Origin of the sequence: Bradyrhizobium sp. (assembly GCF_035484855.1) — a bacterium.
GTDB lineage: Bacteria > Pseudomonadota > Alphaproteobacteria > Rhizobiales > Xanthobacteraceae > Bradyrhizobium.
Map to the genome: position 1 here is coordinate 1 of NZ_DATHOP010000224.1, position 48,819 is coordinate 48,819.

General features: G+C 63.8%; 45 protein-coding genes and 1 tRNA gene. 19 read left to right on the top strand and 27 right to left on the bottom strand.

The window, feature by feature from the left end; genetic code table 11:
* On the bottom strand, nucleotides 1-951 hold a 951-nt coding region (locus VK804_RS25810), incomplete at its 3' end, for an ABC transporter substrate-binding protein (RefSeq protein WP_325375493.1).
* A 175-nt stretch (nucleotides 952-1,126) separates the two neighbouring features.
* On the bottom strand, nucleotides 1,127-1,891 hold the full coding sequence (locus VK804_RS25815; protein WP_325375495.1) for a spermidine synthase: 765 nt from the start codon (nucleotides 1,889-1,891) through the stop codon (nucleotides 1,127-1,129).
* 199 nt (nucleotides 1,892-2,090) lie between these two features.
* On the opposite strand from VK804_RS25815, the gene VK804_RS25820 reads away from it, so the two are divergent.
* The 3 genes from VK804_RS25820 to VK804_RS25830 all read left to right on the top strand — a co-directional run bounded on the left by VK804_RS25820 (nucleotide 2,091) and on the right by VK804_RS25830 (nucleotide 4,860).
* Nucleotides 2,091-2,164, top strand: a tRNA-Gln gene (locus VK804_RS25820).
* A 376-nt stretch (nucleotides 2,165-2,540) separates the two neighbouring features.
* Entirely contained in the window at nucleotides 2,541-3,440 is a 900-nt protein-coding gene (locus VK804_RS25825) for a polysaccharide deacetylase family protein (protein ID WP_325375497.1), read from the top strand.
* Between the two features lie 4 nt (nucleotides 3,441-3,444).
* A complete protein-coding gene (locus VK804_RS25830) occupies nucleotides 3,445-4,860 on the top strand; it encodes an MmgE/PrpD family protein (RefSeq protein WP_325375499.1) in 1,416 nt (471 codons plus the stop codon).
* A 41-nt stretch (nucleotides 4,861-4,901) separates the two neighbouring features.
* On the opposite strand, the gene VK804_RS25835 is transcribed toward VK804_RS25830, so the two are convergent.
* Nucleotides 4,902-6,605: a hypothetical protein gene (locus VK804_RS25835; RefSeq protein WP_325375501.1), complete on the bottom strand. Its 1,704-nt coding sequence runs from the start codon at nucleotides 6,603-6,605 to the stop codon at nucleotides 4,902-4,904.
* 59 nt (nucleotides 6,606-6,664) lie between these two features.
* Nucleotides 6,665-7,276 carry a UbiX family flavin prenyltransferase gene (locus VK804_RS25840; protein ID WP_325375503.1) on the bottom strand — a complete coding sequence of 204 codons (612 nt, stop codon included), beginning with the start codon at nucleotides 7,274-7,276 and terminating at the stop codon, nucleotides 6,665-6,667.
* 213 nt (nucleotides 7,277-7,489) lie between these two features.
* Here VK804_RS25840 and VK804_RS25845 point away from each other — a divergent pair, with 213 nt between their 5' ends.
* From VK804_RS25845 to VK804_RS25855, 3 genes are read left to right on the top strand one after another with little or no spacing between them, the layout of a single operon-like run.
* Nucleotides 7,490-8,284 (top strand): ABC transporter ATP-binding protein, encoded by a 795-nt coding sequence (locus tag VK804_RS25845; protein ID WP_325375505.1) that lies wholly within the window; start codon nucleotides 7,490-7,492, stop codon nucleotides 8,282-8,284.
* 16 nt (nucleotides 8,285-8,300) lie between these two features.
* Nucleotides 8,301-9,149, top strand: a complete 849-nt coding sequence (locus tag VK804_RS25850) for an ABC transporter permease (protein WP_325375507.1) — start codon at nucleotides 8,301-8,303, stop codon at nucleotides 9,147-9,149.
* A gap of 29 nt (nucleotides 9,150-9,178) precedes the next feature.
* Nucleotides 9,179-10,219 (top strand): ABC transporter substrate-binding protein, encoded by a 1,041-nt coding sequence (locus tag VK804_RS25855; protein WP_325375509.1) that lies wholly within the window; start codon nucleotides 9,179-9,181, stop codon nucleotides 10,217-10,219.
* Between the two features lie 33 nt (nucleotides 10,220-10,252).
* Here the strand turns inward: VK804_RS25855 and hutC are convergent, their stop codons facing one another.
* Nucleotides 10,253-10,993 (bottom strand): histidine utilization repressor, encoded by a 741-nt coding sequence (hutC, locus tag VK804_RS25860; protein WP_325375511.1) that lies wholly within the window; start codon nucleotides 10,991-10,993, stop codon nucleotides 10,253-10,255.
* On the bottom strand, nucleotides 10,990-12,351 hold the full coding sequence (locus VK804_RS25865) for a formimidoylglutamate deiminase (protein ID WP_325375513.1): 1,362 nt from the start codon (nucleotides 12,349-12,351) through the stop codon (nucleotides 10,990-10,992). Before VK804_RS25865 ends, hutC begins: the two co-directional genes overlap by 4 nt.
* A 118-nt stretch (nucleotides 12,352-12,469) precedes the next feature.
* On the opposite strand from VK804_RS25865, the gene hutI reads away from it, so the two are divergent.
* Genes hutI through VK804_RS25880 form a run of 3 tightly spaced genes read left to right on the top strand, consistent with a single transcriptional unit; the run spans nucleotide 12,470 to nucleotide 15,989 of the window.
* Nucleotides 12,470-13,708 (top strand): imidazolonepropionase, encoded by a 1,239-nt coding sequence (gene hutI / locus VK804_RS25870; RefSeq protein ID WP_325375515.1) that lies wholly within the window; start codon nucleotides 12,470-12,472, stop codon nucleotides 13,706-13,708.
* Nucleotides 13,709-13,732: 24 nt separating this feature from the next.
* Nucleotides 13,733-15,400, top strand: a complete 1,668-nt coding sequence (gene hutU, locus VK804_RS25875; protein WP_325375572.1) for a urocanate hydratase — start codon at nucleotides 13,733-13,735, stop codon at nucleotides 15,398-15,400.
* A 13-nt stretch (nucleotides 15,401-15,413) separates the two neighbouring features.
* A complete protein-coding gene (locus VK804_RS25880) occupies nucleotides 15,414-15,989 on the top strand; it encodes a HutD family protein (protein WP_325375517.1) in 576 nt (191 codons plus the stop codon).
* A 17-nt stretch (nucleotides 15,990-16,006) separates the two neighbouring features.
* Here the strand turns inward: VK804_RS25880 and VK804_RS25885 are convergent, their stop codons facing one another.
* The 11 genes from VK804_RS25885 to VK804_RS25935 all read right to left on the bottom strand — a co-directional run bounded on the left by VK804_RS25885 (nucleotide 16,007) and on the right by VK804_RS25935 (nucleotide 27,130).
* Nucleotides 16,007-16,819: a phosphate/phosphite/phosphonate ABC transporter substrate-binding protein gene (locus VK804_RS25885; RefSeq protein ID WP_325375519.1), complete on the bottom strand. Its 813-nt coding sequence runs from the start codon at nucleotides 16,817-16,819 to the stop codon at nucleotides 16,007-16,009.
* A 30-nt stretch (nucleotides 16,820-16,849) separates the two neighbouring features.
* Nucleotides 16,850-17,851 carry an ornithine cyclodeaminase family protein gene (locus VK804_RS25890; RefSeq protein WP_325375520.1) on the bottom strand — a complete coding sequence of 334 codons (1,002 nt, stop codon included), beginning with the start codon at nucleotides 17,849-17,851 and terminating at the stop codon, nucleotides 16,850-16,852.
* A gap of 79 nt (nucleotides 17,852-17,930) precedes the next feature.
* Nucleotides 17,931-19,589 (bottom strand): urocanate hydratase, encoded by a 1,659-nt coding sequence (locus tag VK804_RS25895; protein WP_325375522.1) that lies wholly within the window; start codon nucleotides 19,587-19,589, stop codon nucleotides 17,931-17,933.
* A gap of 3 nt (nucleotides 19,590-19,592) precedes the next feature.
* Nucleotides 19,593-20,198: a glutathione S-transferase family protein gene (locus tag VK804_RS25900; RefSeq protein WP_325375523.1), complete on the bottom strand. Its 606-nt coding sequence runs from the start codon at nucleotides 20,196-20,198 to the stop codon at nucleotides 19,593-19,595.
* Between the two features lie 17 nt (nucleotides 20,199-20,215).
* Nucleotides 20,216-21,283, bottom strand: a complete 1,068-nt coding sequence (locus tag VK804_RS25905; protein ID WP_325375525.1) for a DUF917 family protein — start codon at nucleotides 21,281-21,283, stop codon at nucleotides 20,216-20,218.
* Nucleotides 21,284-21,328: 45 nt separating this feature from the next.
* A complete protein-coding gene (locus VK804_RS25910; protein WP_325375526.1) occupies nucleotides 21,329-22,042 on the bottom strand; it encodes an ABC transporter ATP-binding protein in 714 nt (237 codons plus the stop codon).
* Nucleotides 22,029-22,796: an ABC transporter ATP-binding protein gene (locus tag VK804_RS25915; RefSeq protein WP_325375528.1), complete on the bottom strand. Its 768-nt coding sequence runs from the start codon at nucleotides 22,794-22,796 to the stop codon at nucleotides 22,029-22,031. The genes VK804_RS25910 and VK804_RS25915 overlap by 14 nt, the downstream gene beginning before the upstream one ends.
* Nucleotides 22,793-23,641 (bottom strand): branched-chain amino acid ABC transporter permease, encoded by an 849-nt coding sequence (locus VK804_RS25920; RefSeq protein ID WP_325375529.1) that lies wholly within the window; start codon nucleotides 23,639-23,641, stop codon nucleotides 22,793-22,795. Before VK804_RS25920 ends, VK804_RS25915 begins: the two co-directional genes overlap by 4 nt.
* Nucleotides 23,638-24,507, bottom strand: a complete 870-nt coding sequence (locus VK804_RS25925) for a branched-chain amino acid ABC transporter permease (RefSeq protein ID WP_325375530.1) — start codon at nucleotides 24,505-24,507, stop codon at nucleotides 23,638-23,640. Before VK804_RS25925 ends, VK804_RS25920 begins: the two co-directional genes overlap by 4 nt.
* A 60-nt stretch (nucleotides 24,508-24,567) precedes the next feature.
* Nucleotides 24,568-25,752 (bottom strand): ABC transporter substrate-binding protein, encoded by a 1,185-nt coding sequence (locus tag VK804_RS25930; protein WP_325375532.1) that lies wholly within the window; start codon nucleotides 25,750-25,752, stop codon nucleotides 24,568-24,570.
* A gap of 37 nt (nucleotides 25,753-25,789) precedes the next feature.
* Nucleotides 25,790-27,130 (bottom strand): UbiD family decarboxylase, encoded by a 1,341-nt coding sequence (locus tag VK804_RS25935; protein WP_325375533.1) that lies wholly within the window; start codon nucleotides 27,128-27,130, stop codon nucleotides 25,790-25,792.
* Nucleotides 27,131-27,385: 255 nt separating this feature from the next.
* Between VK804_RS25935 and VK804_RS25940 the strand changes: the two genes are divergently transcribed.
* Entirely contained in the window at nucleotides 27,386-29,236 is a 1,851-nt protein-coding gene (locus VK804_RS25940) for a LysR family transcriptional regulator (RefSeq protein ID WP_325375535.1), read from the top strand.
* A gap of 21 nt (nucleotides 29,237-29,257) precedes the next feature.
* Here VK804_RS25940 and VK804_RS25945 read toward each other — a convergent pair whose 3' ends face one another.
* The 7 genes from VK804_RS25945 to VK804_RS25975 all read right to left on the bottom strand — a co-directional run bounded on the left by VK804_RS25945 (nucleotide 29,258) and on the right by VK804_RS25975 (nucleotide 36,872).
* On the bottom strand, nucleotides 29,258-30,538 hold the full coding sequence (locus VK804_RS25945; RefSeq protein WP_325375537.1) for a Zn-dependent hydrolase: 1,281 nt from the start codon (nucleotides 30,536-30,538) through the stop codon (nucleotides 29,258-29,260).
* A 24-nt stretch (nucleotides 30,539-30,562) separates the two neighbouring features.
* On the bottom strand, nucleotides 30,563-31,915 hold the full coding sequence (locus tag VK804_RS25950) for a dihydroorotase family protein (RefSeq protein WP_325375539.1): 1,353 nt from the start codon (nucleotides 31,913-31,915) through the stop codon (nucleotides 30,563-30,565).
* A 190-nt stretch (nucleotides 31,916-32,105) separates the two neighbouring features.
* A complete protein-coding gene (locus VK804_RS25955; RefSeq protein WP_325375541.1) occupies nucleotides 32,106-32,915 on the bottom strand; it encodes a GntR family transcriptional regulator in 810 nt (269 codons plus the stop codon).
* On the bottom strand, nucleotides 32,899-33,402 hold the full coding sequence (locus VK804_RS25960; RefSeq protein ID WP_325375542.1) for a MaoC family dehydratase: 504 nt from the start codon (nucleotides 33,400-33,402) through the stop codon (nucleotides 32,899-32,901). Before VK804_RS25960 ends, VK804_RS25955 begins: the two co-directional genes overlap by 17 nt.
* A 4-nt stretch (nucleotides 33,403-33,406) precedes the next feature.
* The gene (locus VK804_RS25965; protein WP_325375543.1) at nucleotides 33,407-34,534 is read right to left on the bottom strand and encodes a CoA transferase; all 1,128 of its coding nucleotides are present in this window, start codon (nucleotides 34,532-34,534) and stop codon (nucleotides 33,407-33,409) included.
* Complete coding sequence (locus tag VK804_RS25970; protein ID WP_325375545.1) at nucleotides 34,531-35,700, bottom strand: CoA transferase; 1,170 nt, start codon at nucleotides 35,698-35,700, stop codon at nucleotides 34,531-34,533. The genes VK804_RS25965 and VK804_RS25970 overlap by 4 nt, the downstream gene beginning before the upstream one ends.
* Nucleotides 35,697-36,872 (bottom strand): acyl-CoA dehydrogenase family protein, encoded by a 1,176-nt coding sequence (locus VK804_RS25975; protein WP_325375547.1) that lies wholly within the window; start codon nucleotides 36,870-36,872, stop codon nucleotides 35,697-35,699. The genes VK804_RS25970 and VK804_RS25975 overlap by 4 nt, the downstream gene beginning before the upstream one ends.
* A gap of 211 nt (nucleotides 36,873-37,083) precedes the next feature.
* Here VK804_RS25975 and VK804_RS25980 point away from each other — a divergent pair, with 211 nt between their 5' ends.
* Genes VK804_RS25980 through VK804_RS26020 form a run of 9 tightly spaced genes read left to right on the top strand, consistent with a single transcriptional unit; the run spans nucleotide 37,084 to nucleotide 45,401 of the window.
* The gene (locus VK804_RS25980; RefSeq protein ID WP_325375549.1) at nucleotides 37,084-37,947 is read left to right on the top strand and encodes a branched-chain amino acid ABC transporter permease; all 864 of its coding nucleotides are present in this window, start codon (nucleotides 37,084-37,086) and stop codon (nucleotides 37,945-37,947) included.
* A complete protein-coding gene (locus VK804_RS25985; RefSeq protein WP_325375550.1) occupies nucleotides 37,944-38,909 on the top strand; it encodes a branched-chain amino acid ABC transporter permease in 966 nt (321 codons plus the stop codon). The genes VK804_RS25980 and VK804_RS25985 overlap by 4 nt, the downstream gene beginning before the upstream one ends.
* A complete protein-coding gene (locus VK804_RS25990) occupies nucleotides 38,906-39,610 on the top strand; it encodes an ABC transporter ATP-binding protein (protein ID WP_325375552.1) in 705 nt (234 codons plus the stop codon). Before VK804_RS25985 ends, VK804_RS25990 begins: the two co-directional genes overlap by 4 nt.
* Before the next feature lie 34 nt (nucleotides 39,611-39,644).
* Nucleotides 39,645-40,820 carry an amino acid ABC transporter substrate-binding protein gene (locus tag VK804_RS25995; RefSeq protein WP_325375554.1) on the top strand — a complete coding sequence of 392 codons (1,176 nt, stop codon included), beginning with the start codon at nucleotides 39,645-39,647 and terminating at the stop codon, nucleotides 40,818-40,820.
* 7 nt (nucleotides 40,821-40,827) lie between these two features.
* Nucleotides 40,828-41,592: an ABC transporter ATP-binding protein gene (locus VK804_RS26000; protein ID WP_325375556.1), complete on the top strand. Its 765-nt coding sequence runs from the start codon at nucleotides 40,828-40,830 to the stop codon at nucleotides 41,590-41,592.
* Entirely contained in the window at nucleotides 41,585-42,286 is a 702-nt protein-coding gene (locus VK804_RS26005) for a nitroreductase (protein WP_325375558.1), read from the top strand. Before VK804_RS26000 ends, VK804_RS26005 begins: the two co-directional genes overlap by 8 nt.
* Nucleotides 42,287-42,295: 9 nt before the next feature.
* Nucleotides 42,296-43,255: a hydroxymethylglutaryl-CoA lyase gene (locus tag VK804_RS26010; RefSeq protein ID WP_325375560.1), complete on the top strand. Its 960-nt coding sequence runs from the start codon at nucleotides 42,296-42,298 to the stop codon at nucleotides 43,253-43,255.
* Nucleotides 43,252-44,214 (top strand): CoA ester lyase, encoded by a 963-nt coding sequence (locus VK804_RS26015; protein ID WP_325375562.1) that lies wholly within the window; start codon nucleotides 43,252-43,254, stop codon nucleotides 44,212-44,214. The genes VK804_RS26010 and VK804_RS26015 overlap by 4 nt, the downstream gene beginning before the upstream one ends.
* Complete coding sequence (locus tag VK804_RS26020) at nucleotides 44,211-45,401, top strand: CoA transferase (RefSeq protein WP_325375564.1); 1,191 nt, start codon at nucleotides 44,211-44,213, stop codon at nucleotides 45,399-45,401. The genes VK804_RS26015 and VK804_RS26020 overlap by 4 nt, the downstream gene beginning before the upstream one ends.
* 702 nt (nucleotides 45,402-46,103) lie before the next feature.
* On the opposite strand, the gene VK804_RS26025 is transcribed toward VK804_RS26020, so the two are convergent.
* The 3 genes from VK804_RS26025 to VK804_RS26035 form a co-directional block, all read right to left on the bottom strand.
* Nucleotides 46,104-46,733: a DUF1080 domain-containing protein gene (locus VK804_RS26025; protein WP_325375566.1), complete on the bottom strand. Its 630-nt coding sequence runs from the start codon at nucleotides 46,731-46,733 to the stop codon at nucleotides 46,104-46,106.
* A 102-nt stretch (nucleotides 46,734-46,835) separates the two neighbouring features.
* On the bottom strand, nucleotides 46,836-48,311 hold the full coding sequence (locus tag VK804_RS26030; RefSeq protein WP_325375568.1) for a glycerol-3-phosphate dehydrogenase: 1,476 nt from the start codon (nucleotides 48,309-48,311) through the stop codon (nucleotides 46,836-46,838).
* A gap of 66 nt (nucleotides 48,312-48,377) precedes the next feature.
* A partial coding sequence (locus VK804_RS26035; protein WP_325375570.1) for an EAL domain-containing protein occupies nucleotides 48,378-48,819 on the bottom strand: 442 nt, incomplete at its 5' end.

The following is a 48,819-nucleotide window of genomic DNA, read 5'->3' on the forward strand; positions in this document are numbered from 1 at the left end:
CTTCTTCTTGTACATCTCGGCGATGATGGCGGTCGGCGATCCCTTGGGTCCCACGCTCCACGATGAACGGTTGAAGACGCCTTGCGAGATCTTGCCGACCGCCTTGATGAAGGACGGGTCGGAATAGCCGGCGTCGTCGGCCAGCAGCATCGGCGGTTTGTAGTCGAGCGCCTGCATGGTCTTGGCGAACAGGATCGCATCCGAGGTGTAGCTGACCATGATCACGACGTCGGGCTTCTTGTCCTTGAGCTGCAGCACCTGGGCCTGCACGTCGGTCGCGTTGGGGGCATAGGGGATATCGAGCGGCGCGCTCGCGCCCCTCTCCTTGAACACGCTGGCGATCACGCTGGAGACGGAGGTGCCGTATTCGGTGTTGTCGTGGACCACCGCGACCACGTCGGTCTTGACGCCGGCGGCCTTCATGTCCTTCAGGAAGTCGTAATAGTCCTTGGAGAAATCGGAGGCGATCGGCGTGGTCCGGAAGAAGAATTTGAAGCCGCGCTCGGTGAGGCTCGCCGCGACCGACTCGCCCGAGAGGAACGGAATTCCGTATTTTTCGGCGATCGCGCTGGCCGTCAGCGTGATGCCCGATTGATAGGCCCCGGTCAGCGCCACCACCTTCTCCTCGGTGATCAGCCGCAGCGCCTGGTTCTGTCCGGTGGCCGGGCTGCCCTGGTTGTCGGCGTACACCACCTCGACCTTGGCGCCGCCGAGGCCGGCAAGGCCGGCGTTCTTCGCCAGCGGCAGATTGCCGAGTTCGGGATGGGCGTTGTTGATGATATCGACGGCGGTCTCCAGCGCGGCCTTGGCATGGATGCCGGCGCTGGCGGCGTTGCCGCTGAGCGGGAAGATCGCCCCGATCTTGACGGTTTGTTGCGCGGAGGCATGGCCTGCCAGCGCGAGCGAAATCGCGGCGGCGCACGTTAGCCCGAGGATAGACTTCAATCTCATGTCGGTGGTCTCCGAAAAATTGCCACGCAATGCCAGGCGCCAAGTCTTGGGGATGAGTCCTGGGAATGAATGGGGCATAAGCCCGCAACTTCCGCCACTTATTGGCCGGTCAGCATTGCATGCCCGGTGGGTGCGGGCAAGTTGCCGCCCGCCGCAGGCGAGGCATCAAAAAGAATCAGACCGGCGGTCGATGGGCCCCGGCTATTGCCTCCGGGATAGGCAAATCGGCCGTGACGGCGACATAGACGGTATTGCTGGCGTCGTGTTCGCCGAACGAATTGTCGAAGGTCAGGACGTGTGCCGCCGAGGTTGCGAAGGCGCCGGCCAGCAGCTGTTCGAAGGCGGCATCCGGCGGATCGTTCGACCATAACGCGAACACGCCACCGGGACGAAGATGCGCCGCGAGGCTTGCGAGCCCGGCCGTCGTGTAGAGCGCGGCGTGGCGCGGATGCAAGAGCTTGCGCGGCGAGTGGTCGATATCGACCAGCACCGCATCGAAGCGCCGGCCCGGCGCTTGCGGATCGAACCCGTCCGTGGAATCCGACATGCCGAAGAAATCGCCATGGACGAGACGGCAGCGCCGATCGGCGCAAAGCTGCTTGCCGAGCGGCAGCAGCCCCTCTTCGTGCCATTCGATCACCTCGGCCAGCGCGTCGACCACGACGAGCGATTTGACATCAGGATTTTCCAGCACGGCCTGCGCGGTGTAGCCGAGCCCGAGGCCGCCGACGACGACATCGAGACCGGGTCGCGCCAGCGTCGCTAGCCCGAGCCGCGCCAGCGCGGTCTCGGCCACCGTGAAGGCGCTCGACATCAGGAATTCGTCGCCGAGTTTGATTTCGTAGACGTCGAGGCCGGAGGTGAGCGACCTGCGCCGCCGCAGGCTCAGCGCACCCATCGGCGTCGGGCGGAAATCCAACTCTTCGAAATACGCGCTCATGCACCGACCGCCTTGGACTGCCACGCCAACCGCTGGCGCCGAAGGCGGCAGCTTTCGCTGCAGCCGCCTTCGCAACAAGCCCATTCCCGCGTGCTTGCCAAGGCCGGGAGCAAGCGGGTAGAAGGGCGCAAGCTTGCGACGGGTGTCGCCCGATCCATCGCAAGAGCTGCAAGAATATCGATTAAGTACCTGATATTATTGGGGAATGGTGTAACGGTAGCACAACAGACTCTGACTCTGTTTGTCTAGGTTCGAATCCTAGTTCCCCAGCCATCGTCGCGAACTGAAATCATTCGATTTTCGCCCCTAGAGAATCCCTGGCCCGAAAGCCCGCGGGCGCGCCGAGGCGCTTGCCGAATTCTACAAGGCCGGGACCGCCGCTTTCGCCGCTCATAAGCACCGACGGAGCCCTCAGATGGGCGGCTCTCAGAGCCCAAGTGTGATCGCGCCAGCTACAGGCAGTGTTGAGTTCTTCAATTTCTTACCCAAGAGATGGCACGCGACACCGTCGCGACGATCGAAGGACGCCGGCGGCTGCGGTGGAGATATCAGTTTCATGATTGCCGGCATTTCGGCAGAATTGACCGGCTTTGTCGCGCGCAAGGACGACGCAGGGTCACACCAAATCGCGTTTCAGAGGAACACCCAAATGCAGCTTCCCTATCACGATCGTTATGCTTACTCGCCGATCGTCGACCGCCCGGACTACTCCTGGCCGGACGGCAAGCGGCTGGCGGTCTATCTCGGCCTCAACATCGAACACTTCGCCTTCGGCGCGGGCGAAGGTCATCTCCTGACCGTAGCCGGAGCGGCTCCAGATCCCCGCACCTTCGCCTGGCGCGATTACGGCAACCGGGTCGGCGTCTGGCGCTGCCTCGAACTGTTCGATGAATTGAACCTCCCGGCGGCGCACCTGATCAACACGGCGGTTTTCGACTATGCGCCTCGCATCGTCGATGCACTGAAAGCGCGCGGCGATGAATTCATCGGGCATGGCCGCACCAACGCGGAGCGCCATAGCCACATGTGGGAAGCTGACGAGAAGCGGTTCCTGCAGGAGGTTCGCGACGCGATCGAGCATGCATCCGGAAAACCGCCGAGAGGCTGGATGGCGCCGTGGATGGCGTCCACGCATCACACGCCCGACCTGTTGAAAGAGGTCGGGTTCGATTTCCTGATGGACTGGCCGGCCGACGATCAGCCGCTGTGGATGAAAACCCGCTCTGGCCCGATCATGAGCGTGCCGTATCCGATCGAGATCAACGACAGCCCGCAGATCCTGGTGAGGCATCATTCGCCGGAGCAATTCCGCGACTTCATCATCGGTCAATTCGAAGAGCTGCTGCGTCAGTCGGCCAAGCAGCCGCTGGTATGCGGCATCGCGTTGCACACGATGATCGTGGGTCAGCCCTACAGGCTGCGCATGCTTCGCGAGGCGCTGCAGCACATCGCAAACCATCCGGAGAAAGAAAAGGTTTGGTTCACCCGGCCGTCGGCGATCTACGACCATTGCGCCGGATTGCCGGCGAGCCAGTTTCCGGCGGCCTAGAGTCATGAGCAGTTCACAATCGTCCCTGCTTCCGCACGCGACACGCGACCTTGCGCGCTTTGCCGCGAAGACCACCCTTGCCGACATCCCGACTGAGACGATCGAGGCCATCAAGCTCAGCTTCATCGACGGGCTCGGCGTCTGCCTGCAGGGCTCTACGCTCCCCTGGACGCGGAAGGTTTATGAACTCGTGCGTGACGAGGGCGGCAAGCCCAAGGCCTCGGTTTGGGGGACCGGCCATCGCACGTCGCTGACCAACGCGGTGCTGGTGAACAGCACCGCAGGCCACGCCTTCGAGATGGACGATATTCACAAGGAATCGATCGTGCACCCCAATTCACTGGCGGTGCCGATCGTGCTGGCGCTGGCGGAAGCCGACCCGTCGATCTCGGGTAAGGATATCGCCGTGGCGCTCACGGTTGGATACGAGGTCGGGCTTCGCATCGGCAATGCCGCGACGACCTCGCTGTTCCTGAACGGCTTTCATCCCCAGGGAACCTCGGGGGCCTTCGTTGCAGCAGCAACCGCCGGCAAGCTGCTGCAGCTCGATGCCGAGGCCATGCAGAACGCGCTCGGGATCGCCGGATCGATGGGCGCCGGCCTGATGGCGGCGCAGGAAGGCGCCATGGTGAAACGCCTGCATGCCGGTCGCGCCGCGCAGGGCGGGTTGATGGCCGCCCTGCTCGCCAGGCGAGGCTTTACAGGTATTTCCGACGTCGTCGAGGCCGGCTACGGCGGATTTCTCAGCGCGTTCTCGCGGACGCCGAATCCTGCGCGTTTGCTGCAGGGGCTCGGCCAGGATTGGGAAGCCGGCAAGGTCGGCTTCAAGATGTATCCCAATGTGACCAGTATTCACGCGGCCCTCGATGCAATGCGCCAGGTCCTGATCGAGGAAAACCTGTCGGCATCGGAGATCAGCCAGATCGAGGTCGGCTGCGGTCACATGACCTTCGTTCACACCGCATGGCAGTATCACCCCGCCGGCGTCACGGCGGCCCAGATGAACATGTATTACGGGCTGAGCGTGATGGCGCTCCGAAAGGACGTTTCGGCTGATGACTACAGCGAGGCTGCCATTGCCGATCCCAAAACCCTCGATTTCATGCGGCGGATCAGGATTGTCGAAGATGCCGAGATTGAAAGCCGCGGGCCCGCCTTTCGTCATGCGGCGCGCCTGCGCGTCGAGACGTCAGATGGCCGCGCCTTCGCCCGCGAGATCCTGCACCGGCGCGCCAGTCCGGAGAATCCGGTCAAGTGGGAGGACATTGCGCGCAAGTTCAATGCCAATGTCGGGGGATTGCTCGAACCCGCGGCCGGCGAGCGGCTGCTGCAGCTCGGCACCTCGCTCGAGAGATTGGCTGATGTCACCGTCATCAACGATATCGTTGCGGCGCCGTTCGCAAAGGCCGAAACTGGATAGTTCTACTCATTCGTTATCGGCCATGCGATCCTGCTTGCGCATCAACGGCCGCCTTGCGGGCAACAGCAGTCCGGCTTTTCGTTTCGGACCGTCATTCGACACATGCACGAAGACTTGATCTCAACATCCGCAAGGGCCATCGCAGCCGCGAGCTTTCGTTGCACGATTTCCAATTCCTCAAGCGCGCCGCGCCGCCGCAGAGCTTCCGCCAAACCGTGGAGCGCCCAGACATTGTCCGGGTGCTGCGCACACCGTTGAATTCGGCCGCTCAAGCCCAGATCGTCGCGACAGACCTCCTCCGCCTCGGCGTAATGGCCCTGCTCGGCCAGCAGCGCCGCGAGCGCATGCCGCGGTGGATGCATCCAGGCCCACGGCTCGATGTACTCCAGATTGTCGTCTCGATCGATGGCTTCTCGCAGATGGGCGTAGGCAAGCTCATGATTGCCTTTGTGGTATTCCAGCTCGCCGTCCAGCATCTTCTCGCCCACCGCCAATATGCTGCGGGCGCTGTTGTTGAAGACCTTTCGTTGCGACGGGATACGCTTCAGGCTGTCGTGAAACAGTTGACGCTCTCGCTCGGCATCGCGAAACCGCTTGAGCGAAGCGTGAGCGACGCCCTTCGCGTAGTGGTGCATCGCGGTCGACACCGGATAAAGCTCCGGGTCATCCGGCAATGGCGCGTCGATGATTTCCTGCCAGCGCCCGAAACGCACCATCACGTGCACGCTCATCGAATAGTAGCCTTCGAGGCTCGTGGCGAACCTGGGGCGGCCTTTGACACCGAGAACTTCCTTGGTCAGCATGACCTGCAATTTATCCGCCGCCCCGATCGAGTCCTCATACCTGCCCATGAACATGCAGGCATGCATCATCAGGAGAAGGTCGTGCGCACATGCCGTCGTGTAGGGAGTGAAGGCGCCGGCGTAGGCGAGATATTTGTCGTTTGCCTCTATCGCCCTCTCGCTGGCGATTTTTGCTTTTTGGTACTCGCCGCACAGCACGTAGACATGCCCCGGCATATGGTTCAGGTGCCCCGCGTCCGGGCACATCGCGGCAAGAACGGCCGCCGAGGCCGCCGCCCGTTCCGGCTGATTTGACGTTTCAAGAATATGGATGTGCAGATGCACGATCGCCGGATGCTTTTTCAGACCGTTTCGGTCGGCCAGGCCGATTGCGCGCTCACACACCTCAAGCGCCTCGAGAACGTCCGAGTTCTTCGCGGGCAATCCGGTCTTGACATTCCACAAACGTCTTGGCGTTCGAATGATCAAGGCTTCGGCAAGAAGCGCCGCCACATCGTCATCGTCCCGATGCTGATGGTAAACTCTGCGCAATTCCGCGGCGTAGGCACCGTCCCAGCGATCAAACTCTTCCGGCTCAACAGCATGCGGCTTCTGAACGCGGCAGGCTAGCGTCTCTACCAGCCAATTTTCGAGCTCCGTCGCCCGGTGTGCCAGGCTACGCGCCATCCGGATATGTTCGTAGGCGATCCCGGTCGCGGTATTGGCCTCTTCTTCACCGTGGTCGCGCCACGTCATGTTGTAAAACGGGCCGGACCCGTAGGCTACTCCCCAATGAGCCATGACGCATTCGGGATCGAATTCGAGCGCCTTCCAAAAGCACTTCACGCCCTCCGACTTGTTGAAGGCAAAGCACCAGTTCAAACCCAGGTCGAACCAGCGTTGCGTGTCCGGCGAAGCCGTCGAAATAGTCCTGGAATGGCTGCCGAGGTTGAAACGATCCATTCTCCCCAACTCCAGTATCGGTAACGCTGCTGCACAAGCACGAGAGGCCCGACGCTGCATCAGTTTTTGAGCGGCCGGGCTCGCAGATCCTGATCTTCTCCCCAGCGGCGAACGGTGCCCACGTCGATCTCGAACAGATCCAGCATCCGCCCCACGGTGTGATCCACCATCTCTTCGATCGATTTTGGCTTCGCATAGAAGGCGGGGACCGGCGGGGCAATGATGGCGCCCATATCGGACAAAGCCGCCATCGATCTGAGATGGCCGCCGTGCAGCGGCGTCTCCCGCACCATCAATACCAGCCTTCGCCGCTCCTTGAGGGTGACATCGGCCGCCCGTGTCAGCAGCGTAGAGGTCACGCCGGTCGCGATTTCCGACATCGAGCGGATCGAGCATGGCGCCACGATCATGCCGGCGGTGCGGAACGATCCGGAAGAAATCGAGGCCGCCATATCGCCGATGTCATGAACGGTATGCGCGGCCGCCTTGACATCCGCGATCTTCAGCGGCGTTTCATAGGCGAAGGTGAGCTCGGCGGTCTTTGACATCACCAGGTGGGTTTCGATGCCGGCGTTGCGCAAAAGCTGCAACACCCGGACGCCATAGACGACGCCGGACGCGCCGGAAATACCGACGATGAGGCGGCGCTGAGCCGGAACCGGCAGGTCCATCAACATCATTCCCGCGTGAGGCGCCGTCTCTCGCTTCCAGCGCACGATCAGGAGTGAACGGCGCATGGTGGAACCGTCATGCAGCGCGACGGGTTTTGCCTCGCAATTGCACACCGGATGCCTATCATCTCCCCTTGCAAAAGGGCATCTCTTTCCATTATGTCTATACATGTTAAATATGTCTAGACATGATCGCGCCGGGACCTGGCTGAGATGAATGACGCAGTGCTCAGCTTCGATGCCGTCCGGCAGGACTTCCCGGCACCGGGAGCAAGCACACCGATCCGCGTGATCGACGGAATCAGCTTCGAGGTCGGGCGCGGCCAATTTGTCGCGGTGATCGGACCCAGCGGCTGCGGCAAGAGCACGCTGCTGCAGATGGCCGCTGGCCTCTTGATGCCGACCCGCGGCGGGGTACGCCACCGCGGGCGCGCGATCAGCGAGGTCAACCGCGAAGTCGGCTTCGTGCCGCAACAGGCCCAGCTGTTTCCATGGAAGACGCTGGCGGAAAACGTCGAACTGCCTCTGCTGCTGCGCGGCGTCGCCGGCACTGAGCGCAAGCAACGCGTTGCCTCCGCGCTGGAGGCCGTTGGCCTCACCGGCTTCGAGCAGTATTTTCCCGGCCAGTTGTCCGGCGGCATGCAGAAGCGCGGCTCGATCGCCCGCACGCTCATCTATCGCCCCGACGTGATCCTGATGGACGAACCGTTCGGCGCGCTTGACGCGCAAACCAGAATGGTGATGCAGGACGACCTGCAGATGCTGTCGCGCGACGCCGGCGCGACCATCCTCTTCGTCACCCACGACATTACCGAGGCGGTGCTGCTGGCCGACAGCGTCGTGATCATGAGTCAGCGCCCGTCGCGGCTGCTGGCCAATATCACAATCGATCTTGCGCGGCCGCGCGACGTATTCGAGCCGTTCCGCAATCCGGGTTTTGACGCCGCCTACGATGCGGTGTGGTCGGTATTCCGGTCGCAAATCGATATTCGGCAACGACTGCATTGAGGGGAAGGGCAAGACGATGAACGACATCGCCGCCGCGACCCGCCCGTCGAGCGCGGCCGAGATTTCCGCGGCCAGGCGGCGCTCGGCGCTTGGCAAGGCCGCGCATCGTCTGGCGTTGCTGCTGCCGGGGATCGCGATCCTGGTGTTCTGGCAGTGGGCCGCCGGCCGGCTGATCAAGGAAATCTATGTCAGCAAGCCGACGGCGGTGGCGGAGCGGCTGTATGAAATTTTCAGCTCCGGCGAGATCTATCCGCATCTGTGGACCACCGGCCAAGAACTCGTGCTCGGCTATGTCATCGGCGTCGGCGGCGGGATCCTGGCCGGCTATGCGCTCGGCCGCTCGCCGCGGCTCGCCGGTATCTTCGAACCCTATGTGATGGCGTTTTACGGCGTGCCGAAGATCGCGCTGGCGCCGCTTTTCATCATCTGGTTCGGCATCGGCATCTGGTCGAAGGTTGCGCTCGCCGCGATCATGGTTTTCTTCCTGGTGTTCTACAATGTGTATTCCGGAGTCCGCGCCGTCGATCGCGAACTGGTCAACCTGACGCTGGTGATGGGCGCCAACCAGCGCCAGCTCAGCTATCACGTCTACTTTCCCGCGGCGGCGCCCTACGTCATGCTCGGCATGCGCATGGCCGTGCCTTACAGCGTCATCGGCGTGATCGTCGGTGAGTTCACATCCTCCACCCAAGGCCTCGGCCTGTTCATCCACGAGGCGTCTTCGACCTACGATCCCGCCGGCGTATTCGCCGGCATCGTCATCCTCCTCGCCTTCGTCGTCGTCGCCAATGTTCTTGCCGGCCGGCTGGAACGCCGGTTCCTTCGCTGGAAGGCACCGACCGCTCAGGCGCCGAGCGACATCTGAAATACCTCCAGCTACAACAGGAGCGAAGCATGCATTCGACCAGGGGCCTGACCCGAGCGCTGACGCTTGCGGTGATATTGTTGCTGCTTCCGACGCTGGCATCCGCGCAACAGCCCGTGCGCATCGCGCAGGGGTTTGCCTCGCTGAGCTTCCTCCCGCTATGGGGGGCGCGCGCACTGAATACCTTCGCCGCCCAGGGATTGACCGTGACCGTGTTGAATTCGCCCGGCGGCGACCCCGCGGCACTCGCGGCGCTGGATGCCGGCGATGCCGATCTCGCCGCGGTTGGAACCGAATCGGCGCTGCGGGCCGTGGCCAAGGGTCAGCCGTTCGAGATCGTCTACAATCTGATGTCGAAAGTGACGCTGGAGGTCGTGGTGGCGCCGTCGTTGCTGGCAAAGGCCGGCGTGAAGCCGGGCGATCCCCTGGAAAAACGTATAGCCGCGCTGAAAGGCGCAACCGTCGGCGTCGCCGCTGTCGGCGGCACCCAGGAAACGGCGGCGCGCTGGCTGGCGGCAAAGGGCGGTCTCGACCCGAAGGCCGATATCAAGGTCGCGCAGGTCGGCAGTCCCGTCGCGCTGCAGGCCGCGCTGGAGAACAAGCAGATCGATGCCTTCGTGCTATCGCCGCCGGAGGGCTTTCTCGCGGCCAGATCAGGCGCCGGCACGGTCCTGGTTTCGCTGGGCGACGACTTTCCGCTGCTCGCGGACCAGCCCTATCTGGTGCTGGTTGCCAAGAAGCCGATCGACGACAAGACCTCGGAGTTGATCGTCAAGACCGCGCGGGCACTGCAGGCGGCCAGCACCGCTTTGGTCGCGGAACCGGAAGCCACCGCGCAGGCGATCCAGAAGCAATTCTTCGCCAAGGCCGACCCCGGGGCGATTACCTCTGCGGTCAAGGCCATGAGCGGCGGCGTCGCCGGGGGCGGCAAGCTGGACGTGCAAGCCTTCAAGAACCAGCTGGTGTTTTCCAAGGAGGTCGGAACAAATTTCGGCAAGGATTTCGACGCGGCCGCGTCGCAAAACGATCTGTGGACCAACAGCTTCGTCGAGCGCGCCGCCAAAAAATGAATTGGCGACACGCTCCACCCGCAGAGAAAGACTTCACCCGATCGGCGTGAACCGGGCGATCAAATCGTAGAGGTGTCCGGGATGGCTGATCCGCACCGCTGTGATCGGCTCGCCGTTGCGCCAGGTTCGCCGCTCGATCACCAGGCAGGCGGCGCCTTCATCGATCCTCAACTCCTTCGCCAGCGCCTTGTCGGCATTGCAGGCGGTGATGCGGTGTTCCGCCTCGGTCCACGGAACATGGCCCACCAGCCAGGTGTTTGGCGGCGTCTTCGAAAAGTCTTCGCGCAGCGCGTCCGGTACCGCCTCCAGATTGATCAGCCGGTCCTCGACCGCAAATGGTTGGCCTTGCGCCTCATGCAGGCAGCACACCGCCAGGATCTGTGAGCCGGTGGCGACGCCGAGGCGGGTCCTGTCGCGCGCAGAAGCTAAGCGCTTGCGAAGGTCGAGCAGCCGGTACTCATAGCGTTCGCCGCGTTTTTCGACCTCGCCCTTGAGATCGGGGATCTGCAGGATCGCCGACTGCACGCGCGGTCGCGACACGAAGCTGCCCGCCCTGCGGCGGCGCACCACCAGACCTGCCTCGGCGAGCGCCGAAATGACCTTGTTCACGGTCATCCGCGAACAGGAATAGGTTTCCATCAGTTCGTGTTCGAACGGCACACGATGGCCCGGCGGCCAGTCGCCGGATGTGATTTTGGCTTCGAGATCGCTGCGGATACGCTGATAGAGCGCCTTCGGCGTGGCTTTCGCGACGGGCTTGGGTTTCACGATCATGCCGACAGCAATCCCTCGATCGCCTGGCGGAAGCGAAGCGCGACCGTCTCCCGGCTATGATGCCGTCCGTCCTTTACCACCTTGTGGCCTCGCGCCCACACACAATCGACCAGCGAGCGGCCCGCGCCGAATATCCAGCTGTCGAGAATGGCATCCCCGGCGCGGCCGGCCAACGCGACGTTGTTCGCATCGAGACTGACGATATCGGCGAAGGCACCTTCGGTGAGCCCGGATATGGCGAGGCCGAGAGCCTGCGATCCGCCACGCAGCGCGCCGTCGAACAGCGCCCGGCCTGTCGAGACCGCGCCGCCGGACGCCATCACGTTTCGCGCCTTCAGCGCCAGGCGCTGCGAATATTCGAGTTGCCGCAATTCGTCGCTCACGCCGATCAGCACGTTGGAATCAGAGCCAATGCCGAAGATGCCCGCCCATTCAAGAAATTCAGGCGCATTGAAAGTGCCGTCACCGAGATTGGCTTCCGTGATCGGGCAGAGCCCGGCGACGGCGCCGCTTGCCGCGACCGAGCGTATTTCGGCCGGCGTCGCGTGCGTCGCATGAACGAGGCACCAGCGGCTGTCGACCGGCGCGTGATCGAACAGCCATTGCAGCGGCCGCTGTCCGCTCCAGTCGAGGCATTCATCGACTTCCCGCGCTTGCTCGGCGATGTGAATATGAATCGGACCTTCGGCGGCAAGCGTCACCACCGCGTCAAGTTCTGCCGGCGTAACGGCGCGGAGCGAATGCGGCGCGACGCCAACGACCGCCCCCTCCTGCCCCGCCACGGTGCGCCGGCTCGCCTCCATCAACCGCGAAAACCGTTCGAGATCGTTGATGAAACGCCGTTGCCCGGAGTCGGGCGCGCGACCACCAAATCCGGCATGCGCGTAAAACACCGGCAACAATGTCAGGCCAATGCCAGAAGCTTCTGCCGCCCTGGCGATCCGCTCGGCCAGTTCGCCCAGATTGCCATAGGGCACGCCGGAGACATCGTGGTGGATGTAGTGAAACTCTCCGACCCGGGTAAATCCTGTCTCCAGCATCTCGACATAGGCCTGCGCGGCCACGGCCTCGATATCGTCGGCCGTCATGCGGCCGACGAAGCGGTACATCAATTCTCGCCACGTCCAGAAACTGTCCACCGACGAGCCTCTGATCTCGACGAGACCGGCCATTCCGCGCTGAAAGGCATGACTGTGCAGATTGCAAATGCCCGGAAGGCCGATCCGGTGACGCTCATCGCCTGATAGCGCCGGGCGGCCGCTGGCGACGCTCACGATACGACCGCCATCGACGCCGATCCTGACGTCGCGCGCCCAGCCCTGCGGCAACAATGCTTCGTCAAAAAACAATCCCGTCACGCTCTATCTCCGAAAGACTTGCGAAACTCTGGACAGGTGCGACCTCGCGATCTAATATGTATAGACAAATAAGTGAAATGCCAAGCGCGCGAACGTCGGCAACCGGTCCGCAGGGTTCATGACATCAGTCGATCAGATTTGGTACGGATGCCGTCTTGCGACGCTTTCACCGCTGCGCCAGGGCCTCGGTCTGGTCGAAGACGGAATGATTGCCGCCGTCGGCGGCCGCATCGCCTATGCAGGCCCCGCCGCGGACGCACCGTCTGCGCTCGACGCGAAGCAGCGGACCGACTGCGAAGGACGCTGGATCACGCCGGGGTTGATCGACTGTCATACTCATCTGGTCCATGGCGGCAACCGTGCGGCGGAATTCGAGCGGCGGCTGGCCGGCGCGAGCTATGAGGAGATCGCGCGCGCCGGCGGCGGCATCGTCTCGACGGTGAAGGCGACGCGGCAGGCCAGTACCGAGCAGTTGATCGCCGCCACACTGCCGCGGCTCGATGCGCTGATCGCGGAGGGTGTCACCACCATCGAGATCAAATCCGGCTATGGCCTCGAACTCGACACCGAACGGCGTCAGTTGCAGGCGGCTCGGCAACTCGGCAACGAACGCGCAGTCTCGGTCCGAACGACTTTTCTCGGCGCGCACACGGTGCCGCCCGAAATGAAAGGCAACAGCGCCGCCTATATCGACGCTGTCTGCGAGACGATGCTGCCGCGGATCGCCGCTGAAGGTCTCGCGGATGCGGTCGATGCCTTTTGCGAAGGCATCGCCTTCTCGCCGGACGAGACCGCGCGGGTATTTGCGAAAGCACAGGCGCTCGGCCTGCCCGTTCGGCTTCATGCCGATCAGCTTTCGAACCTCCACGGCGCCGCCCTCGCCGCGCGCTTTGGTGCGCTTTCCGCGGATCATCTCGAATATGCCGATGATGAGGGCATCGCGGCGATGGCCCAGGCCGGAACCGTTGCCGTGGTTCTGCCCGGCGCGTTCTATTTCATTCGTGAGCGGCAGACACCACCGATCGATGCGATGCGGCGCCACGGCGTGCCGATCGCGCTCGCGACCGACAGCAATCCCGGCACCTCGCCGCTGACATCGTTGCTGCTGGCGATGAACATGGGCGCGACGCTGTTTCGTCTCACCGTTGACGAATGCATCGCAGCCGTGACACGGGAGGCGGCGCGCGCGCTGGGGCTGTTCGCGGAAACCGGCAGCCTGGACGCTGGCAAATTTTGCGATCTCGCCATCTGGAATATCGAGCAGCCGGCGGAACTCGTCTACCGGATCGGCTTCAATCCACTCCACACCCGGGTGTGGCACGGCCATTCACACATCGCTGCGTCCGGCATTGCCTGACGCTTCATCCTGCGAGGAAACCCGATCATGACCCGCATCGACAATGCCCGCGTGATCCGCGCCGCGCGCGGCAACCGGCTTTCCGCCAGATCGTGGCTGACGGAAGCCCCGATGCGCATGCTGATGAACAATCTCGACCCGGAGGTCGCGGAAAAACCGAGTGAACTCGTGGTCTACGGCGGCATCGGCCGCGCCGCGCGCGACTGGGAAAGTTTTGATCGTATTGTCGCGACATTGAAGCGGCTGGAAGGCGACGATACGCTGCTGGTGCAGTCGGGCAAGCCGGTCGGTGTCTTCCGTACCCACGCCGATGCACCGCGCGTGCTGATCGCCAATTCCAATTTGGTTCCGCACTGGGCGAACTGGGAACATTTCAGCGAGCTCGATCGTAAGGGCCTGATGATGTTCGGCCAGATGACAGCCGGCTCCTGGATCTACATCGGCAGCCAGGGCATCATTCAGGGCACCTACGAGACCTTCGTCGAACTCGGCCGCCAGCATTACGGCGGCGACCTCTCGGGCAAGTGGATCCTGACCGCCGGTCTCGGCGGCATGGGCGGCGCGCAGCCGCTGGCGGCGGTGATGGCCGGCGCATCCTGCCTGGCGGTCGAATGCCAACCGTCGCGGATCGAAATGCGGCTGCGCACCCGGTATCTCGACCGCCAGACGCAAAACCTAGACGAGGCACTGAGCATCATTGAACAGGCGGGACGCGACAAGAAGCCGGTGTCGGTCGGACTGCTCGGCAATGCCGCGGACATTTTTCCCGAGCTGGTACGGCGCGGCGTGCGGCCCGATGTCGTCACCGACCAGACCTCGGCGCACGATCCCGTCAACGGTTATTTGCCGAAAGGGTGGACGACCGCCGAATGGGAAGCGCGGCGCGAGACCGATCCGAAGGGCGTCGCAGGGGCCGCGCGGAAATCGATGGCAGAGCATGTCCGCGCCATGCTCGACTTTCACCGCATGGGAATCCCCGTCGTCGACTACGGCAACAATATTCGCCAGATGGCGCTTGAAGAAGGCGTCAAGGACGCATTCGATTTCCCGGGCTTCGTGCCGGCCTACATCAGGCCGCTGTTCTGCCGCGGCATCGGCCCGTTCCGCTGGGCAGCTTTGTCCGGCGACCCCGAGGACATCTATCGCACGGATGCCAAGGTCAAGGAGCTGCTGCCCGACAACAAGGCGCTGCATCACTGGCTCGACATGGCGCGCGAACGGATCGCATTCCAGGGGCTGCCGGCGCGCATCTGCTGGGTCGGCCTCGGCGACCGCCATCGGCTGGGACTTGCCTTCAACGAAATGGTAGCGCGTGGCGAACTGAAGGCGCCGGTCGTGATCGGCCGCGATCATCTGGATTCCGGCTCGGTCGCCTCGCCCAATCGCGAGACCGAATCGATGAAGGACGGTTCCGACGCGGTGTCCGACTGGCCGCTTCTGAACGCGCTGTTGAATTGCGCCAGCGGCGCCACCTGGGTGTCGCTGCACCATGGCGGCGGCGTCGGCATGGGCTTTTCGCAACATGCCGGCATGGTGATCGTCTGCGACGGCACGCCCGAGGCGGCGGTCCGGATCGGCCGGGTGCTGTGGAACGATCCCGCCACCGGCGTGATGCGCCATGCCGACGCCGGCTATGAGCTGGCGATCGATTGCGCCCGGGAAAACAAGCTCGACCTGCCGAGCCTGCGCTGACGCGAGCCACGCCGTGAAGATCATTCGCGCCAGGGATTGCCGCACCACGCCGTGGAAGAACGGCGGCGGCTCGACGACGGAGATCGCCGTGGCGCCGGCCGGCGCGTCGCTTGATAATTTCGATTGGCGCGTCAGCATGGCACAGGTCGCATCCGATGGGCCATTTTCCGTGTTTCCCGGGATCGACCGCACCCTTGCGGTCGTCAAGGGAGAAGGTCTGGTGCTGACGATCGGACAACACGCGCCATTGACGCTCTCGCGCGGATCGGAGCCGATCAGTTTCCCCGGCGACGACGCGGCATCGGCGCGGCTCACCGCCGGCGAGATCACCGACCTCAATGTGATGACGCGCCGCCGGCGCTTCGGTCATCGAATGCACCGCGTTGACGAGCCAATCGCCTGCGACTTCGACGACCACGATATCGCGCTCGTCCTGTCGCTCAACGGCAAGGCGAGCCTGGCGTCGGAGCGAGCCGCAGCGACGCTCGATCATGGCGATGCGGCCATCCTGCTATCGCGCAACGGCTCCTTGCGGATTGCTCCGCTCGGCGCCAGCGACGTGTATCTTGTGCTGTTGCGGGAAGCGTGATGCGCGGATCGGGCCGGTCAGCCGGGCTGGCTGTATCCCGCCTTGCGCGCCTCGTCGTCCCAGCGCGCCGTCAGACTGTAGTCATCGGCTTCAACCGGGACGAAGCGTTCAAGGCAAAGCCGATCCCTCAGGTCGGCGGTGTCGGAGCAATCCGCAAACTTCGCCAGTGCCGCCTGCAACGGTGACACAACCTCATCGGGACAATCAGCGCTTGCGACAAGAAGGGGAATTGGCGCGATATCGGTCGTCGCGACGGCCCTTATTTTCTGCCCGAGATCGGGTTCGTGCCGCAGCATCAGGTCGAGTGCATAGGAATCGAGCGGACCGATATCGATATCGTCGGCGAGAAGTGCATCGATCACGCGCCGCGGCGTAAACATCGGTCCGATGCTTTCGCGATAGAGTCGCTCTCCGCGCTTCCGATAATATGGCAATAGATGATGCCGAAGCGCGTTGTAGCCGGAATGCGAATCCTCGACGGTGTATCCGAGCCGGCCGCCGAACGTATCTTCGAGCGAGCAGAAGCGCGAATCCGCCTTCACGAGAAGGCGCGTAGCATAGACCGGTCGGCCGGCGATCGGCGCCCCGACCGGAACAGGCGCCGCCACCGGCTGCGGCTTGCGTGCCGCAAGCGCATAGGGAAATCCACACATGAAGGCGCAGGCGAGATCGTCGCGCGACCACAGATCGGCCAGCGGCAATGGAAACGCGTGATCGATCACGCGCAGTTCGACACGAGACTCACGCGCGAGCCAGCCGAACAGTTCCTTCCATGCCGCGGCGGCGGCCGGGTTGACCGAATACATTCGTGCATTGGCCACATACGGCATGATTCATTTCTCGCAAGCGTCGCCGCCCGATCAGGCAAATCGCAGCCGCTGGCCGATACCCAACCGCTCGGATTTTTCCAGCATCGCGTGGCCGAGCGCAATGTCCGACAGCGAGAGTCCGCGATGCCAGAACAGATTGGTCTCGGCATCGCTTTGCCGGCCGGGCTTGAGACCGGCGACGATCTGCCCGAGCTCCGCATGTAGCGTCGCTTCCGACAGCTTGCCGCCCTCGACATGGGCGCGCAGGCTGCCGAACTTGCCGCCCTTGCACTGACCCCAGTCGTCGACCACCAGTTTCGACATGATGTCGGTCAAGGACAGCTCGATCGCGCTCATCGTTCCATAGGGGACTACAAAGGCGCCCTTCTTGATCCAACTGGTCTTCAAGAGCGGCGTCGGCTTGTCGAGCCGCGAGGCTTCGACAACGATGTCGGCCCCCTCGACGCAACTTTGCCAGTCCCCGGTCGCCGTCACCTTCTTGCCGAGATCACGGCTCAGTCGCTCGGCAAAGCTGTTGCGGCTTTCTTCGCGTCGGGAGTGGACGCGGATCTCGTCGAAGTCGAAGAGATGGTTGAGCAGCCGTACGTTCCAGTAGGCCGTTCCGCGCGCGCCGATATGGCCGAGGATTTTCGAGTTCTTGCGGGCGAGATATTTGGCGCCGATCGCGGTCACGGCGCCGGTGCGCATATCGGTGATGCCGCTGGCATCGAGGATCGCTTTCGGCGCGCCGGTGCGCGGATCGAACAACACCAGGATGCCAAGCTCTGAGTGAAAACCGAGCCTGTAGTTGTCGACGAAGTCACCGACGATCTTGACGCCCGCGCAGTCGATCGGTGCCTTGATGGCGCCGCGCAGCACGTTGAAATGCCCGTTGGCGACACCGGGCTCGAGATGGACGCGCGGCTCGATCACCGTTTCGCCCCTGCCCTGGCTGGCAAGGCTCGCCTCGATTGCCGACAGGATCTCGTCATCGGTGATGTTGAGTTCATCGATGTCGAGGCGATTGAGATAGGCGATATAGATCGGCGGCAAGGCGGGCATCTCCCTCGGGCTTCAATATGTATATACATTATTGAGAGCCCGAGCAAAGTCAACAGAGCGAAATGCAGCGCTATCCCGGCAAACCCAGCGGCACCGTCGCCGAGAGCCCCGTACGTTCCGCCTGCTCGATTGCGATGTCGTAGCCGGCGTCGGCATGACGCAACACGCCAATGCCGGGATCGCCGTCGAGCACCCGCGTGAGCCGCTCAGCGGTTGCTGGGTTGCCGTCGGCGACGATGGTCACGCCGGCGCTCACGCCGCGTCCGCCGAGACCATGAATGGCGACAAGATCGGCGCCGGAGGAACAATTCAAGAGCGCATTGAGGATCGGCCAGTCCGCGATCGCGTCGGAACCGTCCTTCATGTTCTCGGTCTCCCGATGCGGCAGCGCGGCCGAGCCGGAATCCAGATGATCGCGGGTAAACGCGATCGGCGCCGAAATCCTGCCGCTGGCCACGGCTTCGTTGACCAGCAAGGCGAGACGGCTGCGCTCGCCGTAACCGAGCCAGCCGATCCGCGCCGGCAGCCCGGTGAACTTGACATGCTCGCGCGCCTTCTCGATCCACGACGAAATCGGATGGTTGGACGAGAACGTCTCCAGGATCATGTCGTCGATGGTGTAGATGTCCTGCGGGTCGCCTGACACCGCGATCCAGCGGAACGGTCCGATGCCTTGGCAGAACATCGGACGGATATAGAGATCGACAAAGGACCGCATGCGGAATGCGTCTTCGACGCCGGCGGCCTTGGCCTCGGCCCGCAGGCTGTTGCCGTATTCGAACACGATCGATCCGCGATCCATGAACTCCAGCATCGAGCAAACATGCGTGGCAACGGATTTTCGTGCCAGCGCGATCAGCCGCTGCGGATCGCCGGTGCGCATCGTACGGGCTTCTTCCAGCGACAGCTCCGCCGGCACATAACCCTTCAAAGGATCGGGAAAAGTCTGGTCGGTGACGATGTCGGGCAGGATGCCGCGTCTGGCCAGTTCGGGCAGCACGACGGCCGAGTTGGCGCACAATGCCAACGCCAGCGGACGCCGCGCGTCGCGCGCGGCCTGCCATTGCGCGATCGCATCGTCGAGATCATCGGTAGAGGCATCGCAATAGCCGGAGGCAATACGGCGATCGATGCGGGCCTGATCGACCTCGATCACCAGCGTCGATGCGCCTGCGAGCTTGCCGGCCAGCGGCTGCGCGCCGCTCATGCCGCCGCAGCCCGACGTGAGCAGCAGGCGGCCGGCGAGCGTGCCCCCAAAATGCTGGCGCGCGATCGCCATGAAGGTCTCGAACGTACCCTGCAGGATTCCCTGGCTGCCGATATATTGCCAGGCGGCGGCCGTCATGCCGGGATAGACGGTGAGGCCCATGTCATCGAGCTTGCGGCGGTTTTCCTCGCCACTCCATTCGCCCACAATATTGCCATTGGCCATGATGACCAGCGGCGTCGTCGCCTGACCCGGAAACACCCCGATCGGCTTGCCCGACTGCATGACGAAGGTCTGATCCTCGCGCATGGTCGAGAGCGTCGCGACGATGCGATCAAAACTCTTCCAGTCGCGCGCCGCGCGCGCAATCGACATGTAGATCACGAGATTGTCGGGATCCTCGCCATTCTCGAGGTTGTTCTCCAGCAAACGAAGGATGGCTTCCTGCCGCCAACCCTTGCAGCGCAGGACGGTGCCTCGCCCGGCCTTGACCTCCTTGCCGCGACGCACGGGAATGTTCATGGCTCACACCTCCTCGACCAGCGGGACCCAGCCAGGCTGGGCCTTGACCCGCGCAAGCCACGCGCCGATCGCCGAAAATCTCTCCATGTCGTAGCCGCCCTGCGGCGCCATCGACACGTAGCCGAATAGGCCAATATCGGCGATGGTGTAGCGGTTATCGACAAGCCAGTCGTGGGTGGCAAGCCAATCGTCGAGCTTGGCCAGCGCCACATAGGCGCCCTCCTGAAAATCGGCGATCCGGCCCTTCATCTGATCGGCGATGCCGCGCATGTTGTAAAATCGCGGCAACGCCAGGGCGCGCAGCAGGTCCGCCTGCTCGAACGTCAGCCAGCTCGTGACTTCGGCGCGGAGATAGCGATCGTCGGGCAACAATGGCGAGCCTTCCGCCAGATAGAGCATGATCGCCACGGATTCCACGATGATACGGCCATCCTCGAGTTCGAGCACGGGCACGCGCGCGAAGCGGCTCTTGGCGCGGAACGCCGGATCGCCGGCTGCGCCCTTGGCTAGATCAAGGGTGACGCGCTCGAAGGGAATGCCGAGCTGCGCCATCAGGATACGCACCTTCCAGGCATTGCCGGACAACCGGCTGTCGTAGAGACGCAACATGATTGCCTTGCCTTTTCTCAGAGATAGGACTGCATATCGACGCCCATGGCCTTTTCGACCTCGGGGAAGACTGCGGGATCGAGCGCGCCCTTGCCGACCGGGAATTTCGACCGATGGGCGATGACGACGGCGACACGGCTGCCCGGCCTGGATTCCGAAATCGACACCACCTCTCCGCTCTCCGGATCGAGCGTGCCGATCATGTCCGGGAAGGTGGCCACGCGCTTGCCTGCAAAATCGACCGTCATGAACTCGTTATAGACGCCGAGCACGGCTTCGCCGTTCTTGCCCCGCACCTTCATCTGGCCGAGATCGAACCCACCGCCATAGGCCACGCTGTTTTCGGTGACCTCGCCGTCGACCAATAGCTCGCCGCCAAGGAATTCGACCGTCGCACGGACGCGATCCGCGCCCTTGGCCGCGAGCATGGCGCGGCCGAGATCGAGCTGGAACGTGATGGCGCCCGCGGCGCCGTTCTCCCTGATAAAGCCCGCCGTCAGCGGACCGCGCGCGGCGTAGATCAGTCCGCCGTTGATCACCGCCGCCTGCCGCATCATGTTCGAGGTGCGGACAATGTCGCCTTCCACCGCGAGCGCGAACTCGGAGTTTTCCGCCTTGCTGCCGCTGCTGGCGACCTGGGTGATGGAAAGATCGAGCCGGGACGCCAACCCCATGCCGCCCATTTTCACGGTGGGATGCCCGCGGCCGTTCGAGGCGGCATCGATATAGTCGAGCCCGAGTGCTGCGGCGACCAGCCAGGCATTGAACCCCGGCACGTGGCCGCAGATAACGCCGACCGGCGGCCTGTCCAGGTTTTCGATCAGCCGCCGCGCCGCGTTGATGGCATCGCGCGGCTTGATCGCCCAATTGGCAAATCCCGGCGCCCCCACCGCGGTAGCCGTAATGACGGTGGCGTCCGCATCCAGTTCGTCAAGCCCGACCAGGCGAACGCCGCCATAGTCCAGCGCCATGCGCCCCAGCCCGCGATTCTTGTCGACCGCATTTCTGCCGCTGCCACCCGCCGACAGCAATAGCCCTCCGACCAGCCCGGCCTCGACATCGTCCGCCGTCAGCATTCGCGCCATTATCTCTTCTCCTCCAGCCGCCACGGCGGCAATTCCGACAGACCCCTAGATCGGCTCATTGGTGCCGAGGAAGGTTGCAAACATCGAGCCCGTGGCCTTGGCCTCCGCCGCCGTGCCCTGGTACACCTGCACGCCCGACGACAGCACGCAGACCTGGTCTGCGACATCGAGCGCGCGCGCGGTGTTTTGCTCGACCAGCACGATCGTTAGCCCCTCGCGCCTCAACTGAAGAAGCGCATCGAGGCATAGATCGACCATCTTCGGCATCAGGCCGAGCGACAATTCATCGACCAGCAACAGGCGCGGTTCGGCCATCAGCGCCCGGCCGATCGCCAGCATCTGCTGTTCACCACCGGACAGCGATCCCGCCAATTGTGTGCGGCGCTCATGCAATCGCGGGAAATATCCAAACACGCGCTCGCGCTTGGCGGCGTCGCGGCCGATCGGCCGCGCGTAGCCACCGGCGGTCAGGTTCTCATCCACGGTGAGATCGGAAAACAGCTGTCGCCCTTCCGGCACCAGCGCAATCCCGAGACCGGCGCGGTCGATGGCGCGACGGCGCGTGATGTCTTCGCCTTCGAGAAGGATGCGGCCGCCGTGAATATCGACATGCCCCATGATCGCCATGATGGTCGAGGTCTTGCCCGCCCCATTGGGGCCAAGCAAGGCGAACACGGACCCGGCGGGAACGTCGAAGGTTACATTGTGTACGGCCTCGACCGAGCCGTAACCGCAGCTGAGATCTTCAAGCTTCAGCATGGCTCACCATCCCGCCGCCGACATAGGCATCATGCACGACCGGGTCGGCCATGACTTCGCGTGGCTCACCGTCGCCGATCACCTGCCCGTTGTTCAACACGATCAGGCGGCGGCAAATCCGCATCACCTCTTCCAGATTGTGCTCGACCAGCACCACGGTGATGCCGCGGGCGTGGACCTCGGCAATGGTCTCGACCTGCTTGGCGGCCTCGGCATGGTTGAGGCCGGCCAGGGGCTCGTCCAGCAGGATCACCTTAGGGTCGACCGCAAGCGCGCGAGCGACTTCGAGCCGCTTCATCTGGCCGAGCGGCAACGAGCCTGCTAGCTTTTTTTCGGCACCCCCAAGGCCGACCAGCGCGAGAATCTCGGCGGCGCGCGCGTTCTCATGCCTGCGGTCGACATGCAGCAAGGCGCGGAACGGGCTCGAGGTCCGCCGGTAGCCCGCGCCGAGCACCACGTTGTCGAGCACGGTCATCTGCCGAAACGGTCGAACGATCTGATGCGTCAATGCAAGGCCCGCCCGCACCCGTGCCGCAGTCCCCTCTTCCGTCACATCGAGACCGGAAAGCCGGACGCGGCCTCGGTCTGGATGGAGCAATCCCGCAACAATCCGGATCAACGTCGTTTTGCCGGCGCCGTTCGGCCCGATCAGCCCGACGAAATCGCCCTGCTCCACGGCAAAGGATACGCCGTCGACCGCCAGCACGCCGCCGAAGCGGATCGCCACGTCGTCGAGTTGGAGCGCCGCGCTCATGACCGCCTCACGCGCAGGACAAGATTCTGCATCACGGCGGCGAGTCCTCCCGGCGCAAGGCGGATGACGAGCACCAGCATTCCGCCAAACACCAGCAGGCGATAATCGTTCACGAAACGGATGGCCTCCGGCAGCAAGGTCAGGCCGACGGCGGCCACAACGACGCCCCAGGTCGAGCCGATGCCGCCGATCACCACCATCGCCATCAGCATCACCGACAAGATGAAGTCGAAAGCATCCGCGGTGATGAACTGCGTGAAGAAGGCGTAGAGGCCGCCGGCAAGGCCGGCAAGCGCCGTGCCGATGCCGAAAGCGGCAAGCTTGTAGGCGCCGACATTGATGCCGAGCGTGGCCGCCGTCCCCTCGTCCTCGCCGACGGCGCGGAAGGCAAACCCCATCCAGGACCGGCTGATGTAGATGCTGAGCGCAATGGTCAGGGCGGCAAACAGCAGAATCATCGTCAGGTTGCCCGACGCCCCGAGGCCGGTTCCGGGAATACCGCTGATGCCCATCTCGCCGCCGAGCCAGGCCTGCTTTCGGACGAAACCGACAAACAGGAAATTCACGCCGATGGTGGTGACCGCGAGAAAATCCGTGCGCACGCGCAGCGAGGCGAAACCGACGATGATTCCCAGCAGGCTACCGGTGACCAACGCGGCGACGATCGCCAGCGGAACGCTTCCGGTGCCGACCATGGCCAACGCAGCCGCATAGGCGCCCGCCCCGAAAAAGGCGCCGTGGCCGAGACTGATCTGGCCGCAGAATCCGCTGATCATGTTCAGGCTGACCGCCAGAATGACGTTGATGCCGATGATCGAGACGATCGAGATTTCATAAGCGCTCATGCGGTGCGCGCCCCGGTGAATCCCTGTGGCCGGATCATCAGGAGCACAATGAGCGCCAGGAAGGCGATGGCGTCGCGGTCGAGCCAGGCGCCGATGAAGATCGTGCCGTAGGCTTCGACCAGGCCCAGCACCAGGCTTGCGATCAAGGTGCCGCGGACGCTGCCAAGCCCACCCAGCACGATGATGGCGAGGGCCTTGTAGCTGACGACGAAGCCGATTCCCGGATCGACCAGGTTGTTCAGGAGTGCGACCAGCCCGCCCGCGAGCGCCGCGAGCGCCGAGCCGATCGCGAAATTGAGATAGCGGACCTTGATCGGGTCGATCCCGAAACTCGCGGCGATTTGCGGCCGCGACACCGTCGCGCGCCAGCCGATCCCGATCCGCGTCCGCGTGGTGAACAGATGCAGCCCGGCGAACACCATGATGGCCGCGATCACGATTGCGATCTGCACCGCGTTGACGGTGACGCCCCAGAAATTGAACGTCGTGAAGGCGAAGGTATTGCGGTGAAAGGTGATCCCCTGCTCGCCGAACAGGATTCGGAAGGCGTCTTGCATCAGCACCAGCAGCCCGACCGAGGCGATCATCGGCACATCGGGTCGGTATTTCAAGAGCGGCTCGTACAGCAAACGATAGATCGCCATGCCGAACAGCGGGGTCACCAGGATGGCCGCGATAAAACCGAGGCCGACGCTGCCGGTGGCATTGGCGACGATGACCGTGATATAGGCGCCCAGCGCGAACACTGCGGCATGGGCCACGTGCAGAATGCGCAGCAAACCATACACAAGGGTCAGGCCGACCGACATCATGGCATACATGCAGCCGAAGCTGATGCCGGTTACGGCCAGATCAATGTAGTACACCAGATCATCCTTTGCCGCCGGGAGCGGAAGCCGTTACTGCCATCGGCACCCGCATCCCCGCTATTTCTCGGGAGGCGCGAACGCGGTGAGATCGTTGATCACGCCTGCCGGCGTGAACTTGCCATCCTTGATCACGTTGACGCTGATCGGCATCAGGATCTCGTGCAGGCTGTTAAAGCCATTGAGATTGCCTTCGAGCATCGGGAAGTCCTTGGTGGCCGCAAGCGCGTCCCGTACCTTGGCCGGATCGGCGCTGTTGGCGCGCTTGATGCCATCGGCCATGAGTTTTACCGCCGAATAGGTGACGGCTGCGACGCCTTCCGGCGAATAGCCGGCGCGGGTCTTGAATTCGGCAAAGAACTTTTGCAGGGTTTCGTCCTTCCGGTCGCGGTCGAAGCTGTCCATGATGTAGGTGCCTTCGGCGGCCGGCCCGGCGATTTCGACAAACTTCTCGGAATCGAACGCCTGGGAACCGATGATCGGCACGGTAATGCCGGCGGCGCGAAGCTGCGCGACCAGCGGACCACCGGTGAAGAAATAGCCTGTGGCGTAGACCGCGTCGGGATTGTCGCGCTTCACGCTGGCGACGATCGAACCGAACTGGCGGTCCTTGAGCGAATAAGAGTATTTGTTGAGAACCTCGATGCCGTATTTGGGGGCGGCTTCGAGGAAGCCGTCCATCGTCGCCTGCCCGTAGTCATTGTCCATCGTGATCGTGGACACCTTTTTGATTCCGAGCGTCTTGCCGATGTAAAGCGCAGTTGCCGCGCCCTGCGGCGGTCCGAGATGGACCAAGCGGAACATGTAGTCGCCGGCCTTGGTAATATCGGGATGCACGCCGTAGGCCGAGATCATGACGACACCGGCTTTCTGGAACACCGGTGCCGCCGCGCGGCCCGACGCCGAATAGCTGCCGTTGACCACCAGCTTGACGCCGTCTTCGCCGATCAGCTTGTTGGCTGTGAAGATCGCCTGGTCGGACTTGGCCTGGTCGTCATAGCTGACCAGTTCGATCTTCTGGCCGAGCACGCCGCCGGCGGCGTTGATATCCTCAACCGCCATCGTTGCCGCGATCTGCGCGGACTTGCCGTCGGTCGCCGAGGGGCCGGTCAGCGGCGCCTGGAAACCGATTTTGATCTGGGCGTTCGCCGGGTTCAGCGTGGTGAGACCGAGCATCAGGACGGCTGCGAAACCCAGCGACAGCGTCCCGTTCATCGCCTTCGCCCGTGGGGTCTGCTTCAACATGGCCTTCTCCATTGAAAGGGGCAGTGTCTCGTCGTCTCTATAGAAGCCGGTTTTCGCGCAATATTTCCTGCGCACGCGCCAGCGCCGGTTGCGGCGGGTGCGCCAGATCCCAGTCCGGCCGGTCTGCCGGCTTGCGCGTGGCATCGATGCCGAGCTTGCCGATGGTGCCGTCCCGCTCCAGCGGCTCCGAACGATCGGCGCGAACCCCTGGCACAATGACCAAATCACGCTCCGGTTTGCTGCGCGTGGCCTGCGCCCATTCGACGGCGATACTATCCCAGGGATCGATATCGTCATCGACGATGGTGACCTGCTTGATCAGATTGACCGCTGCCCAGACGGCGAACATCGCCTTGCGCGCCTCACCCGGGCGCGGCGCGCGCAGCGCGACCACGGCATGCAACCGGCCGGCGCCGCCGACACCGACAGCCACTCGGTGTACCGAGGGCACCGCCGGGCGGATCGCGCGCAACAGACCCGCCGCGATCGCGACACCGCCGAGCAGGCAATGCTCGGGATGATAGCCCGGCAGGATCACCTGGAAGATGGCATCGTGGCGCCGGGTCAGCCGGGAAAACGTCGCGACGATACCGGCGCCGTAATTTTCATACATGCCGTGGAACTCGCTGACCGGCCCCTCCATGAAAGGTTCGCCGGCATCGAGTGTGCCCTCAAGCACGCATTCGCAATGCGCCGGCACCAATAGACCCGATGCGCAGGGGACGACCTCGAGCGGCTCGCCCAGCAGCGCCCCGGCGATCGGAAGCTCGTCGTCGCCGAGGCCGAGATAAAGACACGCCGCCACCAGGACCGCCGGATGATTTCCGACGCAGACCGCGATATCAAGTTTTTCCCCGCGCGCGTGAGCCGCCCGCGCCAATACCGCAAGATGGTGGTTGGGCGCGATGCCGACGAAGGCCCGGTTCCCACCAAGCGGCATCAGGCGCGCGATCGACAGGTTGGTGTGACCGCTGAGCCGGTCGCACGCGACGATCGCGCCAGCCGTGATATAGGGACCGCCCTCCTTTTCGAAAAAGCGCGGTATCGGCAACTCGTCGGCCAGCGATGGGTCCGGAATGATCGCTTCCTGACAGGGCGCCGACGACACCAGGCGATGCGGCAAAGGCCGGTCGATCGCGGCAAGCAGGCAAGCCTGCATCTCTTCGACCGCGACGCCCAATCCGCTTGCAAACCGCGGCAGCGAATTGAGCAGATTGCCCACGATCGGCATCGGCGCCGGGCCGGAAGCGCCCGCGACATTGGCAAAATGCAATGCGGCGCCGCCGTCGATCTGCGCGAGACAGCCGGCTACTTCGTAATCCAGCCCGACCGACTGCGAGATCGAGACGAGTTCGCCCGCCTCTCGCAGGACAGCCATGAAGGCGCGCATCGACTGGGAGTGCGTCGCTTGCCGATTGATGGCGTCCTTCGCGTGCACGTCAGCCTGACCTCGCAAACACGTCCGGGCGTCGGACGACCCCAGCCGAAAACGAAAGATAGCCTTTGGATCATATCGGCCATTGCGGCACGGTCCATGTCCGCCTGGAGCGAAGCGGGATATAGGTAAAAGCGAAGACGTGATGACGCCGGTCAAGGCAGCGACTATGCTGGCGCGACGCTTTTTTAGGATCCGATGGTCGAACTTCGTACCCTGGGCTATTTCGTGACGGCATGCCGGTCGGTCAGCTTTGCCCATGCTGCCGTCGATCTCGGCATCGCGGTATCGACGCTCAGCACGGCCATGAAGGCGCTCGAACGCGACCTGGGCCTGTCGTTGTTCCGGCGCATCAACAACAGCCTTTACCCGACCGAGGCGGCGCGCGTGCTGATGCGTGGCGCCGATCCCCTGCTGATGGCCGAATTCTTCGCGCGCCGGTGGGTCGCGGCCCCGGCCAAAGCCAGACTGAAACGGCTGACCGTCGAGATCGGCCTCAGCTTCACCATCGGCGGAATCAGCGGGGCGCTTCGGCGGGCCGTCGAGCAAATGGCGGCCGAGCGGCCGGACGTCCTTGTCGATCCCGTTTGGCGCGATGAAAAGGATCTGCCGCATATCGGCGGCCTGGCAGAGGATTGGGCTGGTGGCGAATCCAGCCGCATGACCGTCGCGCTGGGCTCCAGTGGTGCGCAAGCATCGAGAGGGGCCGCGACGCTGCTGTCGGACAGATGGGTATTCGCGTGCCGGTTGCCGGCCGGCACCCGCAACTATCCCGCGGCGGCCGATCTGGCGGCGGGCCGCCTGGTGGTACCGCTGCTGGCGCCGCTTCTGATCGCGCAGGCCGAACGCTATCTCGGTCAGCACGGCATGACCGGCGTGCGGTTTCTCAATGATCATCCCGGCGACCTGCCGAGGACGATGGAAGATTACGCTGATGCCGCGTTGTTCGTGCCGGAGAGCCTGGTCTCGCCGCGGCTCGGACTGCTCAACGTCGCGGTGGTCGCGCCCGACAGGCCACTGACGACGAAATTCATCGCTCGCGCGGCCAGGCCGGACGCCGTGACGAAACTGTTCATTCGGCTCCTGAAACACGCGCTGGCAGAGAAGACCCTGATACCGCTCGAACCGCCCCTGATCAGCCTGCGGCAAATTCACTACTTCAGCCTGGTGCAGCGGCTTCGGCGCGTATCCGCCGCGGCGCGTGGCGCCAATATCAGCCAACCCGCGCTCAGCGAACAAATCCACAAGCTGGAAGCATCCCTGGGAGGCGCGCTGTTCGAGCGGCATGGCGACGGCATGATCCCGACCGGCAAGGGCGAGCGGTTCGACGACGTCGCAAAACTGATTGAATCGGGCTTTCGGCGGCTTTCCACCGGCGACGCCGGCGCGGTGCCCCCGCAGAGCCGAAAGATCGCGATCGGCATTCTGCCTTCGGTCAACCAGCACGGTTTCCTCGTCAACCGGATCACCGAGGCCATGCTCGATGTCCAGGCGCGCTTTCCCACGCTGAAACTCGTGATCCAGGAAGCGCCGAACGCGACGCTGCAGGACTGGGTGATACGCGGCCTGGTCGGAGTTGCGATCGTCGAAACCGTTCTGCCGCGAATGCCGCGGCTGCCGCTGGGTTCGTCGGAACGATTGGCGGCCATCGTCGATAGCCGCCACAAAATGCTGCCCCCGGGGCCGGTGACGCTTGCCGATCTGGCGCGCCTGAAGCTGGCGCTGCCGACCAACCGCTTCGGATTACGGCAGTTGCTCGACGCCGCGGCCGAACAGCATCATATCAGGCTGCGGCCTGATATAGAGATCGATGCGCTGCCGATGGCGGTCGCAATCCTGCGCCGCTTGCCGGTCTGTACCGTGCTTCCGGCCTCGGCGGTGGAACGTGAGATCGCCGGCGGCGATCTTTCCGCCCATCCCATTATTGAACCGATGATTTCACGGCGCCTGTTCGTGATCTATTCCGGCGAGCGTACTTTAAGTGAATCCGAACGCGGCCTGGTCAATTCACTGCGCCGCAGACTGTCCGAGCCGCGCGATGCCGGATGATCGCCGCTTTCGAAAATTCCCTCACGACGCTCCCTGGCTCCGGATTTGCGGCAACGACCGATCGAGCGTCTTCACCGCCTGGTAGATGACCGCCGCTCCGGCCGCGATCGCTTCGCGGTCCGCCCATTCCTTGGGGGTGTGGCTCTTGCCCTTGAGACAGGGCACGAACACCATGGCGGACGGACAAATGCGGCTCATGAACGCCGCATCGTGACCGGCGCCGCTTGGCAGATCCATTTGTCCAAGACCGAGATCGCGCGCGCCCAGTCGCAACGCGTCGCGCAGACCAGCGTCGCAGGCCACCGGAGGACCATCCGACAATGTCCTGAACGACGCGCGCGCCACTCGCGCGGCATGAGCATGCGCCGTGCTTTCGCGATCGATGGCGTCGGCGAAACGCGCCGTCAGCACGGGATCGGTGGTCCTGATGTCGACAATCAGCCGGCAACGTCCGGGCACGATGTTCGATGCCGAAGGATCGACCGCCAGAATGCCGACGGTGGCGACGAAATAATCCGGACCTTCGGCGGCCAGCCGTTCGGCGATCCGGCGTATCGATTTGACCGTGTCGGCCGCGGCAACGAGGGCGTCACGCCGCAGGCTCATCGGCGTGGTGCCCGCATGGTCCGCCTCGCCCTCGAACACGATCTCGATCCGGCGGATACCGACGATGGAGGTGACGATCCCGACATCGAGCGATCGGGATTCCAGCACAATGCCCTGCTCGATGTGCAGCTCGAGAAAGGCCCGCACATCGTCGCGCTTGGCCCGATCAAGTTCGTCGGGGGTGCCGCCAACACGGCGCAGAGCGTCGCGCAATGTTTCGCCACCCGACTCGGTGAGCGCGAGCATGCTTTCATCGAGCGCGCCGGTCATGCCGCGGCTCCCGACACATGAAAGGCCGTACTCGCTGGGCTCTTCGGCAAGAAAGTCGACGATCTCGATGGTATGGGCAAGCCGCATGCCGGCGTCACGCAGTGCGCGAACGATCTCGAGCCCCGCCGCGACACCGGCGATGCCGTCGAAGCGCCCGCCCGATGGCACGGTATCGCTGTGCGATCCGATGGCGATGACGCCGAGCGCGGGGTCGGTGCCCTCGATCCGGCCGATCAGATTGCCGGCCGCATCGATCCGGGTCATCAGTCCCGCTTCAGCAAAACGCCGCGCCAGCCAGGCGCGGCCTTCCAGAAACAACGCGGTGAACGAGCGCCTTGTATACGGCCTGGCCGGATCGGTGATGTCGGCAAGCGCCATCACGTCAGCCCAGAGGCGATCGGCGTCGAGCGGAAGGTTGGTCTTCATTCGATGCTTGATTCGATGGCTGACCTAGTGGGCGCGGCGCGGACTGACGAAACGGCCCTGTCCCGGTTCGGACAGCACCCGGCCGTCGGCTGCGACGCAATCGCCCCGTAGGTAGGTCTCGACCGCGCGGAATGGCAATTCGATGCCGTCATACGGACTCCAGGAGACAAAATTGTTTCCACTGGCGGCCGCGCTGTAGCGATAGGGATCGCGGCGCATCAGCACAATGTCCGCATCGCGGCCGACCTCCAGCGCGCCCTTGGCGTGGGTAATCCGGAACAAGCCGGCGGGGTTATGAGCCAGCAGGCGCGCGGCATGCGTCAAAGAGAGCTTGCGTTGGTCGAGACCTTTCAGGAGCAGGCCGTACAGGGCTTCAAGACCCGGGATTCCCGATGCGTTCTTGAGCATGTTCGGGTCGGTCTTGCGATCCTCCGACCAGCTTACATGGTCGGTCGACACGATCGTGACATTGCCCGCCGCCAGATGATGCCATAACGCTTCCACCTCGCGGCGCGGCCGCAGCGGCGGGTTGATCTTGGCCTTGCCGCCCAGACGCCGGACATCGTTCTCTTCATCGAGCGTGAGATAGTGAACGCAGGCCTCGATGGTGGCCCCATGCCCCTGCGCCCGGTAGGCGGCAGCCAATTCATATCCCCGGCCGATCGAGCAGTGGACGATGTGTACGGGACAACCGGCCCCCGCGCCCAGTTCGAACACTTCCGCCGTTGCCAGCGCCTCGGTGATCGGCGGCCGCGAAAGGCCGTGCGCGGTATAGTCGGTAATGCCGCTCGCCTCGACATCCGCGATGTAGGCGCGGACCATTTCGTCGTTCTCATTATGGATACCGGCGATCAAGCCTCGTTTTCCGACCGAGCAAAAGCTGGCGTAGAGCGTGTGCGGCGGAATCCGCGGAAACCTTTTCGGATGCGTGCCAAAGGTCGAGAATTTGAAGGCAGCGGCGCCGGCATCGACCAATTCATCGACTCGCGTTGCCCCTTCATCGGGATCGATCGTCGCATAAAGCGCAAAATCGACGCGCGCCTGCGCGCCGGCTTCCCTGACCTTGGTGCGGAAACGCTCGGCCGTCGCGATCAGGCTGTTATCGTCATAAGGCATGTCGACAATGGTCGTAACGCCGCCCGCCGCGGCGCTGCGCGTCGACCACACGAAATCCTCCTGGCCAAGCTGGCTGCGGCTGTGCACCTGGGCATCGATCGCGCCGGGCAGGACGAAAAACCCCGGACCGCCGTATCTTTCGCCATCCGGCAAGTTGCCCGATCCAACGGACTGCACCTTGCCATCGCCGACCAGCACATAACCGTTGTCGATGATCCGGTCGGGAAGCACGACCGTTCCCGCAAAGACCTTGTCAGCCATCGCCGCCTCTTGGTTGTTCGGCAAATTCCGCAGATTGGACCGGCGATCAATCGAGATCGCCGCTGCGCCGCCATACCCAACGTAGACGAAGCCGCGGTCGGCCACTAACTCGGTTTGGCCGAAGCCGCCGATAGGAAAAACCAAATTCGCTCGTCGACCCCTCGCAGCAAAACCCTGGGAATGCGCGGCATCATCCCTTCACCCGCCGCATCGTCATTGCATGACGGAAGCGGGCGGCCGGATGGGTGTTGATGGCGACCTGCGCGATCTTGCCGGTCGCCAATTTATAGGTGCGCTGCACCTCGAGCGCCGAGGCGCCGGCCTTGACCTTGAGGCCACGCGCCAGCTCCGGCGAAACAAGCGCAGCGGCGATTTCCTGATGCACCTCGACGATGCTCTGGCCGAACAGATCCTCGATCAGATGAAAGATCGGTCCGGTATGGCGCTGCAACAGCCGGCCCACCGCAGCAAATTCCCGGTTGATGTAGACCTCGGTCCAGCAGACCGGAAGCTCGCTGCCTTCGGTATGCCGAAAGCCGCGCACCGAAAGCCACTCTTCGCCGCTGGCGACGCCGATTCGCGACGCCAGCTTGTCGTCGGCAACCACCATTTCAATGATGTCGATCGCAAAGCGCACGCCGGTGGCGAAGGCCACGAGATCGTTGATCGACATCACTTCGTGAACGAAGGAGTCGGAGGGGCGCGGAGCCACCACGACCGTCCCCGCGCCCTGCCGCGAGGCGACCAGATTGTCCTCGCGCAGCCGCCGCAGCGCTTCCCGCACGGTGTAGCGGCTGACGGAGAACCGCGCGCACAGTTCCTCTTCGGTTGGAAGCTGCGACCCCACGGGGTGAACTCCGCTGACGATCTCCTCCTTCAACGCATGCACCAGCTGGAGATAGAGCGGATCGCCTGTGTTGACGCCGGTCCGCGCGCGCGAAATCGGCCCGCCTTTCGGCGGGCTTGCGCGGCGCGCCTTGGTGTCAATCTTCGATGCCATGGCCTCTCTTGGCGATCAACGCGGTACGTTCGAAACTCATGAACTGCGTGCCGTCGGCCTTCTTGCCAATGGTACGCACGGTGACGAGGCCTTGTCCGGGACGTGAAGCGGATTCACGTTTCGCCAGCACCTCGGATTCGGCGTAGATGGTGTCTCCGACGAACACCGGCGCGGTCAGCTTAATGTCGTTCCAGCCGAGATTGCCGATCGCTTTCTGGCTGATGTCGCTGACGCTCATGCCGACCACCATCGACAGCGTCAGGCAGCTATTGACGATCGGGCGCTTGAACTCCGACTTCGCCGCATAAGCCTTGTCGAAGTGCAGCGGATGGGTGTTCATGGTCAGCAGCGTGAACCAGGTGTTGTCGCTCTCGGTAATGGTGCGGCCCGGGCGGTGTTCGTAGACGTCGCCGATGACGAAGTCGTCATAATACCGGCCGAAGCTTTCGCGGTAGCGCTGTGGACCGATTTGTTCGTGGCTTTGCATCGCCTCACTCCGAAGTTGAAGCAGATTTGCCGAGAACGAGCGCCGTGTGCTCGCCCAAAGCGGGCTCGCGCAGCACCGGCTGCGCCGGCTCGTCACGGAAGCGGATCGGTGGCCCGACGTGACGCCGATTGGTTTCGTCGCGGCGGACCATGCCGCGCGCCACGAGATTCGGATGCGCGAAGGCCTCGGGCAGCGTGTTGACCCGGCCGTAACAGACATCGAGCGTCGCCAGATAGAGGTGCCACTCTGCGAGCGGCCGCTTGCGGAATTCGGCCGCAAGGAAATCCATCACCGGTTGCTGATGCGGTCCGGGTCCGCGCAGGCATAATTCGGCGAGTTCGGGGCGGCCGAACGCGCCTAGCAGATTGTGGATGAATTTCGGCTCCTGTCCGGCGAGGACGAGATGGCGGCCGTCCTGTGTTTCATAGGCACGGTAAAACGCCGCCCCGCCGGTGGTGCGTTCATGGGCTGCGATCGGCTGGCGATCTTCGGCAAAGGTCGGCCCGAGGATGTTGAGCATTCCGCCGACCGTCACATCATGCATGCTGATGTCGATGAAATCGCCTTTGCCCGTCTGCTCGCGGCGCAATAGCGCCATCAGGACGCCCGACAGGCCCTGCAATCCAGCCAGCATGTCGGCTGCGGGAATGCCGGGCATCGCCGGCCGGCCATCGCCGCCGAGCGTCATGCCGAGCAGTCCGCTCTCGGCTTCGAGGGCGAGATCGTGCGCCGGGCGGCCGCGCCATTCGCTGTCCTGGCCGAACGCGCTGATCGAGCAATAGACGATGCGCGGGTTGCGCGCTTGCAGGGTCGCATAGCCGACGCCGAGGCGATCGACCGCGCCCGGCCGGAACGATTCCACGAAGACGTCGGCGTCATCGCACAGCGACAACAGCGCCTCGCGCTGATCAAAATCCTTCAGATCGAGGACGACGCTTTTCTTGCCGCGATTGAGATTGCGGAAGAACACGGTGCTCGGCCCATCGGAAAGGCCGATGTGACGGCTAGGATCGCCCTCGCCCGGCGGCTCGATCTTGATCACCTCGGCGCCGTGATCGGCCATCGCCAGCGTCAAATAGGGTCCCGGCAGGAACACCGAGAGGTCGATGACGCGTATGCCCTCCAGTTTCATGGCGAACCGGCGCGCTCCGTGGCGCGCAACTCGCCGACATAGGCTGCGGTATCGGCGCCGAAAGGAGCGCAAGGCGCCTGGCTCAGCCGCTCGCCGTTGATCTTGATCGGATTGGCAAGCACGCGCATGTCAGCTTTGGCGGGGTGCGGGATGACATTTATCATCCCGGTGGTTTGCAGGAACGGGCTGTCGAGCGCCTGCGCCAGATCCAGCACCGGCGCGATCGGCAGCACGCCGTTCAGTCTGTCGAGCCAGTAGGCGGTGGATTGTCGGCGCATCTCGGAATCAATGATTTCGGTCAGGACATCGCGGTTGGCTTGGCGGAGCGCCGGGGTGAGGAAACGCGGATCGGACGCAAGTTCGCTGCGGCCGATGGCCCCGATCAATTCGCCCCAGAACTTGTCGGTCATGCACATGATGAACAGCCAGCCATCCGACGCCGGAAAGGTCTGCACCGGGGCGACGGAATAATGTGCGCTGCGCGGCTGCCGCGTCGAAACGTGGCCCTCGTTGAGATACCAGGTGGCGACATAGCCGAGCTGGTGCAGCGCCACGTCGAGCAGGCAGGTGTCGACGTCGCAGCCCCTGCCGGTCGCCCTCGCCTGGATGATCGCCGACAATAGTCCGACCGCCGCCGTCAATCCCGTGGTGTGATCGATGATCGAGGGCGCGCCGAGGCGCGACGGCGGCCCGTCAGGTTCGCCGGTCAGGTGCATCAGGCCGGACTCCGCCTGCATCAGATAATCGTAGCCCGGCCACGAGGCACGCTCGTTGTCACGGCCGTAGGCCGACACGTGGACGCAGACCAAGGCCGGGTTGACGCTCGCAAGGGTCTCGTAGTCGAGGCCCATCTTCGCCGGCAGGTCGCCGCGGAGATTGTTGACCAGCGCGTCCGCCCCCGAAACGAGCTTCCGCAGCGCGGCCTTGCCCTCCTCGTTGCGCAGATCGACCGCGACGCTCTTCTTGTTGATGTTGAACGCCTGGAAATATTCGCTGTCGTTCGGTCCCAGCGTATAGGGCCCGGTCTTGCGCGAGGGATCGCCGCCGATGGCGGCGTTTTCGATCTTGATGACCTCCGCTCCGAGATCGGCCAGCAGCATGGTGCCGTACGGCGCTGCGCCGAACTGCTCGACCGAGACGATGCGAACGCCCTGCAGTGGCTTCATGCCGCAGAATTCCTTTTGATCAATTGCTTGGAGATGATGATGCGCTGCATTTCGTTGGTGCCCTCGCCGATGCAGGTCAAGGGCGCGTCGCGATACAGCCGCTCGATGTCATACTCCTTCGAATAGCCGTAGGCGCCGTGGATCCGCATGCCTTCGATGGCATTCTCGAGCGCCGCTTCGCTGGCGAAATATTTGGCCATGCCGGCTTCCATGTCGCAGCGCTCGCCGCGGTCGAAGGCCTGAGCTGCGTCGAGCGTCAAGAGCCGCGCGGCGCGGGCACGGGTCGCCATCTCGCCGAGCTTCAACTGGATCGCCTGGTGCTCGCAGATCGGCTTGCCGAACGTCTTCCTGACCTGGGCGTAATCCAGCGCGAGCTTCAGCGCGCCTTCGGCGATGCCGACGCCGCGCGAGGCGACGTTGATGCGGCCGAGTTCCAGTCCGCCGGTGGCCTGGAAAAAACCCTGCCCCTCGACGCCGCCGATCAGGTGATCGGCCGGCAGCCGATAATCGTCGAACGACAGCTCCGCGGTATCGATCGACTTGTAACCGAGCTTCGGCAGCTTGCGGCCGACCGAAAAGCCTTCCTGCTTCGGCGCGATGAACAGGCTCATCCCGGTATAGCGCGGCTGGGCGTTCGGATTGGTCTTGACCAGCATCGCAAAGCAGGAGCCCTCCGCGCCGTTGGTGATCCAGGTCTTGGTGCCGTTGATGACGTAGTGATCGCCGTCGCGCTTGGCGGTCATGCGGATGCCCTGCAGGTCGGTGCCGGCATCGGGCTCGGTCAGGGCGAGTCCGCCGCGGATCTCGCCGGAGGCGATCTTGGGCAGCCATTGCACCTTCTGCTGCGGCGTGCCGAATTTCTCGATCGCCAACGCCAGCATCAGATGTGAATTGATGATCCCGGTGATCGACATCCAGACCGACGAGATGCTCATGACGATCTTGGCGTAGGTCGAGGACGACAGTCCGAGCCCGCCGAACTCCGGCGAAATCGTCGCGCCGAACAGGCCGAGCTCCTTCATCTGCTCGACGACATGATGCGGATAGCGATCCTCGTGATCGTATTCGCGCACGATCGGCTTCAGCTCGCGCGCCACCCAACGCTCGATCGTATCCAGGATCTGGGTTTCGTCCTCCGCGTCCAAGGGCGCATTGCGCAACGCCTGCGTCATCGCGGAAATCCTCCGAGTTGTACGGACAACTTTTGCGTTGTCGTCCGAAGGTGTCTATAACGCAGGCCTTGACGGCAAGTAAAGTCCTCAGTAGTTGTCTGGACAAAATCAATCCTGCTCCCGGGAGGAGTTATGGTGGGCGCCCGCCGCGGACATCTTCGATCGTCTTCCCCATGGCGCGACGCGGCGCGGCCCGAAACAAGGTTCGCCGATGCCGGTCGCTGAGCTCGTGATCGGCGGCATTCTGCTCGGCGGGGTCTACGCGCTGATGGCGTGCGGGCTGAATTTGATTTTCGGCGTGATGCGCGTCATCAACTTTGCCCATGGCGACATTCTGGCGATCGCGGCACTGTCGACGGTGTCGATCGCGGTCGGCTTCAAGCTGCCGTTCTGGGTTGCGGTCGTCGTGGTGCCGATCGGTTGCGCCGCGTTCGGCGCACTGATCCATGTCGTGATCCTGCGGCGCATCGAGGGCGCGCCGATGATCATGTCGCTGCTGGCGACCTATGCGCTGTCGACGATCCTCGTCAATGTCGCAATCCTGATCTGGGGCGGCGGCTATAGCGGCCTGCCCGGCGTTCTCTCCGGTTCGGTACGCCTGCTCGGAGTAAACGTCTCGATCTCGCGGCTGGTGTCGTTTGCCTGCGCGCTCGCCGTCAGTTTCGCGGTCTGGTGGCTGCTCGAGTTCACCCGGTTCGGGCGCGCCGTGCGCTCGGTGTCGCAGGCGCCGGAGCTTGCGAGCATCTCCGGCATCGCCATCGAGAAGGTGCGGCTTGCGACGTTTGCGCTGGGAACCGGAATGGCGGGGCTGGCAGGCGTGCTGGTCGCCCCCGCCTTCGCGATCGACCCGCAACTCGGCTCGCGCTTCATCATCAAGGCGTTTGCCGTCATCATCGTCGGCGGAATGGGCAGCTATCCCGGCGCTATTCTCGCGGCACTTCTGCTCGGCGTCATCGAGGTCGTCGGCAGCTATTTGGCCGGCGCCGTGATCGGCTCGGCCTTCCTTTTCCTGCTGATGCTGGCGGTGCTGTTGATTCGTCCGCGCGGGCTATTGGGCGCTGGGATTCGCGCATGAAAGGCATCAACCCGCTCGGCATTGCCGCCGTAGCCGGCATCGTCGCGCTGCTGCTGCCGTTGGTCGGATCGGACTATGCGGTTTCGTTTTCGATTCAGCTGCTGATCTTCCTGGTGCTCGCCTATTCCTGGAACCTGATCGGCGGCTATGCCGGCTACACCCATTTCGGGCAGGTCAGCTTTTTCGGCATCGGCGCCTATGTCGGGTCGCTGCTGATCTTTCACTGGAACGTGCCCTGGTATCTCGCCGCTGTGGTCGCCGGCTTTGCCGGCGCGGTGACCGCAATTCCGCTCGGAGCTGCGATGCTGCGCCTCAAGGGACCTTTTTTCGCCATCGGCATGTTCGGCCTGGCGCGGGTGCTGGAGGCATTCGCCCTGGGATTCGACTCCATCACCCAGGGCGGCACCGGCATCTACCTGAAACCGATCAACGATCTCAGGCCGCTTTATTACGTCGCCGCAGTGGTGGCCGCGATCATGCTGCTCGCTACCTGGAAGCTCGACAACTCCCGCCTCGGCCTGAAACTGCTGGCGATCCGCGAGGACGAGAGCGCCGCCGAGTCGCTGGGCATCCCGACCACGCGGCTCAAGATCGGCACCCTCGTTGCGTCCGCGATCGCGCCGGCCGCGATGGGCGCGCTGTATGCGGTCTATCTCGGCTTCATCGATCCGCCGACGGCGTTCGCCTCGAACATCGAGCTCACGACCATTGCGATGGTGCTGCTCGGCGGCATGGGGACCGTGCTCGGTCCACTGTGCGGCGCCGTCGTGCTTTCCGTCGTCAATGAAGTGCTGTGGGCGAATTATCCGCAAATCTATCTGGCTTCCGTCGGCGTCATCATCCTGCTCGCGGTATTGTACATGCCGCGCGGCATCGTCAATCTCGGCATGAAAACCGGATGGCTCGCGATCGGGCGACCGCTGTTCCGCCGGATGGCCGCGCGTCAGGGGCACGCGTCATGACCGACACCATCCTTGCCGTCGAGAATGTTTCAAAGCGCTTCGCCGGCCGCGTGGCGCTGGATTCCGTCAGCATCGAGGTTGCGCGCGGTTCGATCACCGGCGTGATCGGCCCCAACGGTTCCGGCAAATCGACGCTGTTCAACATCATCGCCGGTACGCTGCGGCCGGACCAGGGCCGCGTGCTGATCGAGGGGCGGAATATCACGTCCGCCTCGGCCGCGCAGATCTGCGGCCTGGGCGTGGCGCGCACCTTCCAGATCAGCCGGCTGTTTGCGGAAATGACGGTTTTGGAAAACCTCATCGCGGTCGCGCGCGGCAGGGACGACCGCGCGGCGATTGCGCTCGCGCTCGAACTGTTGGAGTTTCTCGAAATCACTGATATCGCCGACCGCTGGGGCGCCGAATTGTCCTATGGACAGCGCAAGCTCGTCGAGATCGCCCGCGCGCTGATGCTGCAGCCGAAAATCATGCTGCTGGACGAGCCCTTCGCCGGCGTCAATCCGCGGCTGCAGAACCGCATCGTCGATCACCTCAAGGCGCTCTGTATCAGGGGCATCACGGTTTTCTTCATCGATCACGAGATGCGCATCGTGCTGAAGGAATGCGATCTCGTCTACGTCCTTGCCGAGGGGCGCCTGATCGCGCGCGGCGATACCGAGACCGTTCGCAACGACGCGAAAGTGCTGCAAGCCTATTTCTGAAAGAGGACCATCGGCAGTCCATAGGGAGGTAAACATGACAAAAAGACTTTTACTGGCGGCGGCGACGGCCCTCGCCGCACTCACGCTGCCTTTGGCCGCCCACGCTGCCGATCCGGTGCGTATCGGCGTGGCGCTCTCCCAGACCGGCAATCTCGCGGACTCCGCGGCGCCCTATTTTAGGGGGCTCGACCTCTGGCGCGAGCAGGCCAATGCGCGCGGCGGATTGGCCGGCCGGCCGGTCGAGTTCGTGGTCTATGACGACCGTTCCGATCCCGCCACCGCCGCCCGCCTCTACGAGAAGCTGATCACCGGCGACAAGGTCGACTTCGTGATCTCCTCGCTGGGGTCGGCGACCGCGGCCACGGGATCGGCGGTCGCGGAGAAGCACAAGATGCTGATGATCAACGGCGGCGGCGCGGCCGAAGCGATCCAGCAGCGCGGTTTCAAATATGTGTTCCAGACTGCCGCGCGCATTTCGTCCTACGCCGACGGCGTCATCCCCATGGTCGAAAAATATCACGTCAAGAGCATCGCGCTGGTCTCAAGGGACTATGCCGCGGCGCGCGACATCAGCAAGGCGATCAAGGAGTCCTTGAACGGGCGCGACGTCAAGGTCGTGATGGACGAATATTTCCCGGCGGGGACTGCGGACTTCTCCTCGCAGATCGCCAAGGGCCAGCAACTGCAGCCTGACCTGTGGATCGGATTGCTCTATCCGAGCGAGGCGATCGAGACGGTTCGCCAGTTTCATTCGATGAACTACATGCCAAAGCTGTTCATCGCCAACGGTGTCTCGCAGCAGGATTTCATTGCGGCCGCCGGCCAGGATGCCGAATATGCGCTCGGCATGTCCTTGTACGAGCCTTCGCTGCCCAGCGAAGGCAACAAGGAATTCGTAAAAACCTATCGCGAGAAATACAACGGCGATCCCGGCTATTATGCCGCGTTCGGTTTCGTCGCCGGCACCGTCCTGGAAGCCGCCGTCAAGCAAGCCGGCTCGATCGACATCGAAAAAGTGCGCGACGTTCTCACCACGCTCAAGATGGGTACCGTGATGGGCAAGCACGAGGTCGATCCCGCGACCTATATGCAGATCGGCGTTCGCGGCCTGCTGGTCCAGATCCAGAACGGCAAGCGCGAGGTGATCTGGCCCGAGGAATTCAAGACCGCCGAGCCGAAACTGCCGATTCCCGCATGGGACAAGCGCTGAGGCGATGATGACCGCTGACATTCCACCGCTCGAACTTTGTGAGATCACGTCGGGCTACGGCGATGTCCCGGTGATCCGCCGCATCAGCATGGTCTTCCCGAAGGGGCTCATCACGACCATCATCGGCTCCAACGGCGCCGGCAAATCGACCGCGATCAAGGTCGCATCCGGGCTGCTGCGCGCCTGGAACGGAAGCATCCGGGTGCGCGGCACCGACATCACCAGAGAGCCCGCCGACCGGCGGGTTCACCGCGGCATCGCCTATGTCCCGCAGGGCCGCATCGTGGTGCCGGAAATGTCGGTGCGCGACAATCTGATGATCGGCGCCCACATTCTGGGCGGCAACCGGGCTGCGATCGAGGCCGCCCTGCAGCGGGTTCTGGAGCTGTTTCCCGCTTTGAAACCACTGATGAAGCAGCAGGCCGACACCATGAGCGGCGGCGAGCAGCAGATGCTCGCGATCGGCCGGGCGCTGATGACGACCCCTGACATCCTCATGCTGGATGAGCCGTCGCTGGGCTTGTCGCCCAAATTCGTGGATATTGTATTCGAGAAGCTGTTCTCGCTGCGGGCTGAAGGAATGACCATCGCGATGGTCGAACAGAAGGCCTCCCATGCCCTCGGTATCTCCGACCGCGGTTATGTGATGCATCTCGGACAGGTCGCCTGCGAAGGCCCCGCCCCAGATCTGCTGGCCAACGACGACATCAAACGGCTGTTTCTGGGCGAAATTCCGGAAAGCATGAAAACCCTGAGTTTCAACGATGCATGAAACCTCCAGCCCCTCCAAAACCGCGGTCGACGACGCCATCAGGAGCCGCCAATCGGTGCGGGCGTTCCTGCCGACGCCGATCGCGCGTTCCACCGTCGAAGAGCTTCTGACGGTGGCCAGCCGCAGCGCGAGCGGCAGCAACATCCAGCCATGGCGTATCCGGGTCATTGCCGGCGAGACCAAGAACCGGCTGACAGCTGCGATCCTCGGTGCGGTGGCGCGCGACGGTTTTGAACCCTATCAGCGCGAATGGAATTACTATCCCGTGAACTGGCGCGAGCCGTTTCTCGGCCGCCGCCGCAAGATCGGCTGGGACATGTACAGCCTGCTCGGCGTCGCCAAGGGCGATTTCGAGGGCACGCAGGCTGCGCGGTTGCGCAATTACGAGTTCTTCGGCGCCCCCGTCGGCATGATCTTCACGCTGGATGAGGATCTGGAGATCGGAAGCTGGCTCGATCTCGGTATTTTCCTCGACGCCGTCATGATCGCGGCGCGCGGACGCGGACTGCACACTTGTCCGCAGGCGGCGTTTGCCGACTTCCACAGGATCATCCGGTCGCAGCTGAACATTCCGGAAAACCAGATCATTGTTTGCGGGATGGCGCTTGGCCACATCGATCCGGATGCGCCGGTCAATGCCCTCGTCACCGAGCGCGCGCCGATCAGCGACTTCGCCACCTTCGAAGGTCTGTGAGCCCACATCATGACGCTCAGCCTGCCGAACAAGATCACCGTCACTGAGGTCGGTCCGCGCGACGGCCTGCAGAGTTTTCCGCGCTGGATCGACACCGATACCAAGGTTGATATCGTCGATCGCCTGTCGGACCTCGGCCTGCCCGTCATCGAGGTTTCGAGTTTTGCGCATCCGAAAATCGTTCCGCATCTGCGCGATGCGGAGGAAGTGTTTGCGCGGATCAGGCGCCGGCCGGGAACGGTCTACCGGGCGCTGGTGCCGAATGCCCGCGGCGCCGAGCGTGCTGCTGCAGCCAGCGTCGGCGAGATGCTCGGCCTGATCACGATCAGCGCGACCTATACCCGCAAGAACCAGAACATGACGATCGACGAGGCGATCGCCCAGAATCTCCAATCATTCCGGATCGCGGAATCAGCCAACATACCCTTCGTCATGGCGCTCGGCATGGCGTTCTGGTGCGCCTATGAGGGATTGATTCCAGAAGACGACGTCATCGCCGTGGTTCGGCGCCTGCACGACGGCGGCATCCGCCGCTTCTATCTCGCGGGCTCGCTCGGCATGGAGGATCCCGCTCACGTCAACCGCCTGTTTTCGCGCCTTGGCGAAGAGTTTCCGGATTCAGCCTTCGGGTTTCACATCCACAATCTGTCGGGCATGGCGACCGCCAACATCCTCGCCGCGCTCGATGCCGGCGCTGGCTGGCTGGAGGGCGCGATCTGCGGCATCGGCGGCGGGATCGCGATGCCGGGCAAGATCGGCTCCGTCGGCAATTTCCCGACCGAGGATCTGGTGGCGATGCTCGCCGAAATCGGAATCGAGACCGGCATCGATCCGGAGCAGACGGCGGCTTTGTCACGCGAAATTTCCGCCATCCTCGGCATCGAGCCGCAGAGCCACCGCGCCAACGGCGCCACCCGCAAATCGGTCGCCGAACTCGCCATCAGGAACCCCCATATGAGATACACATGAAATCCAACATTGCCTCGCGGCGCTCGCTGCTCGCCGTCCCCGCCACCTCGCCACGCTTTATGGAGAAAGCCGCGCAAGGCCCGGCCGATGCGATCTTCCTTGACCTCGAAGACGCGGTGGTCGCTTCCCTCAAGCCGAAGGCGCGGGGCGAAGCCATCGCCGCGCTCAACGAGCTCGATTGGGGGTCGCGCGCCGTCGCCGTCCGGGTCAACGGTTTTGACACCCCATGGGGCTGCCGCGACATCATCGAGGTGGTCGAGGCCTGTCCGCGGCTCGACTTTATCCTGCTGCCGAAATGCGAATCGGCGGCCGATGTCCATGCCGTCGAGGTGATGATCCGTTCCGCCGAGCGATCGGCGCCGCGCCAGCGCGAGGTCGGCATCATGGGATTGATCGAGACGGCGCGCGGCGTCGCCAATGCCGAGACGATCGCGCAAGCCGGCGGCCGGCTCTGCGCGCTGGTGTTCGGCGGCGGCGACTATCAGCTCGACCTCGGCAGCTTTCAGGGCGCGGTCGGCGCGCCCTCGCCCGACTACGTGGTGCTGACCGACGATGACGGAAGCGGGCTGCGCGAGCGGCACTGGAACGATCTCTGGCATTTTGCAACGGCACGGATCGCCAACGCCTGCCGCGCCTTCGGTCTCGCCCCGATCGATGGGCCGTTCTCGGTGATCCGGGACACCGACGGCTTGCGCGCCGCCACCAAACGCGCCGCCGCGCTCGGCTTCGGATGCAAGATGGCGATCCATCCCTCACAGATCGAAACCATCCACGAGGTGCTGACCCCGTCGGCTGGCCAAGTCGCCTGGGCCAACGAGGTGATCGACGCCATGTCGGCGGCGGAACGCGACGGGCGCGGCGCGGTCAAGGACAGGAACGGCGACATGATCGATCTGATGCATGTCAAGCTCGCCAACAAGCTGCTCGCGCGCGCCGCCAGCATCGGGGGCAAGTCATGAGCGCGCTTGAGGGAATTCGCGTCCTCGATCTCGGCACCTTCATCGCGGGGCCGCATTGCGCAACCATCCTCGGCGAGTTCGGCGCCGAAGTGATCAAGGTCGAGCCGCCGAAATCCGGCGACTCGCTGCGCCGGCTCGGCACCAACACCGAGTGCGGTGATACGCTGGTGTGGCTCTCGGAAGCCCGCAACAAGAAATGCGTCACGCTCAATCTGGCGAGCGAAGCCGGCCGCGAGCTGCTGCGGCAACTCGCCGCCAAATGCGACATCATCGTCGAGAATTTCCGTCCCGGCACTCTGGAGAAATGGGGTCTCGGCTATGAGGAGCTGAAAAAGCTCAATCCCGGCGCCATCCTTGTGCGCATCTCAGCCTATGGCCAGGACGGACCGATGCGCACCCAGCCCGGCTTTGCCCGGATCGCGCACGCCTTCTCCGGCCTCACTTTTCTCGCCGGCATGCCCGGCGGCCCGCCGGTCGTTCCAGGCTCTACCTCGCTGGCCGACTACATGTCCGGCATGTACGGCGCGATCGGCGCCCTCGTCGCGCTGAAGGCGCGCGACGCGACGGGGGTCGGGCAGTGCGTTGATCTCGCGCTCTACGAGTCGGTGTTTCGCGTGCTCGACGAGATCGCGCCAGCCTACCAGAAATTCGGTTATGTGCGCGAGCGGATGGGCGCAGACACCGTCAACGTCTGCCCGCACAGCCACTACCAGACTAGCGACGGCAAGTGGGTCGCGATTGCCTGCACCAGCGACCAGATGTTCGTTCGCTTGGCCGATACCATGCAGCAGCCGGAGCTGGCCTCGGCCGAGCGCTATGGCCCACAAGCGCTGCGGCTTGCGGCGCGCGACGAGGTCAACGCCATCGTCGCAACATGGGTCGCATCATCAGACTGCGAAACCATCCTCGCGCGCTGCATGGCCGGCGGCGTGCCGGCCAGTCTCATCTACAGCATCGCCGACATCTTCGAAGACCCGCAATATCGCGCCCGCGGCAACATCAAGCTCACGGACTCGCGCATCGGCCCCATCGCTGTTCCGGACGTGGTGCCGAAACTTTCGGCCACGCCCGGCGAAATCCGATGGCTCGGCGGAGGGTTGGGCGCGCAGAACGAGGAAATTTTTGGGGAGTTGCTCGGATTGAACGGCGAGGATCTCAGGAGATTGCGGGATCAGGGCGCGATTTAGGCCCAATTTGCAAATGCGGCAGGGTCACTAGGTCTTCCCGTAATTTCAATCCGGTTTGCCCGTCGGGTTATTTTGTCGCAGGCCGATCGACCATTTTCTGCTTTTCAGCATCTTCTGATTATCCTATATTGCTCCCCGTCCCGTCCCACTATGAGGGGCGTTTCGCGGTCGTCACTAAACGCGGGGCGGGATGCGGTGGACGCCGATGGTGCTCTTGACGAAGGCATTTGAGGCGGACGGCGAAGCCGTGTGGTCCTGGCACCTCGACGCTGGTGTCAAGTTGGCGCTTAGGAGCGCCGGTGACGGTGGCCAAAGAGCCCGAGCACCGGGGAGATCACGGAATAAGCCGTAAACCATTGCGTGGGGAATGCCGGGTGATTCCGGTGTGACCTGACAACACGTGTGCGTTCTACCACTACCCGTTGCACACGTGGCTATCGGGCGCATCGGCCGCCCGGCATTCCCTGCGCCCTCTATTTGGAGGGCGGGAATAAAGGAATACCTCGCGCAACACCATGCGGCGAGATCGCGAAGTTATGTCTCAACGTCATTGCGAGCGCAGCGAAGCAATCCATTCCTTCTTTTCATTGCACGATGGATTGCTTCGCTGCGCTCGCAATGACGGGGCTGTTTGACAATTGAATCGAGAGCGCAACCGTCGTCCCGACGCGGAGGCCAGGACGACTTGAGAGCGCCCTGCCCCTAAAGCGGCTTGATCTCGACTTTGCGGAACTTGACCACGCCCTTGTCGCTCTCGACGCCGTTGGCGTCCTTGAGGCCGAGCCCGTGCTGCAGGGCGATGTGGCCGGTTGCGAATTTGGCGTCCTGGGCAGCGTCGACGGTTTTTTGTCCGTTCAGCGTCACCGTGAAGGTCGGGCCCTTGGCCGTGATCTCATAGACGTTCCATTTGCCGCCGGCCTTCGGCATCGGATCGACCTTGGCGACATTGACGATGGCGCCGGTACCGTAGCTCGGATCGGGACGCGCATCCCAGATGTTCACCTCGTAGGCGGTCGAGCCGGTGACCTTGCCGGGATCGGTGCAGCGAATGAAGATGCCGCTGTTGGCGACGTCGTCGATCCAGAATTCGGCCCTGAGCTGGAAATCGCCATAGGCGTTTTTGGTGACCAGGAAGCCGTTGCCCTTGTCGGCCACGGCGGCGCCGTCCTCGATCTTCCAATCGGCGGTGCCGATCTGGTTGAAATTGTCGAGGTTCTTGCCGTCGAACAGCGTAACCCAGCCGTCGGTCTGGCCGGACGCCCGATGCGCGTAAGGAAATGCAGCAATCCCGGCCAACAACAGCCCGGCGCCGACGATGGAGCGACGATTCATGGTGATCTCCTCCCGAATTGTTTTTTTGTGACGCACCTGTTTTCAGGCCCGCTGTTTCCCACAGACCATCAACATAGCAAGCGGCGGTCTATTCCGCAAAATTCACCCCGGTGCGGCCATGAATGCCGCCAACGCCTCGCGTCCTTCCGGCGGCATGGTCAGGCCCAGCTTGGAACGGCGCCACAGCACATCATCCGGGAAGCGCGCCCATTCCTTGGTCATGAGGTGGCGCACCTCGGCTCCGGTCAATTCCGGGCCAAAGGCCGGGCCGAGCTCGGCCCGGGTTTTCGCTTCGCCCAGCACATCCGCGATACGCGTTCCATAAGCCCCGACCAGCCGCGTCGCCTCGGCGTCGGTCAGGAACCGCCAGCGCCCTTGCGCGCGGTCGACCTCCGCCTCGAATTTCGCCCAGTCAAAATCGCCGCCGGGCAGCGCCGCTTTCGCGGTCCAGCGCGGCGACATCGGGTAGAACGGCGTGAAGCGGGAGACCGCCCGCTCGGCGCGCAGCCGCGACGTCGTGACATCGCCGCCAAAGATCGTCAGCAGCGGCGCCTTGCCGCGCGGCCGGTCGAACATCATCGCGCCGTCGCGCGCGGCTGACCGGCTGGCGGGATCGAACACCGCGTTGGCGCCGGAGACCGTCCGGATCACATCGGACGGGTCGATCTTTTCGCGGAAATAGCGGTTGGCGGCATCGCACAGATACGCCACGTCGCCGGCCGCCATCGCCACGATGGCGGGATCGCCCCTGAAGGGCTGGGCGACGGTGCCGATCAGCGTGAAATCGCGCTGGTAGGGACTGGCGAAGATCAGCCGGCGGTCGCTGTTCTGGAAGACGTAGACGTTGTCGGTCTCGAACAGGCGCCGGACGATGATCTGGCTCATCCTGATAGCGCCAAGCCTTAGCCGTGGCGGCGGCATCCGCAGCACGGTCTCGGCCACCGAGGCGGTCCAGGCGCCGCTGGCATTGACCAGGGCGCGTGCCGTGATCACCCGGCGATGGCCGCGGTCGATCACCGCCAGCCGCCAGAAATCGTGCCGGTCGGCGCGGACGCAGCGCGCGCCGGTGCGGATGTCGGCGCCCCGCTCGGCCGCATCGAGCGCAGTGGCGATCACCAGCCGCGAATCGTCCACCACGCAGTCGGAATATTCGAACGCCGTGCCGAACGGCCGCTTCAGCGCGTTGCCGACCGGATGATGGGTGACGTCAACCGTCAAGGAAGGCGGCAGATCCATCCGCGGCGCCAGCCGGTCATACAGCAACAGCCAGGACCGCAGCAGCCAGGACGGACGCTCGTCGGAATGCGCGGGGATCACGAACCGCGAGGGACGCACCAGATGCGGCGCAATCCGCAGCCAGACGTCACGCTCGGCAAGCTGACGGCGGACGCGCAGCAGGCCGCGGCGTTCCAGCATCGCAAGATCGCCATGGATCAGCCGCGAGGTCGCCGAGGACGCGGCGGCGCCGAGGTCGCCTTGTTCGAGCAGGACGACGCGCAGGCCACGACCGGCGGCATCGCGCGCCACGCTGACGCCGTTGAGACCGCCGCCGATGATCGCAAGGTCATAATCCGCCATGCGCCACGTATAGCGTTTTCCGGTGACGCGATAACGGCACGTTCGGTAAAAACGTCAGGGCGTGCGCTAACCGATCTTGCGCGTCAGTTCCATCGTATCGGAGCGTCCGACCAGCGCGAAGTACTGTCCGATCGGCGCCGGCTTGCCGAGGAAATAGCCCTGCACCGCGTCGCAACCCTCGTCGGCGAGGAAAGCGAGCTGCTCCTGGGTCTCGACGCCCTCGGCGACGATCGACATTCCAAGGCCGTGGCCGAGGCCGATCACCGCGCGCACGATCGAGGCAGATTGCGGATTGCGCCCGAGATTCATCACGAAGGCGCGGTCGATCTTGATCTTGTCGAACGGGAACGCCTGCAAATAGCTCAACGAGGAATAACCGCTGCCGAAATCGTCCATCGAAACCCGCACGCCGAGCGCCTTCAGGCGCCGCAGCAACGCCAGGCCGCGATCGAAATCCTCGATCAGCACGCCCTCGGTGATTTCCAGCTCCAGCCGGCCGGGCGCCAAT

Coding starts and splice junctions, on each gene's coding strand:
- VK804_RS26020 (WP_325375564.1), top strand. CDS start 44,211: ATGAGCGCGCTTGAGGGAATTCGCGTCCTCGATCTCGGCACCTTCATC.
- VK804_RS25855 (WP_325375509.1), top strand. CDS start 9,179: ATGCATTCGACCAGGGGCCTGACCCGAGCGCTGACGCTTGCGGTGATA.
- VK804_RS26030 (WP_325375568.1), bottom strand. CDS start 48,311: ATGGCGGATTATGACCTTGCGATCATCGGCGGCGGTCTCAACGGCGTC.
- VK804_RS25940 (WP_325375535.1), top strand. CDS start 27,386: ATGGTCGAACTTCGTACCCTGGGCTATTTCGTGACGGCATGCCGGTCG.
- VK804_RS25945 (WP_325375537.1), bottom strand. CDS start 30,538: ATGAAGACCAACCTTCCGCTCGACGCCGATCGCCTCTGGGCTGACGTG.
- VK804_RS25955 (WP_325375541.1), bottom strand. CDS start 32,915: ATGGCATCGAAGATTGACACCAAGGCGCGCCGCGCAAGCCCGCCGAAA.
- VK804_RS25960 (WP_325375542.1), bottom strand. CDS start 33,402: ATGCAAAGCCACGAACAAATCGGTCCACAGCGCTACCGCGAAAGCTTC.
- VK804_RS25995 (WP_325375554.1), top strand. CDS start 39,645: ATGACAAAAAGACTTTTACTGGCGGCGGCGACGGCCCTCGCCGCACTC.
- VK804_RS25825 (WP_325375497.1), top strand. CDS start 2,541: ATGCAGCTTCCCTATCACGATCGTTATGCTTACTCGCCGATCGTCGAC.
- VK804_RS25965 (WP_325375543.1), bottom strand. CDS start 34,534: ATGAAACTGGAGGGCATACGCGTCATCGACCTCTCGGTGTTCCTGCCG.
- VK804_RS25930 (WP_325375532.1), bottom strand. CDS start 25,752: ATGTTGAAGCAGACCCCACGGGCGAAGGCGATGAACGGGACGCTGTCG.
- VK804_RS25835 (WP_325375501.1), bottom strand. CDS start 6,605: ATGGATCGTTTCAACCTCGGCAGCCATTCCAGGACTATTTCGACGGCT.
- VK804_RS26010 (WP_325375560.1), top strand. CDS start 42,296: ATGACGCTCAGCCTGCCGAACAAGATCACCGTCACTGAGGTCGGTCCG.
- VK804_RS25915 (WP_325375528.1), bottom strand. CDS start 22,796: ATGAGCGCGGCGCTCCAACTCGACGACGTGGCGATCCGCTTCGGCGGC.
- VK804_RS25850 (WP_325375507.1), top strand. CDS start 8,301: ATGAACGACATCGCCGCCGCGACCCGCCCGTCGAGCGCGGCCGAGATT.
- VK804_RS25885 (WP_325375519.1), bottom strand. CDS start 16,819: ATGCCGTATGTGGCCAATGCACGAATGTATTCGGTCAACCCGGCCGCC.
- VK804_RS26000 (WP_325375556.1), top strand. CDS start 40,828: ATGACCGCTGACATTCCACCGCTCGAACTTTGTGAGATCACGTCGGGC.
- VK804_RS26025 (WP_325375566.1), bottom strand. CDS start 46,733: ATGAATCGTCGCTCCATCGTCGGCGCCGGGCTGTTGTTGGCCGGGATT.
- VK804_RS25905 (WP_325375525.1), bottom strand. CDS start 21,283: ATGGCGCGAATGCTGACGGCGGACGATGTCGAGGCCGGGCTGGTCGGA.
- VK804_RS25950 (WP_325375539.1), bottom strand. CDS start 31,915: ATGGCTGACAAGGTCTTTGCGGGAACGGTCGTGCTTCCCGACCGGATC.
- VK804_RS25895 (WP_325375522.1), bottom strand. CDS start 19,589: ATGAACATTCCCGTGCGTCGCGGCAAGGAGGTCAAGGCCGGGCGAGGC.
- hutC (WP_325375511.1), bottom strand. CDS start 10,993: ATGATCGTGAAACCCAAGCCCGTCGCGAAAGCCACGCCGAAGGCGCTC.
- VK804_RS25935 (WP_325375533.1), bottom strand. CDS start 27,130: ATGGCTGTCCTGCGAGAGGCGGGCGAACTCGTCTCGATCTCGCAGTCG.
- VK804_RS26005 (WP_325375558.1), top strand. CDS start 41,585: ATGCATGAAACCTCCAGCCCCTCCAAAACCGCGGTCGACGACGCCATC.
- VK804_RS25970 (WP_325375545.1), bottom strand. CDS start 35,700: ATGAAGCCACTGCAGGGCGTTCGCATCGTCTCGGTCGAGCAGTTCGGC.
- VK804_RS25830 (WP_325375499.1), top strand. CDS start 3,445: ATGAGCAGTTCACAATCGTCCCTGCTTCCGCACGCGACACGCGACCTT.
- VK804_RS25920 (WP_325375529.1), bottom strand. CDS start 23,641: ATGAGCGCTTATGAAATCTCGATCGTCTCGATCATCGGCATCAACGTC.
- VK804_RS25900 (WP_325375523.1), bottom strand. CDS start 20,198: ATGTTGCGTCTCTACGACAGCCGGTTGTCCGGCAATGCCTGGAAGGTG.
- VK804_RS25910 (WP_325375526.1), bottom strand. CDS start 22,042: ATGCTGAAGCTTGAAGATCTCAGCTGCGGTTACGGCTCGGTCGAGGCC.
- VK804_RS25815 (WP_325375495.1), bottom strand. CDS start 1,891: ATGAGCGCGTATTTCGAAGAGTTGGATTTCCGCCCGACGCCGATGGGT.
- VK804_RS25845 (WP_325375505.1), top strand. CDS start 7,490: ATGAATGACGCAGTGCTCAGCTTCGATGCCGTCCGGCAGGACTTCCCG.
- hutI (WP_325375515.1), top strand. CDS start 12,470: ATGACATCAGTCGATCAGATTTGGTACGGATGCCGTCTTGCGACGCTT.
- VK804_RS25990 (WP_325375552.1), top strand. CDS start 38,906: ATGACCGACACCATCCTTGCCGTCGAGAATGTTTCAAAGCGCTTCGCC.
- VK804_RS25840 (WP_325375503.1), bottom strand. CDS start 7,276: ATGGACCTGCCGGTTCCGGCTCAGCGCCGCCTCATCGTCGGTATTTCC.
- VK804_RS25985 (WP_325375550.1), top strand. CDS start 37,944: ATGAAAGGCATCAACCCGCTCGGCATTGCCGCCGTAGCCGGCATCGTC.
- VK804_RS26015 (WP_325375562.1), top strand. CDS start 43,252: ATGAAATCCAACATTGCCTCGCGGCGCTCGCTGCTCGCCGTCCCCGCC.
- VK804_RS25980 (WP_325375549.1), top strand. CDS start 37,084: ATGCCGGTCGCTGAGCTCGTGATCGGCGGCATTCTGCTCGGCGGGGTC.
- VK804_RS25975 (WP_325375547.1), bottom strand. CDS start 36,872: ATGACGCAGGCGTTGCGCAATGCGCCCTTGGACGCGGAGGACGAAACC.